Source organism: Polynucleobacter sp. 30F-ANTBAC (assembly GCF_018882385.1).
Lineage (GTDB): Bacteria > Pseudomonadota > Gammaproteobacteria > Burkholderiales > Burkholderiaceae > Polynucleobacter.
This window is the reverse complement of the sequence record NZ_JACVON010000001.1, coordinates 683,137-740,807: the sequence shown is the minus strand read 5'-3', so window position 1 is coordinate 740,807 and position 57,671 is coordinate 683,137. Positions and strand designations below refer to the sequence as shown.

The 57,671-nt window shown below is 44.0% G+C and carries 51 protein-coding genes, 1 other RNA gene, 1 pseudogene and 1 riboswitch (2 of these 54 only partly in view); of the genes and pseudogenes, 36 read left to right on the top strand and 17 right to left on the bottom strand.

Going from position 1 to position 57,671, the window contains the following annotated elements; all coding sequences use genetic code 11:
- The 7 genes from ICN28_RS03335 to ICN28_RS03305 form a co-directional block, all read left to right on the top strand.
- Positions 1-1,313 carry the 3' portion of a leucyl aminopeptidase gene (locus tag ICN28_RS03335; protein ID WP_370626433.1) on the top strand. It extends 244 nt beyond the left edge of the window, so 1,313 of the gene's 1,557 nt are visible here — the last part of the coding sequence; its start codon lies off the left edge, out of view; it ends in the stop codon at positions 1,311-1,313.
- Positions 1,314-1,362: 49 nt separating this feature from the next.
- Positions 1,363-1,827 (top strand): DNA polymerase III subunit chi, encoded by a 465-nt coding sequence (locus tag ICN28_RS03330; protein WP_216286200.1) that lies wholly within the window; start codon positions 1,363-1,365, stop codon positions 1,825-1,827.
- Between the two features lie 43 nt (positions 1,828-1,870).
- The gene (gene lgt, locus ICN28_RS03325) at positions 1,871-2,656 is read left to right on the top strand and encodes a prolipoprotein diacylglyceryl transferase (protein ID WP_255536098.1); all 786 of its coding nucleotides are present in this window, start codon (positions 1,871-1,873) and stop codon (positions 2,654-2,656) included.
- A gap of 91 nt (positions 2,657-2,747) precedes the next feature.
- Complete coding sequence (locus tag ICN28_RS03320; protein WP_255536097.1) at positions 2,748-3,452, top strand: GntR family transcriptional regulator; 705 nt, start codon at positions 2,748-2,750, stop codon at positions 3,450-3,452.
- The gene (locus tag ICN28_RS03315; protein WP_216862358.1) at positions 3,449-4,735 is read left to right on the top strand and encodes a malonyl-CoA decarboxylase; all 1,287 of its coding nucleotides are present in this window, start codon (positions 3,449-3,451) and stop codon (positions 4,733-4,735) included. Before ICN28_RS03320 ends, ICN28_RS03315 begins: the two co-directional genes overlap by 4 nt.
- Positions 4,736-4,784: 49 nt before the next feature.
- A complete protein-coding gene (locus tag ICN28_RS03310; protein WP_216286199.1) occupies positions 4,785-5,777 on the top strand; it encodes a tripartite tricarboxylate transporter substrate binding protein in 993 nt (330 codons plus the stop codon).
- An 88-nt stretch (positions 5,778-5,865) separates the two neighbouring features.
- A complete protein-coding gene (locus ICN28_RS03305; protein ID WP_216286198.1) occupies positions 5,866-7,389 on the top strand; it encodes a malonyl-CoA synthase in 1,524 nt (507 codons plus the stop codon).
- A gap of 80 nt (positions 7,390-7,469) precedes the next feature.
- Here ICN28_RS03305 and ICN28_RS03300 read toward each other — a convergent pair whose 3' ends face one another.
- The 6 genes and pseudogenes from ICN28_RS03300 to ICN28_RS03275 all read right to left on the bottom strand — a co-directional run bounded on the left by ICN28_RS03300 (position 7,470) and on the right by ICN28_RS03275 (position 11,676).
- A complete protein-coding gene (locus ICN28_RS03300; RefSeq protein ID WP_216286197.1) occupies positions 7,470-9,698 on the bottom strand; it encodes a patatin-like phospholipase family protein in 2,229 nt (742 codons plus the stop codon).
- A 49-nt stretch (positions 9,699-9,747) separates the two neighbouring features.
- Positions 9,748-10,566, bottom strand: coding sequence for a sulfite exporter TauE/SafE family protein (locus ICN28_RS03295; protein WP_216286196.1), 819 nt, complete (start codon positions 10,564-10,566; stop codon positions 9,748-9,750).
- A gap of 12 nt (positions 10,567-10,578) precedes the next feature.
- A complete protein-coding gene (locus tag ICN28_RS03290; RefSeq protein WP_255536096.1) occupies positions 10,579-10,890 on the bottom strand; it encodes a cytochrome c in 312 nt (103 codons plus the stop codon).
- A gap of 21 nt (positions 10,891-10,911) precedes the next feature.
- Positions 10,912-11,131, bottom strand: a non-coding RNA gene (gene ssrS, locus ICN28_RS03285) — 6S RNA.
- Between the two features lie 102 nt (positions 11,132-11,233).
- Positions 11,234-11,443, bottom strand: a pseudogene (locus ICN28_RS09650) (cell division protein ZapA); the annotation flags it as partial.
- Positions 11,440-11,676, bottom strand: coding sequence for a hypothetical protein (locus ICN28_RS03275; protein ID WP_216286935.1), 237 nt, complete (start codon positions 11,674-11,676; stop codon positions 11,440-11,442). The pseudogene ICN28_RS09650 and the gene ICN28_RS03275, both read right to left, overlap by 4 nt.
- 13 nt (positions 11,677-11,689) lie before the next feature.
- A riboswitch (cobalamin riboswitch) is annotated at positions 11,690-11,914 on the top strand.
- An 80-nt stretch (positions 11,915-11,994) separates the two neighbouring features.
- On the opposite strand from ICN28_RS03275, the gene ICN28_RS03270 reads away from it, so the two are divergent.
- The 3 genes from ICN28_RS03270 to ICN28_RS03260 are packed head-to-tail and all read left to right on the top strand — an operon-like array spanning position 11,995 to position 15,671.
- Positions 11,995-13,929 (top strand): TonB-dependent receptor domain-containing protein, encoded by a 1,935-nt coding sequence (locus ICN28_RS03270; RefSeq protein ID WP_216286195.1) that lies wholly within the window; start codon positions 11,995-11,997, stop codon positions 13,927-13,929.
- A gap of 3 nt (positions 13,930-13,932) precedes the next feature.
- Entirely contained in the window at positions 13,933-14,892 is a 960-nt protein-coding gene (locus ICN28_RS03265) for an iron ABC transporter permease (RefSeq protein ID WP_216286194.1), read from the top strand.
- Positions 14,892-15,671, top strand: a complete 780-nt coding sequence (locus ICN28_RS03260; protein ID WP_216286193.1) for an ABC transporter ATP-binding protein — start codon at positions 14,892-14,894, stop codon at positions 15,669-15,671. The genes ICN28_RS03265 and ICN28_RS03260 overlap by 1 nt, the downstream gene beginning before the upstream one ends.
- A gap of 5 nt (positions 15,672-15,676) precedes the next feature.
- On the opposite strand, the gene ICN28_RS03255 is transcribed toward ICN28_RS03260, so the two are convergent.
- Genes ICN28_RS03255 through metG form a run of 6 tightly spaced genes read right to left on the bottom strand, consistent with a single transcriptional unit; the run spans position 15,677 to position 21,876 of the window.
- Entirely contained in the window at positions 15,677-16,561 is an 885-nt protein-coding gene (locus tag ICN28_RS03255) for a cobalamin-binding protein (protein ID WP_216286191.1), read from the bottom strand.
- Positions 16,562-16,564: 3 nt separating this feature from the next.
- Positions 16,565-17,413, bottom strand: coding sequence for a pantoate--beta-alanine ligase (gene panC, locus ICN28_RS03250; RefSeq protein ID WP_216286189.1), 849 nt, complete (start codon positions 17,411-17,413; stop codon positions 16,565-16,567).
- 26 nt (positions 17,414-17,439) lie between these two features.
- Entirely contained in the window at positions 17,440-18,276 is an 837-nt protein-coding gene (locus tag ICN28_RS03245) for a ScpA family protein (protein ID WP_216286186.1), read from the bottom strand.
- On the bottom strand, positions 18,273-18,455 hold the full coding sequence (locus ICN28_RS03240; RefSeq protein ID WP_216286184.1) for a DUF3460 family protein: 183 nt from the start codon (positions 18,453-18,455) through the stop codon (positions 18,273-18,275). Before ICN28_RS03240 ends, ICN28_RS03245 begins: the two co-directional genes overlap by 4 nt.
- Positions 18,456-18,484: 29 nt before the next feature.
- Positions 18,485-20,212 (bottom strand): SulP family inorganic anion transporter, encoded by a 1,728-nt coding sequence (locus tag ICN28_RS03235; RefSeq protein WP_216286183.1) that lies wholly within the window; start codon positions 20,210-20,212, stop codon positions 18,485-18,487.
- Positions 20,209-21,876, bottom strand: coding sequence for a methionine--tRNA ligase (gene metG, locus ICN28_RS03230; protein WP_216286182.1), 1,668 nt, complete (start codon positions 21,874-21,876; stop codon positions 20,209-20,211). The genes ICN28_RS03235 and metG overlap by 4 nt, the downstream gene beginning before the upstream one ends.
- A 62-nt stretch (positions 21,877-21,938) precedes the next feature.
- Here metG and apbC point away from each other — a divergent pair, with 62 nt between their 5' ends.
- The 15 genes from apbC to ICN28_RS03155 all read left to right on the top strand — a co-directional run bounded on the left by apbC (position 21,939) and on the right by ICN28_RS03155 (position 37,347).
- Complete coding sequence (gene apbC / locus ICN28_RS03225) at positions 21,939-23,027, top strand: iron-sulfur cluster carrier protein ApbC (protein WP_216286181.1); 1,089 nt, start codon at positions 21,939-21,941, stop codon at positions 23,025-23,027.
- A gap of 10 nt (positions 23,028-23,037) precedes the next feature.
- Entirely contained in the window at positions 23,038-23,559 is a 522-nt protein-coding gene (locus ICN28_RS03220) for a DUF3305 domain-containing protein (RefSeq protein ID WP_216286180.1), read from the top strand.
- A gap of 2 nt (positions 23,560-23,561) precedes the next feature.
- Positions 23,562-24,287 carry a DUF3306 domain-containing protein gene (locus tag ICN28_RS03215; protein WP_216286179.1) on the top strand — a complete coding sequence of 242 codons (726 nt, stop codon included), beginning with the start codon at positions 23,562-23,564 and terminating at the stop codon, positions 24,285-24,287.
- A gap of 54 nt (positions 24,288-24,341) precedes the next feature.
- Positions 24,342-26,453, top strand: coding sequence for a 4Fe-4S binding protein (locus ICN28_RS03210; RefSeq protein ID WP_216286177.1), 2,112 nt, complete (start codon positions 24,342-24,344; stop codon positions 26,451-26,453).
- A gap of 8 nt (positions 26,454-26,461) precedes the next feature.
- Positions 26,462-27,112 (top strand): molecular chaperone, encoded by a 651-nt coding sequence (locus tag ICN28_RS03205; RefSeq protein ID WP_255536149.1) that lies wholly within the window; start codon positions 26,462-26,464, stop codon positions 27,110-27,112.
- A gap of 201 nt (positions 27,113-27,313) precedes the next feature.
- Positions 27,314-27,514, top strand: coding sequence for a formate dehydrogenase (locus tag ICN28_RS03200; RefSeq protein ID WP_216286173.1), 201 nt, complete (start codon positions 27,314-27,316; stop codon positions 27,512-27,514).
- Between the two features lie 106 nt (positions 27,515-27,620).
- Positions 27,621-30,542: a formate dehydrogenase subunit alpha gene (locus ICN28_RS03195; RefSeq protein WP_370626454.1), complete on the top strand. Its 2,922-nt coding sequence runs from the start codon at positions 27,621-27,623 to the stop codon at positions 30,540-30,542.
- A gap of 25 nt (positions 30,543-30,567) precedes the next feature.
- Positions 30,568-31,194: a formate dehydrogenase FDH3 subunit beta gene (fdh3B, locus tag ICN28_RS03190; RefSeq protein ID WP_216286169.1), complete on the top strand. Its 627-nt coding sequence runs from the start codon at positions 30,568-30,570 to the stop codon at positions 31,192-31,194.
- The gene (locus ICN28_RS03185; RefSeq protein WP_216286167.1) at positions 31,191-31,421 is read left to right on the top strand and encodes a hypothetical protein; all 231 of its coding nucleotides are present in this window, start codon (positions 31,191-31,193) and stop codon (positions 31,419-31,421) included. Before fdh3B ends, ICN28_RS03185 begins: the two co-directional genes overlap by 4 nt.
- Before the next feature lie 26 nt (positions 31,422-31,447).
- Entirely contained in the window at positions 31,448-32,485 is a 1,038-nt protein-coding gene (locus ICN28_RS03180) for a formate dehydrogenase subunit gamma (protein WP_216286165.1), read from the top strand.
- A gap of 19 nt (positions 32,486-32,504) precedes the next feature.
- Positions 32,505-32,762, top strand: coding sequence for a hypothetical protein (locus ICN28_RS03175; RefSeq protein WP_255536095.1), 258 nt, complete (start codon positions 32,505-32,507; stop codon positions 32,760-32,762).
- Positions 32,763-32,796: 34 nt separating this feature from the next.
- Positions 32,797-33,669 carry a formate dehydrogenase accessory sulfurtransferase FdhD gene (locus ICN28_RS03170; RefSeq protein WP_216286163.1) on the top strand — a complete coding sequence of 291 codons (873 nt, stop codon included), beginning with the start codon at positions 32,797-32,799 and terminating at the stop codon, positions 33,667-33,669.
- Complete coding sequence (gene mobA, locus ICN28_RS03165) at positions 33,653-34,249, top strand: molybdenum cofactor guanylyltransferase MobA (protein WP_216286160.1); 597 nt, start codon at positions 33,653-33,655, stop codon at positions 34,247-34,249. The genes ICN28_RS03170 and mobA overlap by 17 nt, the downstream gene beginning before the upstream one ends.
- Positions 34,250-34,325: 76 nt before the next feature.
- Positions 34,326-34,895, top strand: coding sequence for a dCTP deaminase (dcd, locus tag ICN28_RS03160; RefSeq protein WP_216286158.1), 570 nt, complete (start codon positions 34,326-34,328; stop codon positions 34,893-34,895).
- Positions 34,896-35,097: 202 nt separating this feature from the next.
- On the top strand, positions 35,098-37,347 hold the full coding sequence (locus ICN28_RS03155) for an arginine/lysine/ornithine decarboxylase (protein WP_216286155.1): 2,250 nt from the start codon (positions 35,098-35,100) through the stop codon (positions 37,345-37,347).
- An 83-nt stretch (positions 37,348-37,430) separates the two neighbouring features.
- On the opposite strand, the gene argH is transcribed toward ICN28_RS03155, so the two are convergent.
- Complete coding sequence (argH, locus tag ICN28_RS03150) at positions 37,431-38,861, bottom strand: argininosuccinate lyase (RefSeq protein ID WP_216286154.1); 1,431 nt, start codon at positions 38,859-38,861, stop codon at positions 37,431-37,433.
- Between the two features lie 41 nt (positions 38,862-38,902).
- Between argH and hemC the strand changes: the two genes are divergently transcribed.
- Genes hemC through ICN28_RS03130 form a run of 4 tightly spaced genes read left to right on the top strand, consistent with a single transcriptional unit; the run spans position 38,903 to position 42,601 of the window.
- Positions 38,903-39,844, top strand: a complete 942-nt coding sequence (gene hemC, locus ICN28_RS03145; protein WP_255536094.1) for a hydroxymethylbilane synthase — start codon at positions 38,903-38,905, stop codon at positions 39,842-39,844.
- Positions 39,845-39,850: 6 nt separating this feature from the next.
- A complete protein-coding gene (locus tag ICN28_RS03140; protein ID WP_216286150.1) occupies positions 39,851-40,654 on the top strand; it encodes a uroporphyrinogen-III synthase in 804 nt (267 codons plus the stop codon).
- Between the two features lie 28 nt (positions 40,655-40,682).
- Positions 40,683-41,390 (top strand): uroporphyrinogen-III C-methyltransferase, encoded by a 708-nt coding sequence (locus ICN28_RS03135; RefSeq protein ID WP_216286148.1) that lies wholly within the window; start codon positions 40,683-40,685, stop codon positions 41,388-41,390.
- A 2-nt stretch (positions 41,391-41,392) separates the two neighbouring features.
- The gene (locus ICN28_RS03130; protein ID WP_216286146.1) at positions 41,393-42,601 is read left to right on the top strand and encodes a heme biosynthesis HemY N-terminal domain-containing protein; all 1,209 of its coding nucleotides are present in this window, start codon (positions 41,393-41,395) and stop codon (positions 42,599-42,601) included.
- A 22-nt stretch (positions 42,602-42,623) separates the two neighbouring features.
- Here the strand turns inward: ICN28_RS03130 and ICN28_RS03125 are convergent, their stop codons facing one another.
- Complete coding sequence (locus ICN28_RS03125; RefSeq protein ID WP_216286144.1) at positions 42,624-44,012, bottom strand: coniferyl aldehyde dehydrogenase; 1,389 nt, start codon at positions 44,010-44,012, stop codon at positions 42,624-42,626.
- Between the two features lie 120 nt (positions 44,013-44,132).
- On the opposite strand from ICN28_RS03125, the gene msrA reads away from it, so the two are divergent.
- Positions 44,133-44,693: a peptide-methionine (S)-S-oxide reductase MsrA gene (gene msrA, locus ICN28_RS03120; RefSeq protein ID WP_216286142.1), complete on the top strand. Its 561-nt coding sequence runs from the start codon at positions 44,133-44,135 to the stop codon at positions 44,691-44,693.
- 10 nt (positions 44,694-44,703) lie between these two features.
- Here msrA and pdxH read toward each other — a convergent pair whose 3' ends face one another.
- Complete coding sequence (gene pdxH, locus ICN28_RS03115) at positions 44,704-45,339, bottom strand: pyridoxamine 5'-phosphate oxidase (protein ID WP_216286140.1); 636 nt, start codon at positions 45,337-45,339, stop codon at positions 44,704-44,706.
- A gap of 110 nt (positions 45,340-45,449) precedes the next feature.
- Between pdxH and ICN28_RS03110 the strand changes: the two genes are divergently transcribed.
- Positions 45,450-46,211 (top strand): ThiF family adenylyltransferase, encoded by a 762-nt coding sequence (locus ICN28_RS03110; protein WP_216286139.1) that lies wholly within the window; start codon positions 45,450-45,452, stop codon positions 46,209-46,211.
- Between the two features lie 56 nt (positions 46,212-46,267).
- Here the strand turns inward: ICN28_RS03110 and cphA (ICN28_RS03105) are convergent, their stop codons facing one another.
- Positions 46,268-48,832, bottom strand: a complete 2,565-nt coding sequence (gene cphA, locus ICN28_RS03105; protein ID WP_216286137.1) for a cyanophycin synthetase — start codon at positions 48,830-48,832, stop codon at positions 46,268-46,270.
- A gap of 7 nt (positions 48,833-48,839) precedes the next feature.
- Entirely contained in the window at positions 48,840-50,990 is a 2,151-nt protein-coding gene (gene cphA, locus ICN28_RS03100; protein WP_216286135.1) for a cyanophycin synthetase, read from the bottom strand.
- A 230-nt stretch (positions 50,991-51,220) separates the two neighbouring features.
- Here cphA (ICN28_RS03100) and ICN28_RS03095 point away from each other — a divergent pair, with 230 nt between their 5' ends.
- From ICN28_RS03095 to ald, 5 genes are all read left to right on the top strand, one after another.
- On the top strand, positions 51,221-53,431 hold the full coding sequence (locus ICN28_RS03095; RefSeq protein WP_216286133.1) for an ABC transporter ATP-binding protein: 2,211 nt from the start codon (positions 51,221-51,223) through the stop codon (positions 53,429-53,431).
- Complete coding sequence (locus ICN28_RS03090; RefSeq protein ID WP_216286131.1) at positions 53,424-53,900, top strand: DUF1854 domain-containing protein; 477 nt, start codon at positions 53,424-53,426, stop codon at positions 53,898-53,900. The genes ICN28_RS03095 and ICN28_RS03090 overlap by 8 nt, the downstream gene beginning before the upstream one ends.
- Positions 53,901-53,908: 8 nt before the next feature.
- Complete coding sequence (locus ICN28_RS03085) at positions 53,909-55,054, top strand: hypothetical protein (RefSeq protein ID WP_216286130.1); 1,146 nt, start codon at positions 53,909-53,911, stop codon at positions 55,052-55,054.
- Positions 55,055-55,298: 244 nt separating this feature from the next.
- Positions 55,299-56,672 (top strand): amino acid permease, encoded by a 1,374-nt coding sequence (locus ICN28_RS03080; RefSeq protein ID WP_216286129.1) that lies wholly within the window; start codon positions 55,299-55,301, stop codon positions 56,670-56,672.
- Positions 56,669-57,671: the 5' portion of an alanine dehydrogenase gene (ald, locus tag ICN28_RS03075; protein WP_216286128.1), read on the top strand. 113 nt of this gene lie beyond the right edge of the window; the window shows 1,003 of its 1,116 coding nt (coding positions 1-1,003); its start codon is at positions 56,669-56,671; the stop codon falls past the right edge of the window. The genes ICN28_RS03080 and ald overlap by 4 nt, the downstream gene beginning before the upstream one ends.

Genomic DNA, 57,671 nt, shown 5'->3' with positions numbered 1-57,671 from the left:
CTAAATTGGGCTTAAAGGCAGAACGTTTGCTGTTGGTTTGTGCTGGTGAAGAAGCAAAATTACCACCGTCATCAAGTAAGGCGGGGCATTCTTTCTCCAAATGGTTAAGCTCAGGTTTAAGGGCGTTGGTTGGGAGTTCTGCAAAAGATGCGCTATGGGTTTTTACAGCACTACCATCCAAGGATGGTTTGTCGCAGGCACGTTTATTGGTTCAATTAGCCAGAGAGCAACTGTATAAATTTGGGGCAAGGCATCCTCAATTCAAAACCAAGCCGGCAGAAAAGGCACCAAAGCTTAAGAAGCTTTTTGTTGCTAGCAATGCAAAAAACAATAAAGATTTGCAAAAAGCGCTTTCTGAAGGATTGGCTATTTCAAACGGAATGGATCTAACCAAAGATCTTGGTAATTTACCGCCGAATATTTGTACGCCGACTTACCTTGGTCAAACTGCTAAAAAATTAGCAAAGGATTATGGCTTTAAGGTTCAAGTTTTGGGGCGTAAAGAAATTGAAGCTCTCAAAATGGGTGCCTTCTTAGCGGTGACGCAAGGTGCTAAAACACCACCTCAATTCATTGTGATTCAACATCAGGGCGGCTCAGCCAAAGAAGCCCCAACAGTTTTGGTTGGTAAAGGTATTACTTTTGATACAGGTGGCATTTCATTAAAGCCTGGTGAAGGTATGGATGAGATGAAGTACGACATGTGTGGTGCAGCATCTGTGATTGGTACGATGCGCGCTATTGGTGAGTTGAAGTTGAAAAAGAATGTGATTGCAGTGGTGCCGACTTGCGAGAATATGCCATCTGGAGATGCAACCCGTCCAGGCGATATTGTCACGAGCATGTCCGGTCAAACGATTGAGATTCTTAACACCGATGCGGAAGGTCGCTTGATTCTTTGTGATGCGCTCACTTATGTAGAGCGTTTTAAACCGGCTGCCGTGATCGATGTGGCCACTCTCACAGGTGCTTGTGTGATTGCTTTAGGTGGCGTTCACTCCGGCATGTTCTCTGATAACGATGAGTTAGCCGAAAAACTTTTAACCGCTGGCAAGTATTCTCAAGATACTGTTTGGCGTATGCCCTTAGATAGCGCTTATCAAGAGCAGTTGAAATCTAATTTTGCAGATATGGCTAATATCGGTGGCCGACCTGCAGGTAGTGTTACGGCTGCATGTTTCTTGGCAAGATATACGGAAAAGTACACTTGGGCGCATTTAGATATTGCTGGCACCGCTTGGAAGAGTGGCGCTGCTAAAGGTGCTACTGGACGACCAGTACCTTTACTTGTTAATTACTTATTGGCTCAGTAACTTAACTTGATCAGTCATCAACTATTTAAAACAGGATACGTAAAAGCTTATGGCCAGAATTGATTTCCACAGTCAAGTGAACAATAAGCCGCTTTACAGCTGTCGCTTGATCAGAAAAATCATGGCGAGTCATCGTGAAGATTTGCCCATCAGAAATATCGTGGTGGTTGGTTCTCGGGATTTCCTCAAGCAATTGGATGAACAGTTATGGACTTTTGCAGCTGTCGACTTTTTGCCACATGCATGGGGAACTGATGACTTTGCTGCTGAAACACCGGTCGTCTTTGTTGAAAGCTTTGAAGCCAATGAATTGGAGTATTTGCCACACGGTGATGTGCTGATTCATGTGGGTCGTGATTTGCCAAATTCTGTTGAAAATTTAGCAGCTCGCTTTCCAAGAATTGTTGAGATTGTTTCAACAGATGAGGCTGATCGCCAAGCTGGTCGTGAGCGTTACAAAGCGTATCGTGAGCAGGGTCATGATTTACATAACTTTGATCAAACGGGTCAGTAATTAATCCATCCATCAATCAATCAATAAAAAGAAACTAAAAGCCATGGCTATGACCCACCCACAATTTGATCCGATTGCAATTAGCTTAGGCCCATTGGATATCCATTGGTATGGCTTGATGTATTTGATGGCTTTTGGGCAGTTTCTTTTTTTGGGTTATTTGAGATTGAAGCAGGCGTCTGTTGCTCAGGCAGGGTGGAGCTTTAAAGATATCGAGGACTTGTTATTTGCTGGAGTCGTTGGGGTCATCCTGGGTGGTCGTTTGGGCTACATCGTTTTTTACATGCCAGGGCACTACCTGGCAAATCCTCTGGACGTATTACGCGTATGGGAAGGTGGTATGTCTTTCCATGGCGGGTTCATCGGTGTTCTCGTCGCCATGCTTTGGTTTGGTAAGAAAAATAATAGAAGTTTTTTTGAGGTGACTGATTTGATTGCACCGTTGGTGCCATTTGGTCTGGCATTCGGTCGTTTGGGTAACTTCATTAATGGGGAACTCTGGGGGCGTCCAACGGATCTGCCTTGGGCCATGATATTTCCTCAGGCGGGTGACCTATTAACAAGGCACCCCTCTCAGTTATACCAACTACTTGGTGAAGGTCTCTGTCTAGGTGTGGTTCTTTGGTGGTACGCCTCCAAGAAAAGAAGCTTGGGTCAAATCTCAGGTGTGTTCTTAATTGGTTATGGTCTATTGAGATTTTTGGTTGAGTTTGCTCGTGAGCCTGATAGCTTCTTGGGATTACTAAGCTTAGGGTTGTCAATGGGCCAATGGCTTTCTTTACCCATGGTATTTTTTGGTACTTACCTCATCTTTAAAAGGGTTAAATAAGCTAGCTTGATCAACCCAGGCTATTTTTTAAGACTATTAGCCCTACAGAAGGTACGCCCTAAGTGTTTTCCCTTTTTTAGGGTTACCACCTATGTATTCAAAAATGTATACAAAATACATTGATGGCATGTCATTAAAGATTGTTAAAACAGCCCTGTATGTTGAAGTCACTGAGCGCTTACGCTCCATGGTGGCTGGCGGAGTTTTAAAGCCAGGGTCATGGATTGATGAACAAAAACTTTCTGAAGAGCTAGGCGTATCCAGAACGCCATTTCGCGAGGCCATGCGAATCCTCGCTTCTGAAGGAATTCTGAGGATTGAGCCACGTAAGGGATGTTACGTGACGGAATTAACTGACAATGACCTCAATGATATCTTTCCGTTGATGGCCATACTAGAAGGGCGCTGTGCGTATGAAGCCGCAGAAAAAGCTACCGATCAAGCTATTCAATCTTTGGAATCTTTGCACCAGCGTTTAAAAAAATACGCCGATGAAAAAAATATCGATGATTATTACTCCACCAATCGTCAGATACATGAAGCTATACAAAATTTAGCAGGCAATGAGTGGTTAACCAACATGGTCAACGATCTTCGTCGAATTTTGAATCTATCAAGGCACCGTAGTTTGCATCACAAAGGCCGTATCGAAGAATCATGTCAAGAGCACCTTTCTATTTTTTCAGCATTGCGATCAAGAGATGCTGTTGAAGCAGAGAAGCTCATGAAGACGCACATCTTAAGACAGCGTGAAGTATTGAAAATGCTTCAAGACTCAGAATTGTTATCGGCATGATTCTAGATAAACTTCTCAAGGCGAGGCATTACACCAAAACAGTGAATGCCACCAAGCGTTTACTCTCGGAGCGTGGTGAGTCGAATGCAGCAAGTATGGCGAGCGATTTGATTGAAAATTTCAACACCTTAGAAGATGATCAAATTGCTGAGTATTTTCAGTACTTATCCGAAAAATTAAACCCTAGTGCTGCTGATGTTCTAAGTGCGGCTCAAATGTATGCTGCAACACCGAATGCGGATAATTTAATTTGGTTAATGAAGGTGGCTGAGTCACCTCGTCAAGAGTTGCTGAGACGCTTAAATCGCGCCCCCAGTGGCACGAGCATGATTGTCAAAATGCGCCATCATCTTTTGAAACTCTTACCTAAAAAACCGGAATTAAAAGCTGTCGATGCGGATATCCAGCATTTGTTAACGTCATGGTTCAACCCTGGTTTTCTAAAAATGCATCAGGTTGATTGGAAGTCACCAGCGCACATTTTGGAAAAAATTATTCAGCACGAGGCTGTTCATGAAATTGATGGTTGGGATGACTTGCGTCGCCGTCTTCAACCCGATCGTCGATGCTTTTCTTTCTTTCACCCACAACTATCGGATGAACCATTGATATTTGTGGAAGTGGCTTTGTTGCCTGATATTCCAGAGGCTATTGCGCCATTGGTTGATAAAAAAACGGCTGTCATTGAACCAAATCATTACAAATGCGCCATTTTTTACTCGATCAGTAACTGTCAGCCAGGTTTGCGTGGTGTGTCGATGGGCAACTTCTTAATTAAGCGTGTGGCTGAAAGTTTGAAAAAAGAGTTTCCAGGATTGAAAACTTTTTGCACGCTTTCTCCCATACCGGGTTTTATGGAGTGGTTGAGCTCTAGCCAAGAGTTAAGTTCTGAAAATCTAAAGCCTGCGATGTTTGAGAAGTATCAAGAATCAATCAAAGTATTTAATTTGCAAGAAAAGTCATGGAGTGACCGATTGCACGCTGGGTGGCATCCTGATGCTGCCTCAGTAAAAGAAAAAGAAGCACTTATGAGTTTATGTGCTTTTTATTTGATGACGCAGTCATCAAAAAGAGGGGGTAATTCTGTGGCTAAGTTCCATTTAGGTAATGGGGCAAAGCTACACAGAGTTAACTGGGCAGGAGACTTGTCAAAAAAAGGTATTAAGCAATCAGCAGGTTTGATGGTGAATTACCTATATGACTTAGATAACGTGGAAGATAACCACGAGCGTTTTGTGAATGGAGAGATTATTTACTCTAGAGCAGTTTCTCAACTGATCTAAAGATAGTAATTTTTAAAAGTAATTTAACTGGAGTACGAGGAGACAAATAATGAAAAAACCAGTCAATGTAGTAAGTGTTATCGGTGCGGTAACCATGACCTTAGGTCTAGCAGCTCAATCAGGCGCAGTTTTGGCGGATCCTAATTGGCCAAGCAAACCTATTACGATTGTTGTGCCATTCCCAGCGGGTGGTGGTACAGATGCTTTTGCAAGACCTTTATCAGCTCAGCTGACAAAGCAAATGGGCAAGCAGATTGTGATTGATAACCGTGGTGGTGCGGGTGGCACATTAGGAGCGGGAGTTGCTTCAAAAGCAGCACCCGATGGTTATACCTTTTTCATGGGTGGTGCTCACCATGCGATTGCGCCAACCATGTACCCAAAGCTTGACTACGATATTGAAAAGAGTTTTGAGCCGGTGATGTTGCTGGCTTCACCACCTCAAGTAGTGGTGATTAATCCTCAAAAAGTACCGGTTACAGATTTAAAAGGTTTGATTGAGTATGCAAAGAAAAATCCAGGTAAATTAAATTACGGTAGTGCTGGTAACGGTAGTTCCCATCACTTGGCTGGTGAACTATTCAAAATGCAAACCAAAACTTTTATCACTCACATTCCTTACCGTGGTGCAGGTCCAGCTTTATCTGATTTGATCGCGGGTCAAGTTGATCTGATGTTTGATGGTTTGGGTTCTTCAGCCCAACACATCAAAGGCGGACGCATCAAGGCGCTTGCAGTAGCTTCTAACAAGCGTTCAGCTGCTTTCCCTGATGTGCCAACAGCTGCTGAAGCCGGTGTGCCAGGTTATAACGTTAGTACGTGGTATGGCCTATGGGCTCCAAAGGGAACACCTAAGCCAGTCATTGATAAAATGATTGCTGAAGTGACAAAAGCCTTAAATGGCCCTGAGCTGAAAAAATCATGGACGAATAACGGTTCTGAGACACCTAATCTAACAGGTGAGGCATACGGTAAATTTGTCTCTTCTGAAATCAAGCGTTGGGCTGATGTTGCAAAAGCCTCTGGCGCAAAGATGGATTAATAGGCGGTTGACCCATTAAGCGAATTAATGGGTTATTGAATGAATATGTTAACTGGGGGTCTGCCCCTGGTTAACCTTTGAGGCTGATATGAATTTATATGCATTATTGGAAAGCGGCTTTCCTAAGGATAAGTCTGCTTGTGCCATTGAGACTCATGATGGCTTGTATTACAGCTGGAAAGATTTAGAAGCTGCAACAGCAAAAATTGCTAATTTATTGTTAGCGCTTGATTTACCTGAGGGCTCAAGAGTAGCTGTTCAAGTTGAAAAATCCCCAGAGGCACTATTTTTATATTTGGCAACACTAAAATCGGGTTTGGTCTATTTGCCACTTAATACAGCTTATCAAGCTGCTGAGATGGAGTATTTTGTAGGTAATGCGGAACCAGCAGTTGTGGTTTGCAGCCCGAAGAATCAAGCTTGGATAACTCAAGTTGCCAAGAAATCCGGAACGAAGCATGTGTTCACCTTGGGTGATGATCGATCTGGTACTTTGTTGGAAAAAGCAGGAGCACAACCAAGCAAAGGCAAAACTGTTAAGCGCTCAGATAGCGACTTGGCTGCGATTCTTTACACATCAGGTACAACGGGTCGAAGCAAAGGTGCCATGTTGACGCATGGCAATTTGGGTAGCAACGCACAGGTGCTTCAAAAGTTTTGGGCTTGGCAAAAAAGCGATGTGCTTTTACACGCGTTACCAATCTTCCATGTGCACGGCTTGTTCGTTGCTTCGCACGGCGCCTTGCTTAATGGCAGCAAGATGATTTGGTTGCCACGTTTGGATACCAAAGAGTTGATCAAGCATATGCCACGGTCAACAATCATGATGGGTGTACCAACTTTTTACGTACGCTTGTTGTTAGATCCTGCCTTTACTAAAAAAACAGTTAAGACCATGCGTTTATTCATTTCTGGTTCAGCCCCATTGCTGACAGAGACATTTAATTCTTTCAAGGAGCGCACGGGTCATACCATCCTAGAGCGTTATGGGATGAGTGAGACGGCGATGTTGACATCTAACCCCTACAAAGGTCGCCGTATTGGTGGGTCGGTTGGATTGCCATTGCCTAAAACAAAAGTTCGCATTGTGAAAGACAATGGGAAATTATGTGGTGTGGATGAAATCGGCAATGTCGAAGTTAAAGGCCCTAATGTTTTCCAAGGCTACTGGCGCATGCCCGAGAAGACCAAAGAAGAGTTCACCAAAGATGGTTGGTTTAAAACGGGTGATGTGGGTCGTTGGGGTGGAACGACCAGTGGTGGCAAGGTTCCAAAAGAGTACTTGTGTATCGTTGGTAGAAGTAAAGACTTGATTATTTCTGGTGGATATAACGTTTATCCGAAAGAAATCGAAAGCTTTATTGATGATATGCCAGGCGTTGACGAAAGCGCTGTTGTAGGTATTCCGCACCCTGATTTTGGTGAGGCTGTCTTAGCTATCGTTGTGCCAAAGTCAGGTCAATCTTTAAATGCAGATGCCATGATTGCTAACTTGAAAAGTAAAATTGCTAACTTCAAGGTGCCAAAGCGTATTGTGATCGTCTCTGAATTACCAAGGAATGCCATGGGCAAAGTGCAAAAGAATATTTTGCGTCAAACCTATAGTGCCTAGTTAGATCAATCTCTATGATCTAGTAGCATCTGAGTTGCAAGAAAAATCCCTATGATTTTCATAGGGATTTTTTTATTTGATTAATTCCGTCCCAATTGGAAGAAGAGATTGGTGTAACCGCCTGGGGCTGTAGCAACTCCTAAATGAACCGGCCCCATAAATGTATTTAAACCCAAGAAAACACTGTAACTATGTTTAAGGTTGCCAAAGCTCATTTCTGCACGCTGGTTCCAGGTGTTGCCGGATTCAATGCTGGCACCAAGGAACATACTTTGATTTAGTAGTCTTAAATTTAAAGCGCGATAAAGATAAGTCAGATTGCCCAGCATCATGTAGTTACCACTGAACTGATCGAGTTGGTACGCTGACAATCTCTGGAAGCCGCCCAAGCGATAGCCAATGCCTGGAATGTCATCCGCCTTATCCTGAAATAGCATACCCACCTGACCTGTGAGGTTGATGCTGTGCTCTCCAGCACTAAAGGCCACCTTACTGTCAGCGCTGAAGGTTTGATAACTATCTTGTGTATTGAAAATAGCTGTTTGACCTTCTGTTGAGATGTAATAGCCTGTTCTTGGAAAAAATGGGGAGTCGAGTTGGTCTATCGTTACTTTGGCTCTTATTCCGTATTGCTCAATATCTGCGCCAGGGAGTGTTCGAATGGTTTGAGAACTACCTGTTTGCGAAATAATTGCCCCTGTATGAGGGTCAGCAACAATCTTTGAGGCTGTTAAGCCAATACGACCTTCGCCTAAGTGAGCAAAGGGAGACCCAATGTCTAGTCCAGCTCTCATAGAGCGAACACGGTATTTGGCAATGAGGGTGTCCTCATCGTAGACTTGGTTGTAGTGCCGTTGATAATCGATGTAGGGTGATAAGTAAGGACCATCAATCGAATTAAGCGGTTTGCGTAGCTCTGTTTTAATCTTTACTGCAGAGCCTATCTCTAAATCAGATCGCCACTCAGTACCGCTAGCATCAATCCATGGACGACGGTGACCAATTTGCAACAAGTAACCACTGTTGCCATTCATGTCACTTGACATATTGAGTCCAAACTTAAGGTAGTCAGGGCCCCACGATTTTTCATTGGCATTGACCACAACTCCGTATTCACCATTTCTTTCAACTAACTCGTGACCAATGACATCAAACTCTCGATTGTTATAAACAGACTCCACTCTCTCATTAATTTTTTCTGAAGAATAAGTTTGCCCTACAGGGATATCTAACCAATCTTTAATTTTTTGAGGGGGAATAACGCCTTTATTTTTAACTTCAACAAAGCTTACTTTGACATCCCCCAATTGAGGAGAGGGTCTAGATTGAACGTGTTGGGCATAGTCAATATCTGATACTTGTAAGCGCTTCAGTTGTGGCAGTAAATCCTTAGCAGCTTGCTCACCAATTTTGATAGCTTCTTCAGCTCTCGTGAAATCTAAAAATGTGATGTCGCCCATTTGAGGCTCAATCAAGATATCTTGCGTACCTAATAATTTTTTCTGGGCATTCACATTCTGCTCTGTGAGAATGTTGATCATCTGCTGATAGACCGATAATAAAGAGTCTATTTTTTCTCGTGGCATCAAGGGAGTACCAATATTGACGGCAATAATTTGGGTTGCCCCAAGCTCTTGGGCAATATCAATGGGAAGATTTCTGGTGAGACCACCATCACTAAGAAGTCTACCCTCAATCTCGATGGGGCTAAATGCACCTGGTGCTGCCATACTTGCTCTGATAGCCTGATGAAGCGAACCCTTTTTAAAAACTACCATCTCACCAGTTTGCATATCTGTTGCAACAGATCGATAGGTAATGGGTAGTTTGTCAAAATTCATATTCGGTGGAATATGCTGCGTCCAATTTTGCAAAATATCTAAAAATTTATTGGCTTGAACTGCTCCTGATGGTAATTTAATTCTGCCTTCGCCGATGCCAACACTGCCGAGTGGGTATAAAAAGTCATCCTGTCGGTGTGCAGGAGGTAAAGACTTCCTGTCAATCCTATCGAGGGCAATATTGGCTAGATCCAATTCCAGTAACTTCTTTTCTAACTCTTTTGCTGGCATTCCTGATGCATAAATACCGCCAATTACTGCACCCATGCTGGTGCCAACGATGCAATCAATAGGAATACGATTTTCTTCTAACACTTTAAGAACGCCGATATGGCTATAGCCCCGAGCGCCGCCACCTGATAAAACTACACATGTTTTTTTCTGTGGTTTCGCCTCTGCTATCTTGGTGCCTGTTAAGGTTGCAAGAACTAAAAGCGTAGTAATACTAAAAGACGATATTTTTTTCATAGAAATAACTGCGAAGAATCAGGCAGATCATCACGATCAACCGTGGTTGTTATAGAGCTAGGCTAGATAACCCTTTGTTTAGCATATAAGCAGATAAGAGGATCAATAAAAAAGCGAATGCTTTTTTAAGTTGGGCAACGTTAAGTTGGTGCGCAACTTTTGCCCCAAGTGGCGCTGTGATAACGCTTGCGATAGCTAGGCAAGCAAGTGCTGGTAGGTAGATGTATCCAAAAGATCCGGGTGGGAGCAATGGGTTGCCGTAGCCGCTGTAGATGTAGCCAATCACGCTAGCAACAGCAATAGGGAAGCCAAGGGCTGCAGAGGTTGCTACTGCGTTATGCATCGTAACGTTACACCACAGCATAAAAGGAACTGAAATAAAACCGCCACCAGCCCCTACGAGGCTCGATAAAAACCCAATTACTGTTCCAAAGCCAAGCATTCCGGTTTTACCTGGAAGTGTCCTACTTGCCTTTGGCTTTTTGTTGCGCAGCATTTGATAAGCAGAGAACCCTACAAAGCTTGCGAAAACTAAGGATAGCCATGATGTTTTTAGAAGGGCAAATAATTTTCCGCCGCCCAGTAGGCCGCCTATAACAATTCCTGGAGCAAGAACCATCACAATATCCCAGCGAACGGCACCTCGTTTGTGGTGGGCTCTAACAGAGGATAGTGAAGTAAATAGGATGGTAGTCATTGAGGTTGCAATGGCGATATGGACAATACTTTCTGCTGGAAAGCCGTAAATCGAAAACAAGAAAGTTAGAAATGGAACCATCATCATGCCGCCACCAATGCCTAATAAGCCAGCGCAAAAACCTGTAAAGCTACCGAGGGCAATGAGGGCGGCAATTTGTATGAGAGTCATTAAAGAGGTTACCTATTGATATTTATAAAATTGTTGGTTGATATAGGCAACAAGATCGACCTCATCTTCTGGAAAGAGGTCTAATCGTAGCTCTGTGTTGCACATCGATACCATTCGCTTGACGCCTGGTAAATCCTTGGCTTTTCGATCTAAGCGAGTGTATAGGATGTCACCATTTCCCAGGCCTGATTTTTCTGCATGACATTGATAGCATTTAGCTTGGTGGAGGGATTTTCCATTATTCAGATCAATGGCATTTGCCGTAGAGCCGATAAATATCAGAGTAAGAGCTACTTGAACTTTAAAAAAGTATTTAACAGGCATAGTCATCTCCTTGGGTTAAATGGATTCCCCACCTTGGCCGCTAGGCCGTCATCCTGAACCCAGTAGGTTCAAGGCGGCATGGCAATAGTGTTTCGGGTGCACCAAGATTTTCAGGGAGAACATGACTCGAAGTCATGCTCTATGAATCTCGAGGCGCTCGCGCCCACACTATATGGCCCACGCCAGATGCTTGCGCATCGGTTCAAGGAACTATTGGCCTTGGCGCACCAGGCAGGGAAAGCAGTTTCAGTGCAGAATCAACAGTTGCTTCAATCTCATCCACTTTGTTTTGCAATTCAGTAATTTGATCAACACTCGCACCTGGATTTTCTGTTTGACTGAGATTCATTTTGGCGGCTTGAAGATCGCCAGCCAGCTTAATCGCTGTCATGATGGCGGCTCGTTCAATGCTGCGATTTCCAGCTGAAAGGGCAGCTTCTAATTGTTCATCAACAATAGCAGCCGCAGCTCTTAAGCTGGTTTCATGTTCTGAGGTGGTTGCAAAGGCAAATTTTTGCCCAGCAAGAGTAATTTCTATGCGGTGTTGGCTCATGGCTGACCCTCTGAAGGGGAAGCTAGTAAATCAAGTTGACCGTTATCACTTGGATTGGGTAATTTATTCAAGATATTTTGGATGCGATTTTGGGCATCTTCAATCTTGTCTTCTAGAGCTAGGCGCTCTTTGTGAGTTTGGTCTACAGCAGCCAATAACGTCTTAGATTTGGTCTCTAAGCGCGCAAGACTCTCTTGTAGGCGAGTATGTGAATTGTTTGTAAGTTCTAACATAGCTATATTGTATATACTACACGGGTTCTTAGGTGCTCTTGGTAGGAAATCTATCAAAGTTAAACGGGAAACAGAAGCCTGCCTTAATCATAGATTAAATGGGTAACCTGTGCTGCCCCCGCAACGGTAAGCGAACGCACGCAAGTGTAAGCTCAATCGAATGCCACTGGCGTAAGCTGGGAAGGTCATTGAGTTGGTTTCGTTAGCCCGGATACCGGCCTGGAATAGGTAATTTAGCTACGGGGACGTTGCTGAATTATGAGGGTTCCGTGCTTGCGGGGGAACAAGCCAGCGACCGTATTTTTGAAAGTTAATCCTATGTTTACTAAACGAACCAGCATTGCGCTAGCCTGCGCAGGTATTTTTGCATCTATTGCCCCATCGTATGCTCAAAATAACTCTGAATTGAACCCAGTAGTTGTTTCCGCATCTCGATCAGAACAGAAGTTATCCGATGTTATTTCGTCTGTTTCGGTTATTACGAAAAATGATATTGAGAAAACGCAATCTAATGATATTTTGAGTATTCTTAATTCCGAGCCAGGTCTTGAAATTTCAAGAACCGGGTCAGTTGGTAGTGCAACCTCTATTTATCTTCGAGGTGGCAACAGCAATCAAACACTAATCTTATTGGATGGGGTTCCATTTTCAGGAGAGTCTGCAGCGGGTGCTATTTCATCTATAGAAATGATCCCCCCTAGTCAGATTGAGAGGATTGAAATATTAAGAGGCAATGCCTCTGCTATATATGGGTCCGGCGCAGTTGGTGGAGTTATTAATGTCATTACTAAAGAAGGGAGCGGTACTCCAAAGCCAAACCTTTCTCTAACTTATGGTTCAAAAAATACTAAAAATGCTAGTGTTGGATATGCTGGTCAGGTTGAAGATGCCAAGTTTTCAATCTCAGGATCTAAATACTTAACGGATGGATTTAACAGCATCAATCCAGAATCATTTTCTGACGTTAATCAATCCAGTAATGGATCAAGAAATGGTTCTTTGAGGGTTAATGCGTCTAATCACTTTGGTGCTGGTTTGGTCGCAGGCATCAATATTTTCTCCGTCAATACATGGACCTCTTTAGATGGCACATCTTCCCATCTTGATAATGATTCATCAGATCGTCAACTTAGATCTAATACGGTTTATTTGAAAAAAAATATCAATGATCAATGGTTAACTCAAATACTCTATTCTGAATCGGATAGTAAATCACAGACTTACTACAATCAATACTCGATGTACGATTCAAGTTGGAATTACCTTGGGTACTTAACGCCAGCCAATTCATGGAGTAATAGCCAAGATCAACATCAAAAGGTATCTTGGTTAAATGATTATGAAATTAGCCCATCCCAAAAAATTAATTTTGGCTATGATAATCAGCGCCTAAAAGGCAATAGTCATGTTTCTTGGGCGGGCTCTGTCGATACGACAAGAACAATTAACAGTATTTATAGTGGTTATAGCGCTCATTATGGGAAACTTAATAATCAATTAAATTTGCGATATGACGATATTCAAGACGGAGAGTCAAAGCTTACTTGGTTGGTTGGTTTGGGTTACTCTCTTGGCGAGAATTGGAAGTTAACTGCTGCTAAATCAACCGCATTTAATGCTCCAACGGGTGGGCAGTTGGCTGATGTTTCGCAGGGTGGGAATCCTAATTTAAATGCTGAGAAAAGTGATTCCTATGAAATTGGTGTGCAGTATCAGAGTGCCAATCATTTAATGAAGATCACATACTTTGATACGGCTTATCAAGATTTAATTGTGCCTGGCTCAACATTTGTGACCCCGTGCCCTTTTAATTACTGTGGAACATATCTTGTTAACGCAAATACAGCTAGCAATGATGGTGTGGAGATTGCTTGGCGATCAGTTGGGTCTTGGGGTGTTGCTAAGGCTGGTTTAACTCTTCAAAACCCAATGAATGACGCGACCCATCAGATGTTGCTAAATAGAGCAAAGCAATTTGGATCTGCTGAATATTCTAAGAAGTTTAGCTTTTTAGAATGGGGTGCAAAGGTATCAGCCTCTGGTTATCGTTATACCCCTGATGCATACTCGGGTGCTCGAAAAAGAACTTCTGGATATGCAATTTATAGCACCTATTTATCTTATGAACTAGAAAAAGGTCTCTACTTAAAAGGGTCGATTGAGAATCTATTTGATAAAAATTACTACCAGGTGCACGGATATAACGCTGCGCCACAAATGTTGTTTTTAACTCTCCAATATCAACCTAAGTAACTAATGAAACTATCTAAAGCGACCATCTTCACTTTGCTATTGATTCTATCGATAGCATCGGTGGCTTTGGCATTGTCGATTGGTAGCGTGATGAATGCGGATGCGGCCATCATTTATCAACTGCGTTTACCTCGAGTGTTAGCTGCTTTTGCAGTGGGTGGCTTGTTGGCAATGTCGGGCAGTCTTCTTCAAGTTCTCACTCGTAATCCTCTGGCTGAGCCTTCAGTGATTGGTGTTTCTGGGGGTGCTTCTGTAGGAGCATTAGCGGTATTGATGCTGGGTGGCGCTGGAACTATTTGGGTGGCGGGTGGCGCATGGCTGGGGGCAGTCATCGTGATGTTGTTGCTTTGGGTTTTGGTGGGAGGGTATGCTACTCATCCCTCTAGGTTGTTATTGGCAGGCGTGATGATTGCAACGGGTTGCGGCGCTATCAGCACCCTGATGATCACGTTTGCGTCTCATGTGGCCATGCCTGGCATGATTCATTGGTTAATGGGGGATTTGGATTCTATTTTGAGTTTGCAGGCTGTCAGTGCTATCTTAGTTATTTGGTTATTGGTGCTTGTTGTTGTTTGGAGGCTTGCACCCAAGATTCATCTTTTGCAGTTGGGTACTGATAAGGCCATCACTTTAGGTGTGGATGTCGTTCCTCTTCAATGGGGTATGGTGTTTTTGGCTGCTTTATCGGCTGCAGCAGCTGTCTCTGTAGCAGGTTCTATTGGCTTTGTAGGGTTGCTCGTGCCCCATATTCTGAGGGGATTCATCATCAAGGATCATGGGCCAGATCAAACATTTTTATTGCCTGCGTCTGCTTTCTTGGGTGGATCATTTTTAGTACTTTCAGATATGGTCGCAAGAACGATCATTGCGCCATCACAGCTGCCTGTTGGCGTCATTACGGCTTTGATTGGGGTTCCTAGTTTCTTATGGATCTTGTCACGCTTTAAGGAATGGAATTCTTGATGAACACATTGCCAATCCTTTTAGAAACTCAAAATCTGGATATTCAGGTTCCTGGAAGAACTTTAATTAAAAATTTGAATTGGGTCGTCAGGCAAGGTGAGCGCTGGTGTTTGCTGGGTCGTAATGGGGCAGGTAAATCAACATTGCTTCGAGTTATTGCGGGGGTTCAGAAAAATAATTCTGTTGGAAAAATTGATTGGTTAGGGAAAGAGCTTCAAAGTTACTCTGCAGATAGTTTGGCCAAGATACGCGCCTATGCTGAGCAATCACCTGTTGGTGGTGTTGGATTGCGAGCCATTGATGCTGTTTTAGCCGCGCAATGGCCTTGGCAAGATCAATTAAGACAAGGCGCAGATACACAGCTTGCTATGACAGCCTTGGCGTCTTGCGATGTGGCGCATTTAGCCCATGCTCAGTGGCAGAATCTATCGGGAGGAGAGCGTCAAAGAGTCTCCCTAGCAGCGTGCTTTGCACAAAATACACAGGCTTTACTACTGGATGAGCCAACCTCTCATCTGGATGTGGGCCATCAAATTGCTTTGCTGAACTTATTGGTCACTAGAAGTGAGGCTTGTCAGCAAACATTGATTGCAAGCTTGCATGAGATTGGCTTAATTGAAAGAGGCTTTACCCATGCTCTGTTGCTTTTAGAGGATGGTCACTATATTGCTGGACCAATTTCAGAGGTTGCCAATACAACTAATTTAGAAAAATCACTTGGTCATCCCATCGTAAAAGCGCAAACATCCAGTGGGCAAGTCGTGTTTATTCCAGCCTGAGAGCTTTAGCGAACTCGATCTATTTCTGCGCAGATTTTTTTTACACCTTGCATGATGCGCGGTGATGCGCGACTAATGGTGTCGCCATCTAGATCAATAAAAGCCTTCTTCTGAGTAGCGGCTAACTGAGGTACCGCGGACCAAATCGACCAATCGGTTTTCATACGCTGACTATCAACGGCTGTAAAAATGATTTCTGGATTAGCTTTTATAACTGATTCTCTACTGACTGTTGGAACTAACAGTTTTTCTTGAGCAAATAACTGTTCGCCACCACAAATTTGAATGATGTTCCCAATCAGGTGATCTTGATTCAGAGTCATCAGTGGTTGTGCCCAGACTTGGTAAAAAACCCGCACGTTTCTTTTATGAGGATTTTGGTACAAGCTCTTAAGCTCAGCAATATCTGATCTTAATTGATGGGCATTTTTATTGGCAACATTTTCTGTTCCTAAAAGCTTGCCAACCATTTCAATATCTTTTGCGATGTCATCTAATTTCTTGGGTTCTACGGCAATCACTTGAACTTGTTTGGTAAGAAGTGACTGTAAAAATATTTTTTTAATGCTTTCAATTTGACCCTCCGATGTTCCGCCTCGCCAGTAAATGATGAGGTCAGGGCGAAGTTGCTTCATTTTCTCAAGATCGACAGATCTTGCATCGCTAGTGATAGGGAGGTTTTTAACGGAATCAGGCGAGTTACTGTAAGCGCTTACGGCAACGAGACGATCAGCGCCTCCAGCGGCTGCGACGATTTCAGTAAGGTGGGGAGCTAGCGTAATAATGCGCTGGGGGAATGTTTGTTGGGAGTGGGCCGCCCCCGCAAAATGAAGAGCTGTCAGCAATGCTATTTTGACAATCAATACCGCATTCAGGCCTGGTTGGCGCACCACTTAAATCTCTAAGTTATCGATTAAACGAGTTTTACCCAGTTTTGCAGCGGCGAGAACAACCAATTTCTCATCTGACTGGAGTTCACTATCAGAGGCGCTTAGAAGATCCTTACGCTTGCGGATTGAAATGTAATCAGGTTGCCATCCTCTTGATGAGAGTTGAGCACATGCGTCACGCTCAATTTGAAGAATCTCAGCTGCTGTTACTCGACCTTGAAGTATTTTTTCTTGAACTTGTTGAAGTGTTTGGATCAAGTGAACCGCTTCAGCACGTTCTTCAGAAGATAAATAACCATTCCTGGATGACAAAGCTAAGCCATCTTCAGCGCGAATGGTTTCCGCTGGAATAATATCCACTGGAATCGCCAATTGATGGCACATCTGGCGTATAACCATCAGTTGTTGGTAATCTTTTTTACCAAACACAGCGACTTTGGGTTGAACGCAAGAGAGTAGCTTGAGAACCACAGTGCATACCCCTTGAAAAAATCCAGGGCGAAACTCTCCTTCAAGAATCTTGCCTAAATTTTGAGGTGGTTCAACACGATACTCTTGAGGTTCTGGATAAAGATCTTTTTCAGTTGGCGCAAATAAAACATAAACTCCTTCTTTTTCTAGCTTTTCAACATCAGCCTCAAAAGTTCTAGGATATTTATCAAAATCTTCATTAGGACCAAATTGAAGACGATTCACAAAAATACTAGCAATAACTGGATCGCCATGCTGCTTCGCCAAGCGCATCAAAGATAAGTGACCTTCGTGCAAATTGCCCATGGTTGGCACAAACGCAGCGCGATTTTGGCCGCGCAATTGATCACGCAAATCTTGAATATCGCTAATGATCTTCATGGGTTAATAACTCGTTGGTTCACTGATTAATTAGGAGAGTAAGCCAAACGCACATAGATCGGTGCGTAGGGCTCTGCTTGAGTAATCTCAACTAAAGATTCTCTTGATAGCTCTAGCATGGCTATAAAGTTAACCACGACCATGGGTGCTCCTTGGCCTGTAGCAATCGCATCTTCAAACAAGTCGGTGAATTCAATAAAGCGTTCACCTTGAAGGCGTCGCAAAATGCGTGTCATGAAGTCACGCACAGATAAATGTTCGCGACTGATGGTGTGATGTTGATTGAGTTTGGCTCTATGTAAAACATCTCGCCAAGCTGCTTGAATGTCATTCGGGTTAATGTCAGGCCAAGAGATGGCGACAGTTGTATCGACATGACCATTGGCCTTATAAAAGTCGCGACCGAGAACCGGCATTTTGTCGAGTTCTTGGGCAGCTAGCTTCATGCGTTCGTACTCTAACAAGCGGCGAACCAACTCGGCTCGAGGATCTTCAACTTCTTCGTCGCTATCAGCTTTCTTCATTGGCAATAGCATGCGTGATTTGATTTCAATCAACATGGCTGCCATCAAAAGATATTCAGCGGCAAGTTCTAAGTTGGTGCGGCGAATCTGCTCAATGTAACCAAGATATTGCTTGGTTACTTCAGCCATTGGAATATCTAAAACGTTAAAGTTTTGTTTGCGGATCAGATAAAGCAATAAATCGAGAGGGCCCTCAAAAGCCTCTAGAAAAACTTCTAAAGCATCGGGAGGGATGTACAAATCTGTTGGTAGCTGAAATAAAGGCTCGCCGTAGAGTCTGGCAAAAGACTCTGACATGCCATCGGTTACTTCAGGCGCAATGGTTAATAAATCACTCATTGATAAACGTAAGCTTTTTGCTTAATACGAGCTAATTGAGCCCGTTTTTGGTCTTCAGGGGAGATGGGAGCTTTATCCCAAAGAAGCGCTCGACCGTCCTGCTGAGCTTGTTCTAACTCAGGTTTTTGGGTTTTTAGCTCTTCTAAAAAAAGAGAGATGGTTGATTTGTATTGAGCCATAGTTTGGTAATTGTAGCGATTTAAGAGAATCAGCTCCCTATAAATACCTTACAGGAGTCTGCCAAGAGCGCTCTAGCCCTGTTGTAAGCGGTTTCTAGGTCGATTAAGGCATTTTCTTCGCCAATTTCAGCAATAAAGCCACTTCTAAACATGAGAGATGCTGGTTGGGCATTTGCTGCGCAAACAATCAGGGTTCCGTCTCGTTTTTGGAGGTTTTTAGCCAATATTTTTAATGCGTCAATGCCACTTGTATCAATGTTAATGAGTTGATGCATTTCAAGGATCATGACTTTGGGTGCTGGCTTTGTGAGGTCAAGTGGATTGAAGAGATCTTCAACCTTATCAATAGCCCCAAAAAATAATGACCCGTAAATGCCATAAGCTTCAACAAGATTAGTGTTTTTACCGTCTTGGAATAAAGCTAACTCATCCTGTTGAGAAAAATCCTGTGGAAGTTCGAGTTGCTCAATTTGAGTTAAAGAAGAAATTCTATAAATAAAGAAAATACAGGCCAACACAAGCCCCACTTCTACGGCAACAGTTAGATCAAAAACTACTGTAAGGAAGAATGTGCCTAATAGGATCGAGCGGTATGTAACGTTGAACTGTTTGAGACGTTTGAATTCGTGAATGTCAAACATATTCCAAGCAATGTAAATCAAGATGGCTGCTAACACTGCCATAGGAATGTGAGCAGCTAATGGTGCAGCAACTAACATGATTAATAAAATCACTAGTGCATGGGTGATTCCTGAGATAGGACTTTTAGCGCCAGCTTTTGCATTGGTTGCTGTTCTGGCAATGGTCCCTGTTACTGGAAGTCCGCCAAAAAAAGGAACAACCATGTTGGCAATGCCTTGGCCCATCAATTCTTGATTGGGGTCATGTTTATCGTCAGATAAGTTATCGGCAACTCTGGCGCATAGCAAAGATTCTATGGCGCCTAAGATGGCAATTGTTAATGTTGGGGCAAATAGATGCTTAACTGTTTCCCAATCAAGCTTGGGAATACTAGGTGCAGGGATGCCGTTTGGGATTTCACCAAATCTGCTACCAATTGTTACAACAGATAAGTCAAAAAGATCTGCTGCAATTGATGCGCCAATTAGAGCCACAATAATTCCAGGAATATGGCTAAGCCACGCCCATTTTTTTACAAGTGGACTAATAAGTTTGGGCCATAGGATGATGGTGCACAAGGAAATTACAAACAAAATGATGGCATGAGGGTTGGCAGTATCCAGATGAAGTGCAAACGCTTTAATTTGTGAAAAGAAATCACTTGGAAGTTTTTCTATTTCTAAGCCCAAGGCATCTCGAACTTGTGAAAAACCAATCAGAACTGCAATGCCACTGGTAAATCCAATGATGATCGCTACCGGAATAAAGCGGATGAGGTTACCCACTCTAAAAAGTCCCATGGTCACCAAAAGGATGCCCGCAAAGAATGTTGAGACAATTAAATTAGCCACACCGTAGCGCTCAACAATGGCATAAACAATCACAACAAAAGCACCGGCTGGTCCACCGATCTGAACTCGGCTACCACCAAAAGCGGAAATTAGAAATCCACCAATCACCGCTGAGATAAGACCTGCCTCAGGTTTAAGACCTGAAGCAATAGCAAATGCAATGGCAAGGGGGAGGGCAATGACACCAACCGTAAGACCGCTACTGAAGTCTTTAACAAAGTCCTTTGCGCTGTATCCCTTCAGTGTTTCAACTATCTTGGGATGAAAGCGCGCTAATTTAATCATTGCTGGTTGGCTGCAATCAGTTGCTCGATCAATACAGGATCAATCCTAGTCATTAAGTGTTGATAGGGTTGAATGGCTTGTTTGCTATTCAACGGTTGATCAATATCTTCCCATGTCATCGCTGAAATGCCAAAGAATTTCTCAACACCTGCCGCCACTTGAGGTACAACGGGTTTTAAATAAAGTGTTAAACGTCTGAAAGCTTCTAAAGTAATGCTGCAAACAGTTTGCAACTCTTTTTCACGTGCGGGATCTTTTGCAATTTCCCATGGCTTATTGGTATCAACAAATCCATTTACTAAATCTGCCAATTCCATCACGCGACGGAGTGCTTTAGCAAATTCGCGAGTCTCGTAGAGCTCAGCAATCTCATTACTAGCCTCTGCTAGTTGAGCTAAAAGTGGGTGGCTCATGGCCCCGTCATCCACTATGCCGCCGAAACGTTTGACTAAAAAGCCTGCGCTACGGCTGGCGATATTGATGTATTTGCCCAGTAAGTCGCTGTTAACTCGAGCAGTAAAGTCTTGAAGGTTCAGATCAAGGTCTTCCATGCTGGCATTCAACTTGGCCGCAAAGTAATAACGTAACCATTCTGGATTTAAGCCACATTCAATTACGCTATGCGCCGTGATGAATGTGCCACGCGACTTACTCATCTTTTCGCCGTCAACGGTTAAAAATCCATGCGCAAAAACATTGGTTGGCGTGCGATAGCCGGAGAATTCGAGAGTTGCTGGCCAAAATAAGGTGTGGAAATACAAAATATCTTTACCGATGAAGTGGTACTGCTCTGTCTCAGAGCCAGCTTTGGTCCATTCATCAAAGTTAAGACCTTTTTGCTTACACAGATTTAAGAAGCTGGCGTAGTAGCCAATCGGGGCATCGAGCCAAACATAAAAATACTTGCCTGGGGCATCTGGGATTTCAAAGCCAAAATAAGGCGCATCTCTAGAAATATCCCAGTCACCTAATTTGCTTTCGCCTGGCTCGCCAACCCACTCTTTCATCTTATTGCGTGCTTCTGGTTGTAAAGGCGTTTTCACTTGTGTCCAGTTGCGTAAAAAAGCCTCGCAACGGGGGTCAGATAATTTGAAGAAATAGTGGTCTGATACTTTACGAATAGGTGTCGCACCACTCACTACGGAGAACGGATTTTTTAAATCAGTTGGAGCATAAGTTGCACCGCACTTTTCGCAAGAATCACCGTATTGATCATTGGCGCCGCACTTCGGGCATTCACCTTTAATAAAGCGGTCTGGTAAGAACATCTCTTTAACCGGGTCATAGGCTTGCTCAATGGCACGTTTTTCGATGAGACCGGCATCACGTAATTTCAGGTAAATTTCTTCGGATAAGACTTTATTCTCTTCGCTGTCGGTGGAGTAGTAGTTATCAAAAGATATTAAAAAATCATCAAAATCTCTTTTATGCTCTTTCCAAACGTTGGCAATCAGTTCCTTAGGGGTAATGCCTTCTTTTTCAGCTCGGAGCATGATCGGAGTACCATGCGTGTCATCAGCACCAACGTAGTGAACTTCATGCCCCCGCATTCTTTGAAAACGAACCCAGATATCGGTTTGGATGTATTCAACCAAATGACCAATATGTATTTGGCCATTGGCATAAGGTAGGGCGGAGGTGACTAAAATTCGACGCATAGGCATGGATTTTAGTCTGCAGATATAGTTAATGGCTGAATTTATAAAAATAGCACTAGGAGATAGATGTGTCGGTAACTGTTGAAAATGTCCAAAATGCGCTTAAAAGCGTTATAGATCCTAATACTGGCAAAGATTTAATTTCTACTAGATCTGTCAAAAACATCAAGGTTGATGATGGCCAAGTGACACTAGATGTCATCTTGGCTTATCCGGCTAAGAGCCAAATTGACCTTATACGTAAGTTGGTTATTTCTTGCTTACGCGAGCTTCCTGGCGTTAAAAACGTCAGCGCTAACGTCACGATGAGCATTGTGGCGCATTCCGTTCAAAGGGGTGTCAGCCTACTGCCTAACATTAAAAACATCATTGCCATTTCAAGTGGTAAGGGCGGTGTGGGTAAATCCACAACAGCCGTGAACTTGGCTTTGGCCTTGGCAGCAGAGGGCGCCACCGTGGGAATGTTGGATGCCGATATTTATGGCCCAAGCCAGCCGATGATGTTGGGTATTACGGGTAGACCAGAGTCAATCAAAGAAAACACCATTGAGCCCATGGAAGGTCATGGTATCCAGGCTATTTCGATCGGCTTTCTAATTGATCCGGATAGCCCTATGGTTTGGCGTGGCCCGATGGTGACTTCTGCCTTGGAGCAGTTATTGCGCCAAACGAACTGGCGAGATTTGGATTATTTGATTGTGGATATGCCGCCAGGAACAGGCGATATTCAATTAACGCTTTCTCAAAAGGTGCCAGTGACTGGTGCTGTGATTGTTACAACGCCTCAAGATATCGCCTTATTGGATGCTCGTAAGGGCCTCAAAATGTTTGAAAAAGTGGGTATTCCAATCATTGGTATTGTTGAAAATATGAGTACCTATGTTTGCCCTAACTGCAACCATGAAGAGCATATTTTTGGTCAGGACGGCGGCAAGAAGATGTGTGAAGAATATGGCGTTGATTTCTTGGGTAGCTTGCCATTAAATTTATCCATCCGTCTTCAAGCTGATTCAGGTCGACCTACTGTGGTTGAAGATCCAGATGGGGCTATCAGTGGCATTTATAAAGGTATTGCACGCAAGATTGCAATTCAAGTTGCTGAAATGTCAAAGGATATGAGCAGTAAGTTCCCAACCATCGTTGTTCAAAATACTTAAGTAGAGCCTTATGAAATTGCAGCTCGCTGTTGTGATGCGCAAGGAGTTCATTGATAACCCGTGGCAATCTTTTCGCTGGATTCTCGATGAGGTTGTTTTTGATATTGGCCAGTTTGCACATAAACAAGCAGATCTTCAGATTGCGGGTAGACCAGCTGTTTGCATGAGAAAAGATGAGTTGGCTGAAAAGTGGCTGTACACAGGATTTGAGCTTCAGCTATTTCCTGATGAGGCTGAAGGCTATTATTTGAATGCCACTGCCACCTATCCAGCTTGGTTTGTAATGTGGCGCCTGGAAGATCACCCTGACGGAGGAGAAGCTCTGGCCGTCCCTCACTTCCTGAGTGTGAGCTATTACGAGGCGGGCAGATTATTAGACGGTGGTGAGACGGTTGAAAATGTTCCGCTTGATTCTGAAACGTCAGCTTGGTTAAGTGCTTATGTTGCCGAAAATTACAAGCCTGAGCCCAAGAAGCGTGCTCGTCCTGCTTCATTCAAAGGCGCTCATCGACCTAAGACGGATGGAGCCTAGGTATGTCAGGATTCCTAAATCGCTGGTCAAAACGTAAAGCTGGGCTTGAAACGGATGAGCCAGTTGTTGAGGAAAAGAATAAAGTCAAAGGTCCTGATTTATCCCAACAGGAAATGGCTGCGTCTGTCCCATCTGTTCAAAAAACGTCGACAAAGGGTGAATCGGTTGATGGCGATGGGGTTAGTTCTCAATCTGGAATGCCAGTACAGCCTGAGCAATCAGCGGTGCCTACCTTGGAAGACGTTTTAAAACTCACAAAAGATTCGGATTATTCGGCCTACGTCCAGTCTGGAATTGATCCAAACGTTCAGCAAGCTGCATTGAATAAGTTATTTTCCGACCCTCACTACAACATCATGGATGGGTTGGATATTTATATCGATGACTACAACAAGCCTGATCCTATTCCTTTGGAGATGCTCAAAAAGCTGAATCAGTCTCACATGCTGGGTTTATTTAAAACTTCCGAGGAAAAGGAATCGGATCTTCAAGCGGAGTTGCTTGAGAGACAAGATTACGAAGAGCGTTTGGCTAAATTGGATGCGGATGAAGCCGCAGCTAGTTCAGCGCTAACAGCTGCTGAAGAAGAGCCGGAAAAGCTGGATGATGTGGCTACCACACCTGATGAAAACTCTAATGGTATAAATGTCGCAAATTCAGCAGAATTGAATAATTCGCAAGAAGAAATGATGACAATTAAGTCTGATCAGCTATCTGAAAAGACCTAGCACTAAATATAAAAAGCCAATAAAGCAGACTGCCTAAATGGCTGAAGGTAGAGGATGACAAAGAAAACGCTCGTTTGTAGTTGTAATCAAACCATGCCTTTGGATATTGTTCAAATAGCCAAAGGTTTGGATGTTGAAGCGAAAACTATTCGCTTAAATAATGCTTTGTGTCGACAAGAAATTGGCACATTCATTGAGGCTTGCCAAGGCTCGGATGAGATTGTGCTGGCGTGTACTCAAGAAAAACGTTTATTTGATGAGGTGGCTGGCGAGCAAGAAAAAGCGCTCGTTGCGCCTATCAAATTTGTCAATATTCGTGAGACGGGTGGTTGGTCTGCTGATGCAAAGCAAGCCATGCCAAAAATTTCAGCACTACTAGCCAAAGCAGCTTTGCCTGATCCTGACCCAGTTAACACGGTGAGCTATCAAAGTGGTGGACGATTATTAATAATTGGCCCTGGTGATGTAGCTATGGATTGGGCTAAGCGTCTCTCAAAAGATCTTAGTGTTGGCGTGCTATGCACGAGCTCTGGAGTTCTTCCTGAGGCAAGAGACTTCCCGGTCTATAGCGGTCAAGTTAAGAGTTTGAAAGGCTACCTAGGCGCATTCAATATTGAATGGTTGCAGAAGAATCCGATTGATTTAGAGCTTTGTACGCGATGCGGTGCTTGCGTTGACGCTTGCCCTGAGGGCGCCATTGACCTCAGTTACCAGATTGATTTAGAAAAATGTAAGAGTCATCGCTCTTGCGTTAAGTCATGTTCCGCGATTGGCGCAATTAACTTTAGTCGCACAGAAGAAAGTCGTACAGAAGGTTGGGACTTAATTTTGGATCTCTCTAAAGAGCCGATCTTGAAGATGAGTCAGCCTCCTCAAGGTTACTTTGCGCCTAAGTCAGATCCCTTAGAACAAGCCGTTGCTGTGACAAAGATCATGGGCATGGTGGGTGAGTTTGAGAAACCCAAGTTCTTTGCCTATAACGAAAAGATTTGTGCACATGGTCGGAATGGTCAAGTGGGCTGTTCCGCCTGCGTCGATGTGTGCTCCACAGCTGCAATTGATTCAGTGTTTAGAGATGGCAAAGGTACGGTGAGCGTTAATCCTAATCTTTGTATGGGTTGCGGAGCTTGTGCCACAGTCTGCCCTTCAGGGGCTATGCGCTATAACTACCCAAGCGTCTCTTATTTGGGGCAGCAAGTTCGCGTGATGGGTAAAGCTTATCGTGCTGCTGGTGCAAAAGTGGCGCCAAGTTTGCTTTTACATAGTGATACCAAAGGGCAAGAACTCATTCAAGAGTTAGGTCGTTTGGCATCCACTCAAAAAGCCAAATTTAAAGGTGTACCTGCTCATGTCATACCGATGGGCTTGCATCACAGTGCTTCAACGGGTGTTGAGTTTTGGCTAGCATCGTTGGCTCATGGTTTCTCACAAGTAGCAGTCTTGCTGAGTGGTGAAGAAGCGCCTGAGTATCAAAAAGCAATCAGTGATCAGGTGAAATTGGCTTGCTCATTAACAGAGGGTTTGGGATACGCAAAAGATCGTATTGTGTTGCTACAAGCTGACTCATCAGTGGCTCTTGAGAAAGACATAAGTTCCTTGGTGGCGACAGATGCCTTGTGCCCACCTGCTACGTTTGGTTTTTCAAATGAAAAACGTGAAACACTCGAGGCGGCTCTGGAACATTTGATGGCGCATGCCAGCAAGAAGGTAACGGATACTGAGCCATTAATTTTGGGTGCAGGATCTCCAATCGGCGGTATTGCGGTTAACCAAGATGCATGTACTTTATGCATGTCCTGCGTGGGCGCCTGTCCGGAGAGTGCTTTACGTGACAACGAAGAAGCCCCGCAACTGTCATTCATCGAACGTAATTGTGTGCAGTGTGGTTTGTGCGTTAAGACTTGTCCTGAAAGTGCTTTAAGTCTTTTACCTCGTTTGCAAACTACTGAGATTAGAAAGAAAACAATCGTTCTTAATGAGACCAAGCCATTCCATTGCATTAGTTGTGGCAAACCATTTGGCACCTTGAAGATGGTGGAGTTAATGGTTGGCAAGCTCTCCTTGCATGCGGCGTTTTCTGGTGCCGCAACTGAGAGATTAAAAATGTGTAGCGACTGTCGTGTTGTCGATATGATCAATAAACCAACCGATGATGATGTGGTCTGATGAGTGATATGGAAAAACAGCTAGAAGATGATTTCAAAACCTCAGTAAGTGCTGATGGCCTAGAGGAGGATGTGGCGCGTGCTGACTTATATGGCTTATTAGCCAGCTTGTTTTATATCGCCCCAGATGATGATTTACTGCATCGCATCGCGGCATCCGCAGCCTATGGCTCAGGAGCTGGAGCTCCCGCTGAGGCAGCCATGACACAAGCATGGGATGAATTAGTTCGTGTGGCTTCAGAGTCGAATGCTCAGGAGTGGGCCGATGAGTACCAAGATTTATTTATTGGTATTGGTAAGCCAGAAATCTTTCTATATGGATCTTTTTATCAAACAGGCTTTTTAAATGAAAAGCCCTTGGTTCGTTTAAGAGATGCTCTGAACGAGTTAGGTCTTGAGTCTGTTGAAGAGGTGACAGAGAGCGAAGATCACATTGCCGCCTTGTGTGAAGTGATGCGCTATTTGATCGCCGGCGATGACTTAAGCGTGGCTAATCTGACTCAGCAAAAAAAGTTCTTCAATGAGCATATGCGTTCTTGGTTGCCTGATTTGTGCGCTGCAATAGAGGATCATCCGAATACCCAGCATTACAAAGCCGTTGCGGGATTGGCTAGAGCCTTCTTTGAAGTTGAGGGTTATGCCATGGATATGGTTGAGTAACGATATTTTGAGATGCCTATAATTTTTATAATAACCTTCCCATAGTTTTTATCTATAAGGCAGATAGTAAGGGAAACCACTGACGCATTTTTGTATACAGTCTGATGCAAATTGAGGTCATTAGGTTTATAGTTATCTCATAAATGCAAGTGTTGCGAATGTAAATTAGTAGGGCTTGTTCCAAATAAATAGGAGATAGACATGAGTGAAAAAAATAATCACAAAGAGTCCCGTAGGAAATTTTTTGTAACAACAGGTTTGGCAGCTGGTGCTGTAGCGGCTGTTTCTCAAACTTCTATTGGAACAGCTATTGCTGAGCAAGCAGCGTCATTGGTTGAAGACTCAAAAGGCTACAAAGTCTCTGATCACGTTCGTAAATATTACAAAACAACGCTTGTTTAATTAAACAAGCGTTTTTTATTTCTCTTGAATCTTTGAGGGTTTAACCATGAGTCTGATTCGTAAATCAACACAACAAGTATCTGCTGCTAAAAACCATTCAGCCCAAATGATGGGTAGTTTGGCTCGCAGCCTCCAGTCTGCCATTCCAATGATGGATCGCAGAACATTCCTTAAGCGCTCAGGTGTAGGCGTTGGTGTCGGTCTTGCTGCATCACAACTAACATTAGTTCAAAAAGCAAAAGCTTCAGGTGCTGCTAAGACTGACGGTAAAGGAAAAATTGAAGTTAAGCGTACAGTTTGTACACACTGTTCTGTAGGCTGTGCTATTGATGCAGTGGTAGAGAACGGTGTTTGGACTCGTCAAGAACCAGTTTTTGATTCTCCAATTAACCTAGGTGCTCACTGCGCCAAGGGTGCTGCGATTCGTGAACACGGCCATGGCGAATTCCGTTTGAAGTATCCAATGAAGTTGGTGAACGGCAAGTACGAAAAGATTAGCTGGGATCAGGCATTAGAAGAGATCACAGCAAAAATGAAGTCAATGAAGAAGCAATTTGGACCAGACTCCATTTTCTTCATTGGTTCTTCAAAGTACAACAATGAGCAAGCTTACTTGCTACGTAAGTTTGTTTCTTTCTACGGTACAAACAATACAGACCATCAAGCTCGTATTTGTCACTCCACAACAGTAGCCGGTGTTGCAAACACTTGGGGCTACGGTGCGATGACAAACAGCTACAACGATATGCAAAACTCGAAAGCGGCTTTGTATATTGGTTCAAACGCTGCTGAAGCTCACCCAGTTTCTATGTTGCATATGCTCCACGCTAAAGAAGCTGGTTGCAAAATGATTGTGGTGGATCCTCGTTACACACGTACTGCTGCAAAAGCTGATCAGTATGTGCGTATTCGTTCAGGCTCAGACATTCCATTCTTGTTCGGTGTTCTTTATCACATCTTTAAAAATGGTTGGGAAGATAAGAAATACATCAACGACCGCGTATACGGTATGGAAGATGTTAAGAAAGATGTTCTAGAGAAGTGGTCTCCAGCTAAAGTTGAAGAAGCTTGTGGCGCAACAGAGGCAGAAGTTTTCAAGGTTGCTAAGACGCTTCATGAAAACCGTCCAGGTACGATCGTTTGGTGTATGGGTCAGACTCAACACACAATCGGTAACGCGATGGTTCGTGCATCTTGTATTTTGCAATTGGCTCTTGGTAACGTTGGTAAGTCAGGTGGCGGTACAAATATTTTCCGCGGTCACGATAACGTTCAAGGTGCTACTGACGTGGGTCCTAACCCAGATTCATTGCCTGGCTACTACGGTTTGGCAGCGGGTTCATGGAAGCATTTCGCAGGTGTTTGGGATGTTGACTATGAGTGGATCAAAGCTCAGTTTGCTCCAAACATGATGGAGAAGTCAGGTACAACAGTTTCACGTTGGATCGACGCTGTTCTAGAAAAGAATGAGTTGATTGATCAAGATAGTAACGTCAAGGGCGTTTTCTACTGGGGTCATGCACCAAACTCACAAACTCGTGGCACAGACATGAAGAAAGCCATGGATAAATTGGATCTATTAGTTGTTGTAGATCCATATCCAAGTGCTACAGCTGCGATGGCTGCGATGCAAGTTGAGGGCGCACAAGTTAATAAAGATCGTGCCGTTTACTTGTTGCCAGCTGCAACTCAGTTTGAAACAAGTGGTTCTGCTACTGCTTCAAACCGTTCAGTTCAATGGCGTGAGAAGGTTATTGATCCACTATGGGAATCAGTACCTGACCACGTGATCATGCAAGCGATGGCTGACAAGTTAGGCTTTGGTAAAGAGTTATCGAAGAACTACAAGATGTTGACAAGCAAGTTCGCTGGTAAAGATTGGAAAGAGCCTGAGATTGAATCCATCTTGCGCGAAATCAATAAATCAGTTTGGACGATTGGTTACTCAGGTCATTCGCCAGAGCGTCTAAAAGCCCACATGCGCATGATGCACGTGTTTGATGTGAAAACATTGAAGTCTAAAGGTGGTAAAGATCCAGTAACTGGTTACGACACAACGGGTGACTACTTCGGTTTGCCATGGCCTTGTTACGGTACTCCAGAAATGAAGCATCCTGGCTCACCAAATCTATATGACACCAGCAAGCACGTGATGGATGGTGGTGGTAACTTCCGTGCCAACTTTGGTATTGAAAAAGATGGTAAGAGTCTTTTGGCTGAGAATGGCTCATTCTCTAAGGGCGCAGACATCAAGACCGGTTACCCAGAGTTTGATCACGTTCTAGTTAAGAAACTAGGATGGTGGGATGAGTTAACTGATGCAGAGAAAAAAGCTGCAGAGGGTAAAAACTGGAAGACAGATGTTTCTGGTGGTTTGATTCGTGTGATTATGAAAAATCACGGTTGCCATCCATTTGGTAACGCTAAAGCTCGTGCGGTTGTTTGGAACTTCCCTGATCCAATTCCTCAGCACCGTGAGCCGTTGTATGGCACACGTCCTGACTTGGTCGCTAAGTATCCAACGCATGATGACAAGAAAGCCTTCTGGCGCTTGCCGACGCTTTACAAGTCTATTCAAGACAAGAACGTTGCTGACAAGTTATATGAGAAGTTCCCAATCATCCTTACTTCAGGCCGTTTGGTGGAGTATGAGGGTGGCGGTGAGGAGACTCGTTCTAACCCATGGTTGGCAGAGTTGCAACAAGACAACTTTGTTGAGATCAACCCTGCAGCAGCTAACAAGCGCGGTATTCGCAATGGTGAATATGTTTGGGTTAAATCTCCAACAGGCGCCAAGATTAAAGTGAAAGCTTTAGTGACTGAGCGTGTTGGTCCTGATACAGCGTTTATACCGTTCCACTTCTCAGGTTGGTGGCAAGGTAAGGACATCCTTGATGCGTATCCAAAAGGTGCGGCGCCGATTGTCCGTGGTGAGGCTGTGAATACAGCAACAACTTACGGTTATGACAGCGTAACAATGATGCAAGAAACCAAAACAACCATTTGTCAAATTGAGAGATTCGCTTAATCAGCGGCGGAATTAGGAGAAAATAATGGCAAGAATGAAATTTATCTGCGATTCAGAGCGCTGCATTGAATGTAACGGCTGTGTAACCGCTTGTAAGAATGAGCATGAAGTACCTTGGGGTGTTAATCGTCGCCGTGTTGTGACAATTAACGACGGTGTTATCGGCGCTGAAAAATCAATCTCAGTAGCATGTATGCATTGTTCTGATGCACCATGTATGGCAGTTTGCCCAGTGGATTGCTTCTACAGAACTGACGAAGGTGTTGTTCTTCATGACAAGGACATCTGTATTGGTTGTGGCTATTGCTCATATGCATGCCCATTCGGTGCACCTCAGTTCCCTAGCTCTGGAACATTTGGTTTGCGTGGCAAGATGGACAAGTGCACATTCTGTGCTGGTGGCCCAGAGAAAAATGGTACACAAGCTGAGTTTGAAAAGTATGGTCGCAACCGTTTATCAGAAGGTAAGCTTCCAGCTTGTGCTGAAATGTGTTCAACCAAAGCTTTGATTGGTGGTGACGGTGATGTGGTTGCAGATATCTTCCGCAATCGTGTTGTTAAGCGTCAATCAAACGGTAAAGCAGCTGGCGCCAATGTATTTGGTTGGGGTACTGCTTACGGTAAACCACAAGCTTCAGGAAAAAAATCATGATTAAAAAAATCTCATTGATTGGTTTAATGGCTTCAGCCTTTGCTTTGAGCGCTTGCTCAGAGCAACCCCAGGGTGTTGTTGCTGCTAAAAAGGGCGATGAAAAAGCCACTGTAGCCGCAGATAATAAATATGTGGTTCCGGGCTGGACTTCAGGCGATCAGGTTAGCTGGGAAAAACAGCTTAAAACCCGTAGTCAAGGTCAAGACGAATACGTTAAGTCTAAGTAAGTATTTAGAGTAATTTAGGAGATGGTATGAGAATTACAATAAAAAACTTACTCGCTAGTGTGCTTCTATCATTGACTGCGTCAGTTGTTTTAGCTCAAGGTGCAGCTCCAGCAGCAGCACCTCAAGTTGAGTCTGTCAATATTCTTGAAGTTAGCAAAGATGTTCAGGCACAACGCGATGCAGCTGAAAATAAACCGGGTAGTAACCAACCGATTTGGAAAAACGTCAACTCTGATGTGGCTCACACAGTTAATTTTCCTAACAAGGAAATGGGTGTATTGATTCAGAAGTCAGGTCAACAATGGCGCTTGATTCGTAATGGTGTGATCACTGTTTTCGGTGGTTGGTTGTTGGTGATTGCAGCTGGTGCCATTTTGGCGATGTTCGTATTAAAAGGTACGATCAAGTTAAAAGAGCCGCTAACTGGTCGATTGATGAAGCGCTTTAGCAGTGTGGAAAGATTTTCACATTGGTTAATGGCATTTAGCTTTGTTGCCTTGGCAATTACAGGTATTTTTATCCTTTGGGGTAAGTTCTTCATGTTGCCAATCATCGGCGGATCTGCTTATGGTGTGCTTCTATTGGTGATGAAGAATATCCATAACTTTACTGGCCCATTGTTTACGGCAAGTATTGTGTTGTTCTTCGTGCTATTCGCTAAGGACAATCTCCCTAATAAAAACGATTTGATTTGGTTGGCATCGTTTGGTGGTCTACTTTCAGGTAAGCACATTCCGTCTCACCGCTTTAATGCTGGTGAGAAGTTCTGGTTCTGGGGTGGTGTCACAGTTCTTGGGCTCGTTGTTTCTGGTTCGGGCTGGGTGTTAGATATGATCGTTCCAGGACTTGATTACTGGCGTGGCACGATGCAGCTGGCAAATATCATTCACGCTGTTGCTGCAATCTTGATGACTGTTATGGCGATGGGTCACATCTATATCGGATCAATTGGTATGCAAGGTGCTCTTCAAGGTATGCGTACAGGTTACGTTGATGAGGCTTGGGGCAAAGAACACCATGAGCTTTGGTATGACGATGTTAAGTCTGGAAAAATTCAGAAGTAATTTAGAGGAGCTATAAACCATGAAAAAAATTACAGTATTGCTTATGACTCTGGTCTCTAGCGTTGCTTTTGCAAAATTACCAGCACCAAGTCCAGAAGCTGCAGCCGCAGCTGCCTTGACTAAAGCTAAGGCTGATCACGCAGGTAAAGTTGGTGGATATCAACTTTGCATGTCTCAAAATGATTTGGCAAGTAAATACAAGAAGGCTGGTACACCAGCGCCAGCAGCTTGCGCGAACCCAGGTCCTTTCGTAGCGCCTGAACCCGCAGCTAAGTAATTAGTTCACTATCAGTCACTAAGACTTGTTCTTAGTGACTGATTTTTTTTACCCATTTTCTTTAGAGCTTTCTTTGGTCAAACTTACTCAAGCAGTTGCTCCCTTAATCCACGAAGTCGAGGTGGTTGATGAAAAAGGGCGTAAGAAAATTGGCCATATTCCTGGTGAGCGTCCACTGACCATCTATTTGGATAAAAAAGAATTGGTCACGTTAATGACCTTGGGCGGTGCTCCTGAAGCCCTAGTTCTTGGTTATTTGCGCAACCAGCGCTTAGTGCCATCCATTGACATGATTGAAAGCATCCAAGTTGATTGGGAAACTGAATCGGCTGCAGTAAAAACAAATGGCAATACCGTCAATATTGAAGAAAAAACAAGTCGCCGAGTTGTAACGACCGGCTGTGGTCAAGGCACGGTCTTTGGTAGCTTGTTGGATGACATTGATCAAATCCGATTGTCTGATACTGCAAAAATTCAGCAATCAGCTGTTTATCAAATTGTGGATCACATTAGAACAAGAGACTCCATCTATAAACAAGCCGGCTCAGTTCATGCTTGTGCTGTTTTTAAAAACTGTGGTGATCATGCTGAGCTCCTGCATTTCATTGAAGATGTTGGAAGACATAATGCGGTCGACTCCATTGCTGGCTTGATGTGGTTGAATCAACAGGCTGGTGAAGATCTTATTTTTTATACAACAGGTCGGCTCACATCAGAGATGGTGATCAAGGGAGCGCAAATGGGCATTCCATTTTTACTTTCTCGTTCTGGTGTAACGGCGATGGGCTTAGATATGGCTAATCAAGTTAAGTTAACTTTGTTTGGTCGTTGCAGTGGTGAGCATTATTTGGTTTATAGCGGTATTGATCGCTTGATACAGAGGTCTGCAGATGTACATACCGCGTGATTTAATTTCTGGATTGGTTTTGTCGGGTGGCCGTGGCCAAAGAATGGGCGGCGCTGATAAAGGATTGCAACCTTTCAAAGGTGCACCAATGGCTATGCATACGATCATGCGCTTAGAGCCCCAGGTGGATATGGTTAGGGTCAATGCCAATCGCAACTTGGCTGCCTATGAATCACTTGGTGTAGCTGTTATTCCAGATGTGATTGGTGACTTTGCGGGTCCTTTGGCAGGATTCCAGGCGGGTTTAGAAGCTTGTGAGCATCCTTATTTAGTGACGGTGCCATGTGATTCACCAAGATTTCCATCTGATTTGGTAGAGAAGCTTTCAGAGGCTCTACTCATTCAAGATTTGGATATTGCCTTTGCTGCCACTTTGGAGGATGGCGAAGTGATGTCCCACCCGGTCTTTTGCTTAATGAAGTCTTCTGTGATTACCTCGCTGACGACCTTTTTAGGTGGAGGTGGGCGCAAGATTGATCAATGGTTCAAGTTGAATAAAACAGCACCAGTTGTTTTTGATGATCTTGCTGCTTTTGCAAATATCAATACGCACGAAGAGCTACGCAGCTTACAAAAGTAAAGCAAAGCTTTACTGCCTTTGGATCCCAGCTTGAAAATCCATCCAACGTCAGCCCAGATATGTCAAAATACGATTTATGACTATTAAATCTGACCGTTGGATCCGAAGAATGTGCGAAGAGCACGACATGATTGCTCCATTTGAGCCTGGCCAAGTTCGTAAGGACGAAGCAGGCAATAGAATTGTGAGTTACGGCACTTCAAGCTATGGTTATGACATCCGCTGTGCGGATGAGTTTAAGATTTTCACGAATATCAATAGCACCATTGTTGACCCTAAGAATTTTGATGACAAATCATTTGTTGATTTCAAGGGCGATGTTTGTATCATCCCGCCGAACTCCTTTGCTTTGGCTCGAACGGTTGAATATTTTAAGATTCCAAGAAGTGTTCTAACTGTCTGTTTGGGCAAGAGCACCTATGCTCGTTGCGGAATTATTGTGAACGTCACACCGTTTGAACCAGAGTGGGAAGGTTACGTCACCCTCGAGTTCTCAAACACAACACCTTTACCAGCCAAAATTTATGCTGGAGAAGGATGTGCCCAGGTTTTATTCTTTGAAAGCGATGAGATTTGTGAGACTTCTTACAAAGACCGTGGTGGCAAATATCAGGGGCAGGTTGGTGTAACCCTGCCAAAGACCTAAACGATGCTTTAAGGGGCTAATTAGCCCCTTTTTTGACGCATTCCTTCATCCCATGTCAGTCTTATGGTCTAGATGAAGTGTACCTTTGCTTTAAAGCAAGGATTCGGTGAAGAATTTGTGCCAAATCGACGTATTTATCGATATAGTCACGTTTTTAAGAGAAAACCCCAGCCATTAATGGGGCGCTAGCTAGGGAGTTGCTATGAAGTTTCGTTTTCCTGTCGTCATCATTGACGAGGATTTCCGTACTGAGAATATCTCAGGTTCGGGTGCGCGCGCCCTGGCTGAAGCTATTGAAAAAGAGGGGATGGAAGTTTTAGGTTTAACCAGTTACGGAGACCTCACTTCTTTTGCTCAGCAAGCTGCTAGAGCTTCTTGTTTCATCCTTTCAATTGACGATGAAGAGTTTGGCGCAGGTTCTGATGCTGAAATTGATTCAGCTCTAGAAAGCTTGCGTGCATTTGTCGTTGAAGTGCGTAAGCGTAATGAAGAGATTCCTATCTTCTTGTACGGTGAAACCAGAACTTCTCGCCATATCCCTAATGACGTTTTGCGCGAGTTACATGGCTTTATTCATATGAATGAAGATACGCCTGAGTTTGTGGCTCGCCATATCATTCGTGAGGCTAAGGTTTATCTAGATTCATTAGCGCCACCATTCTTTAAAGCACTCACTCACTACGCTTCTGATGGTTCTTACTCTTGGCACTGTCCGGGTCACTCCGGTGGCGTAGCTTTCTTAAAGAGCCCTGTAGGTCAAATGTTCCATCAATTCTTTGGTGAGAACATGTTGCGTGCTGACGTATGTAACGCTGTTGATGAATTAGGTCAGCTTTTAGATCACACCGGTCCGGTTGCTGCTAGTGAGCGCAATGCTGCTCGCATCTTTAATGCCGATCATTTGTTCTTTGTAACAAATGGCACATCTACATCTAATAAGATTGTTTGGCACTCAACCGTTGCTCCTGGCGATATTGTGATTGTGGACCGCAACTGCCATAAGTCGATTTTGCATGCCATCATGATGACGGGGGCTGTTCCTGTTTTCTTGATGCCTACTCGTAATCACTACGGCATTATTGGCCCGATTCCTAAAGAAGAATTTGACTGGAAAACTATCCAGAAAAAGATTGAAAACAATCCTTTCATTCTTGATAAAAAAGCCAAGCCTCGTGTTTTAACAATTACACAAAGTACCTACGATGGTGTTTTGTATAACGTTGAAATGATCAAAGAAATGTTGGATGGCAAAGTAGATACCTTGCACTTTGATGAAGCTTGGTTGCCGCACGCCACATTCCATGATTTCTATAAAGACATGCATGCGATTGGTAAAGATCGTCCACGCTCAAAAGAGAGCATGGTCTTCTCTACTCAATCAACTCATAAGTTGCTTGCTGGTTTATCTCAGGCATCACAAATTTTGGTTCAAGATTCCGAATCTAATAAGTTAGATAACGATTGCTTCAATGAGTCGTATTTGATGCACACATCAACTAGCCCTCAATACGCCATTATTGCCTCATGTGATGTTGCAGCGGCAATGATGGAGCCTCCTGGAGGCACAGCTTTGGTTCATGAGTCTATTGCGGAGTCATTGGATTTCCGTAGAGCTATGCGCAAAGTTGACGAAGAGTGGGGTGCCGATTGGTGGTTTAAGGTTTGGGGCCCAGAGTACTTGGCTGAAGAAGGTGTTGGCGAGCGCGAAGATTGGGTCTTAAAAGCAGGTGAGCGTTGGCATGACTTTGGACAATTGTCTGATGGTTTCAATATGCTTGATCCTATCAAGGCCACTGTTATTACGCCTGGTTTAGAGATGGATGGTGATTTTGCTGACACAGGTATTCCGGCAAGCATCGTCACTAAGTATTTGGCTGAGCATGGCGTGATTGTTGAAAAAACTGGTTTGTATTCATTCTTCATTATGTTCACGATTGGTATTACGAAGGGTCGTTGGAATACATTAGTCACAACATTGCAACAATTTAAAGATGACTACGATAAGAACCAACCCTTGTGGCGAGTTCTTCCAGAGTTTGTGGTGAAGCACCCACGATATGAGCGTATCGGTTTGCGTGATTTGTGCCAACAGATTCACCAAGTTTACAAAAAGTATGATGTGGCTCGCATGACGACTGAGATGTATTTATCTGACATGATTCCAGCAATGAAGCCATCGGATGCGTGGGCCAAGATGGCGCACCGTGATATTGAGCGTGTGCAGATTGATAATTTGGAGGGTCGCGTGACTGCCATGTTGGTAACACCTTACCCACCAGGTATTCCTTTGTTAATTCCTGGGGAGCGCTTCAACAAACGCATCGTCGATTATTTGAGATTTACGCGTGACTTTAATGAACAGTTCCCTGGTTTTGAGACGGATGTTCATGGTCTTGTTAAAGGTGAACTCAATGGTCGTAAAGAGTATTATGTGGATTGCGTTAAAAGCTAATCAGAGTTTAACCAAGCACTGTATTTAGTATTAAAAATAAAAAAGGCTCACCACGGTGAGCCTTTTTGTATGGAGCGCTTTACTTAACCTAAAGTTTTTCTATAAGCTGCAATCGCTTTTTTAACTTGCTCAGGAGCTGTTCCGCCCACGTGGTTGCGGCTATTGACGGAGCCTTCCAGCGTTAGAAACTCAAAGGCATCTTGTTCAATTAAGTTGGCATTACTGCCAAGATCACAAGCTGCACGTAAGTCGTCTAAAGACAAGTCAGATAAATCACAACCTTTGGTAGAGCAAGCTTTAACCGCATGCGCTACAGCTTCATGGGCATCACGGAATGGCAAGCCCTTTTTAACCAAGTAGTCGGCTAAGTCAGTGGCAGTCGCAAATCCTTGGAGTGCTGCGGCGCGCATGGTTTCTGCTTTGACTTGAATATGCGGAACCATGTCAGCAAATATGCGCAAAGTATCACGCAATGTGTCTGCTGAATCAAATAAAGGCTCTTTGTCTTCTTGATTATCTTTGTTGTAGGCTAAAGGTTGGCCTTTCATCAGAGTTAATAAAGAGATGAGGTTGCCATTCACTCGACCAGTTTTGCCACGTGCTAACTCTGGAACATCGGGATTCTTTTTCTGAGGCATGATGGAGCTACCGGTACAGAAGCGATCCGGTAGATCAATAAACCCGATTCTTGGGCTCATCCAAAGGATCAGTTCCTCGGATAGACGAGAGATGTGGGTCATTGCCAATGAGGCAGCTGAGCAAAACTCAATGGCGAAGTCTCTATCAGAAACTGCATCCAATGAGTTTTGGCAAACGCCGTCAAAGCCTAAAGTTTTAGCAACGCGTTCGCGATCAATCGGGTAGCTGGTACCAGCTAAGGCAGCGGACCCTAGCGGTAAACGATTAACCCGTTTGCGGCAGTCAGTTAAACGCTCAGCGTCACGCGCAAACATTTCGGCATAGGCCATCATGTGGTGACCAAACGTAATAGGCTGAGCCACTTGAAGATGGGTGAAGCCCGGCATGATGGTCTCGGCATGCTTTTCAGCTAAGCCAAGCAGACCTGATCGCAGAGACTTTAACTCAGTTTGGATCTCATCGATGGCGCCACGGAGCCATAAGCGAATATCTGTGGCTACTTGGTCATTACGAGAGCGTCCGGTATGAAGGCGTTTGCCTGCGTCACCTACCAATTTTGTCAGGCGTGCCTCAATATTGAGGTGAACATCCTCGAGCACTATCTCCCAAGTAAAGGTGCCATCTTTCATTTCTGAAAGGATTTGTGACATCCCCTTTTGGATCTCTGCATAATCCGCCGCACTGATAATCTTCTGTGCGGCCAGCATCTCTGCATGAGCTAATGAGCCTTGAATATCAACCAAAGCCATTCGTTTATCAAAATCAACAGAGGCGGTATATCGTTGCACGAGTTCCGCCACAGGCTCAGCGAAACGCGCTGACCATGCCTGATCTTTGTTGTCTAAAGAATTTTTATTTTTGTCTAAATCTGCCATAAACAGCAGTATATTGCCTCAAAGGCTTTATTCTTATGGTTATGACACAAATTTCTTATCCTAAAAAATTAGTTATTGCCTCCCGGGAGAGCCGTTTGGCTATGTGGCAGGCTGAATATGTCCGAGATTGCTTGAAAAAGCTCTATCCGGCGTGTGATGTGAGCATTTTGGGTATGACAACCCGTGGAGATCAAATATTGGATCGAACCCTGTCAAAAGTGGGGGGTAAGGGCTTATTTGTGAAGGAATTAGAAGTGGCTTTGGAGGAGGGGCGTGCTGATTTGGCTGTTCATTCCCTCAAAGATGTCCCTATGCAATTGCCAGAGGGTTTCGAGCTGGCATGCATCATGGAACGTGAGGATGCCAGAGATGCTTTTGTATCCAATGACTATGAACATTTGGCTGATTTACCAGCGGGTGCTGTGGTTGGTACGGCTAGCTTGAGGCGCGAAGCCTCCTTGAGGTCAAAATACCCACACCTTACTATCCAGCCTCTAAGAGGTAATTTGGATACTCGTTTGGGTAAGCTAGATAAAGGTGAATATGCCGCTATTATCTTGGCGGCTGCAGGGCTAAAGCGTTTAGGCATGGCTTCAAGAATCCGGAGTTTGCTGACTGTCGAAGAAAGCCTTCCAGCAGCAGGTCAGGGCGCTCTAGGCATTGAAATCCGTTCTGGAAGACCAGAGATGATGGATTATTTAGCGCCTTTAAATCATGCCCCATCAGCTATGGCTGTTTCTGCAGAAAGAGCTGTTTCAAGAGCCTTAGGAGGTTCTTGTGACGTTCCTTTAGCTGCGTACTCTGTATGGGAAGGTCGTGATTTGTATCTTCGAGCTTTTGTAGCTACCACCGACGGTCAAAAAGTCTGTCGCGCAGAGCAAAAGCTAACTTTGGATTCAATGTCAGCAGCTGATGCCATGGGGTTGTCGGTCGCAAAGGACTTGATTGACCAAGGCGCTATGGCTTTATTGCCCCCAAGATAGTTATTGATGCCAACGCTTGTTCTTACTCGTCCTATCGGTCAGTCTCATCGACTAAGTGAGTTACTGAAACAGCAATTACCGGAACTGAATCAAATTCAGTTACCTTTGTTATCCATCGTACCTAATCAGGATGATGTTGAAGGCATGAAATTAAATGAGTTAATAAAAAAAGCAGACTTCGCTATTTTTATTAGCCCCAATGCGGTTGAGTGTGGGATGCGTTTACTGGGGGCGGATTGGCCAACTCATCTACCCATAGCAGTCGTTGGTGGAGGAAGTGCTGAAGCGCTTGATCGCCGAGGTATCAATTCAGCACATGGATATCAAATTTCTTTTCCGAAGGATTCTCGGAATTGGGATTCAGAGGGGCTGTGGGCTGAGATCAATTCGGTACCAGTCAGTTGGTCGGGTAAACAAATACTATTCCTAAAGGGTGCAGGTGGTCGAGACTGGTTAGGTCAACAGTTTTTGGACCAAGGTGCCACAATTCATGAGGTGGTGACTTATAGGCGTTTACCTTTAAGTGTCGAGTCGCCGTCTTGGAGGCAGGTGCAAAAACTTGAAGCCAACACAACGGCTTGCATCATTAATTCATCCGAGGCATTGCGGCACCTAGTGGATGTGCTTGATCAATCGTTACCTTGGGGTCCCAGCTGGTTCAATTCTGTCACCATCATTTGTTCGCATCAGCGCATTGCACAGGCTGCTAAAGAAGCTGGATTTAAACAAGTAGAATGTTGTTTATCGGGTGAGGAGCATCTGCTAGTTGCAACGCAGACTTGGTTCAATCAACTAAAGCAATTAAAGTAATTAAATTCAAAAGAAGCGAGATATTTGGATGACAAATGTATCAAAGAACTCCGGCTTGGATGAATCTAAAAAAGCCCAATCAGACGCCCTAGGAAAAGGGCTTTGGAAAGCTCTATGGATTGCTATTGCCATTTGCATTCTTTGGTTGGTGATTGAAGGTGGTTTGCGTCTTTATCATCGACCAGCGCTATTGGATGCAAGAGTTGCTGATCTAGAGCGGAAGATTGCTAATGTGGAGGCTTTCGAGGCTAAATTGGAGTCTTCATTAAATAATAGCTTGGAGTCACAAAAAAATATTACTTCAGTAGCTAATAAAATTTCTGACTTGTTAAATGGTGTTGCTGCATTGCCAATGACAGCATCGCCAACTCCAGTTGCCTCCGCGGGTGTTGCGGAGTCCCAAAACAGTTCGGGGTTAAAGAAAGTCGTTGATCAAATCAAGCTATTAGGTGATCGATTGGTTAGGGTTCAGGTGGTAGGAGACGTAAAGGATGTTGCTTTGACACCAGCTGCTCAAGACTTGATACGTCAGCAACTAAAGCTTCACTTGGTCAGTGCACGCCTTGCTTGGCTGTCTAATTTGCCTCAAGTTTGTAAAGAGGATTTATCTCAGGCGCGAGCCATTCTGGCTAAACATTTTCAGGGGCAAGCTACGCAGGTAGTTAAATTTGAGAATGCCCTCAGTGCTTTGCAGGCTGAAGTTGAAAAGACATCAGCTGTTGTGAAGGGGCAATAATCATGAGAGGTGCGCTTTGGTTAGCATTTTTATTTGCAGTTGCTGTCATCGTGGCATTGTTTGCAACGAGTAATGGTGGGCACATCACCATTTACTTTCCACCATACCGCTTAGATACCAGCCTCAATCTTTTTATAGCTACTATAGTCGGGATTTTTTTAGTGAGCTTATTGGCGTGGCGAACTTTTGCAGCCATATTGGATTTACCAAAACAGGCCGCTGCTTATCGTCGTAAGCAGAGAGAAACACGTTCTATTGGTTTTTTATCAGAAGCTATTGAAGACATATTTGCGGGTCGTTTTTCTAAAGCACTTAAATCTGCAGAGGCGGCTACTGTTAATGAGTCAATGGCAGAAACAGCAGCCCTCTTGGCAGCGCGTTCGGCGCATCGCTTAAACCAACATGATCTTAGAGATCATTGGTTATCTAAAATTCGGTCACCTGAAAAACTCCAAGCAAGATTGGTGGCAACTGCCGATATGCAAATGGACGTTCACGATGCTGAGGGGGCTTTGGCAACAATTGAGCAACTCCAAAAAGGTGGTTCGCGCCAGTTATTTGTTCAGAGAATTGCTTTAAAGGCTAATCAACAGCTTAAAAATTGGAGTGAGGTTTTACGATTGACTCACAGCCTCTCTAAAAGAGAGGCCTTGCATCCTGTAGTGGCTCAGAAATATATCCAAGAAGCTATTTCTAAATTGGTTCAAGAAAAATCGACAGATCACGAAGCATTGCTGCGCATCTGGAAGACCTTGCCTAAGGAAAATCGTAAAGCTTCCAGAATTGCTCTGGTGATGGCACAAGGTTTATTGTCAGTGGCTCAATATGATTTAGCGAGACAATTGATTGAGGATTCTCTGGACGCTCAATGGGATGAGGCATTAATCGATATTTATCCTCAATGTGTCGCACCTGGATCAAGAAATTTAAGTTTGGCTCAAAAAATTGAAGCATGGATGACGAAGTATCCTGGGGAGCCCGCACTTTCTCTCGCATTGGCTCGGATTTGTTTGGATCAGCAGTTATGGGGTAAAGCCAAATCAAGTTTGGTGGGCGTTATACGTGATCCTAAGACTAAACCATCAATGCGAGCTGCTGCTCATATGGCAATGGCCCAATTGCATGAAGCATTGAGTGAGACCTTGGAAGCGGCTGAGCAATACCAATTAGCCGCTAAAATTTTTAGCGGATTAACAGCTCATCGTTCCTAAGTCTTGTTGATTGGTTGTTGGTTTATTTGCTCAATCGACGTATTATTTTTTCAATGGTGGGGCCGTAAGGTGGGTGAACAAAGTTTGTTCCCATCCATTTTTTAATACCTAAAAATGACTTAACGTCTAGCACTGGTTTTTGATGGCTAAAGGTGTCAAAGCCAGCTTTGCCGTGGTAAGACCCCATGCCGCTCGCACCAACACCCCCAAACGGTAAATTATCAATACCAGCTTGGAGTAGGGTGTCATTGATGCAAACTCCGCCAGCATGAGTTCGAGAAAGGATTTCTTTTAGAACTTTCTGATTTTTGCCAAACCAGTAAAGGGCCAATGGATGCTCCCTGTTATTGACGTAGTTGATTGCATCTTCAACCGTACTGATACCGATAATAGGTAAGATGGGTCCAAAAATTTCTTCGTTCATGATCAAAGCATCGTCAGAAACGCGGTGAAGCATGACAGGGGTAAAAGCTCTTGATTCGGATGGCTCTAAAAGCTCGGTAACTTCTGCGCCCCTGCTAACAGCATCATTAACTAAGCTCATCCAGCGAACTGTTTGAGCTTTATCAATTGGGTTGGTGAGCTCAGCATCGTTTTGGAACATTAACTGAGCTGCCCGGCGCAACTCTTTTTGAAGTTCTGGTATTTTTTCGTGTTGAATCAGGACGTAGTCTGGTGCAACACAGGTTTGTCCACCATTTAATAATTTGCCGTAAATAATCTTTTTGGCAACCTCTTTGAGTGAGGCATCGGAGTGAATGATCGCAGGAGACTTGCCGCCAAGCTCTAGCGTGACTGGAGTTAGATTATCAGCCGCTGCTCTCATCACTTTTTTGCCAGTGGCTGAGGAACCAGTGAAAAATAAATGATCAAAAGGTAAAGCAGCAAAATCTGCTGCTAATTGGGCATCCCCCGTGGTGACTGAAAACTCTAGTGGATGAAAGTACTCACCAACCATGGTGGCAAGGTAACCTGAGGTTCTAGCAGAGCGCTCTGAAGGTTTTAGCCACACTCGATTGCCGGCTGCAATTGCAGCAATAGCTGGTACTAGAGCAAGCAGAATAGGGTAATTCCAGGGGCTCATGATCCCAACAACGCCCTTGGATTGTGGTTGTAGCCAAGCTTTTGAAGATTGAAGTTGAAATGGTAAATCAACTGATTGTGATTTCATCCAATTTTTTAAATGCTTGATCGTGTGCTTCGCAACCTGTCTAACAGCATTTAGCTCAATCAGGCGAGTTTCTACAGAATGTCGGATGCCAAAGTCTGCAGAAACAACCTTACATAGATTCTCTTCATACTTGTTCACCATAGCTACAACCCTAAGAATGCGTTCTTTGCGACTCTCAAAGCTAGGATTGGGTTCGTGGATATAAGCTTTCTTAAGCTCTTCCAAGTGAAGTTTTAGCATGGCTGAATTCATGGAAAGATTATCTCAGATTTGGTTTTTTAAAAGGGGTCCCTGCATAAATTCTACTTAAGCAGTAGGATGTTGCCTATACATGAATATCATAAAAGTATCGCAAATAAAATGAATAACAAAGAACCTCATCATTTAGACTTGGAGCAAGCCACTATAGGTGGTGGTTGCTTCTGGTGTTTAGAAGCCGTTTATCAGCAGGTGAGTGGTGTTGTTCATGTGGAATCAGGGTATGCGGGTGGGCATACGGAAAACCCCGATTATGATTCTGTTTGTTCTGGTCGATCAGGTCATGCTGAGGTTGTCAGAATTCATTATGACCCTCAGTTGGTGAGTTTTAGGCAGCTGTTAGAGGTTTTCTTTGTTATTCATGACCCGACTACTTTAAACCGTCAGGGTAATGATGTCGGTACGCAATACCGTTCCGTTATTTATTACCATGATGACAAGCAAAAGTTACAAGCTGCAGAAATGATAGAGGCCTTAAGCCAAGCTGAAACTTATAGCAACCCGATTGTGACCGAGTTAAGCGCTCTACCAATCTATTACCCAGCTGAAGACTATCATCAAAACTATTTTGTTAATCATCCTGATCAAGGGTATTGTGCTTTTGTTGTGGGGCCTAAAGTGGAGAAATTTCAAAAAAGTTTTTTGTCTCTCATCCGTCAATAATTCTTTTTACTTAAGGCGCCAGTCTCTGGATCTTCCACTGGCCATTCTGCAAAACATATTGAATACGATCATGAAGGCGTGAGGGGCGACCCTGCCAGAACTCTAAAACTTCGGGTTTAACTCTAAACCCACCCCAATGAGGTGGTCTGGGGGGATTCAAAGCAAACTTAAGCGCATATTCAGCTGCATTCTTAACTAATTGAGTGCGTCCTGAGATGACTTGGCTTTGAGGAGATGCCCATGCGCCAATTCTGGAATCCAACGGTCTTGAATGAAAGTAGTCATCACTTTCTTGATCGGAAAGTTTCTCTACTGAGCCTTCCACTCTAATTTGTCTTTCTAGTTCTGGCCAAAAAAACAGGAGCGCGGCATGAGGGTTGCTGATAAGAGCTTGACCTTTACGGCTTTCATAATTGGTGAAAAATACAAACCCGGCAGACGTTACTTCTTTGATTAAAACCGTTCTTGCACTGGGTTTGCCATTTGCATCGACTGAGGCAACAGTCATGGCATTGGGCTCTGGTAATTCTGCATGTTGCGCCTGATCAAACCATATCTTAAATTGATCAATTGGATTGAGTTTGACATCCTCTTCAGAGAGGCTGCCTTTCATATACGATTTTCTGAGGTCGGCTAAATTGGTCATGCCTTCAGTATATATAGACTCCCGCTTATTTTCTATAAAACATCTCAGCGATAAATTCTGTCTACTGAAGAATCCGGAGATGGTGACGGATTTCTTATATAGTCTTAATTATGGAAGTTAAACAAAATAGACGTTTTGGCGGGGTGGCTCGCTTATATGGTGAAGAAGGCTTAAAAGCCTTTGAGCAGGCCCATGTGCTGGTTGCTGGCTTAGGTGGGGTTGGCTCCTGGGCTGCGGAAGCCCTCGCTAGAAGCGCAGTTGCTGAAATGACATTGGTGGACTTTGATCACATAGCGGAAAGTAATGTGAATCGTCAATTGCATGCGGTTGAGGGCGCATTTGGCCAGTCCAAGGTGAATGCCATGGCAGAGCGACTTCTCTCTATTAATCCCAACTTAAAGATCAACATTATTGATGATTTTTTAACATCAGATAATTTGAATGAGCATTTGGCAAAACATGCCGCTAACGCCTTGTTTGTTGTTTTGGATGCAACGGATGATGTCAAGATGAAGATTGCTTTAGCTAACTACTGCAAAAAGAATATACCGTTGATTATTTGTGGTGGCGCTGGAGGCAAACTTGATCCAAGTCGAATTAGTGCTTGTGATTTATCAAAAACTACTCAAGATCCATTGCTTTCTAAAATACGTTACACGCTTCGCAAGGAGTATGGGTTTAGTTCTGATCCTAAGAAGAAGTTGGGTTTAACAGCTGTTTACTCTGATGAACCAAGACAAGGTGTTGCAAGTGGCGGATTGGCTTGCTCTGGTTATGGTTCGGGTGTGACTGTGACGGCTAGCTTTGGTTTTATAGCGGCTGCAGAAGTGCTGAAGGTGATTCAGCAGAAATACTTAAAGCAGCTTAATTAAAAAGATAAATAAACAGTCAATCTAAAAAATAAGCCCAAAAAGTAACGGGGTTAAATTTATTTAACTCTTTGACTGATATGGGCTAGGGCCTCATCTACTTGATCTACAAGGATCAAACAAATATCGCCGGCTTGTACTTGTTCTAGAGCTTTATCGATAGCTAAAAACTCGCCTCTAAATTCCTCTATCTTTTTAACTTGTTGAGAGTTGGCTAGGCCATCACGCATGATCGCTGTTACTTCACCATCGGCTCTGCCACGCTGGCATTGATCCTCATACAAAATGATGTGATCAAAAGACTGACCTAAAATTTCTGTTTGACGGCGCAAGTCTTCATCTCGACGATCTCCTGCACCACTGATCACTACCATTCGTTTATTAGCTGGCATATTGGCAATGGTTTCTGAAAGCGCCAAAATGGCATCAGGGTTGTGACCGTAGTCCGCAATGATGGTGGCGCCGGCATATTTGAAAATATTAAATCGTCCAGGAACTGTATTTGCATCGCTTTTAAAGCTGCTGAGACCATCAGCGATGACATCCCAAGGAATACCTAGAGCCCAGGCAGCTCCAACAACACCTAAAACGTTTTCAACTTGGAATCCAATGGTTCCCTCTGCTGTTATTGGAACTTGATCCAAGTTAATGTGGAATTCTTTTTTACCTTCGGCTGCAATTAATTTATTTTGATGAACAAAGAGCACGCGTTTACCTTGGGCTCGGTGTTTCGCCATCACAGGGTGATTGATGTCTTTAGCAAAGAACGTTATTTCACCTGGGCAGCTCTTGGCCATTTTGACGACATTAAAGTCAGCTGCATTAAGAACCGCCATGCCATTGGGTGCAACGTTTTGCACAATCACTCGTTTGACGGCAGCTAGGTCAGCCGTTGTATTGATGTAATTCATACCCAGGTGATCACCTTCACCGAGGTTCGTCACAATGGCAACCTCACAGCGATCAAAACCGAGGCCTTCTCTAAGTATGCCGCCACGTGCTGTTTCTAAAACAGCCGCATCCACATCAGGGTGCATCAATACGTTACGGGCACTCTTAGGCCCGCTACAGTCGCCTGTATCAATTCTTTTGCCGCTGATGTAAACGCCATCCGTACCGGTATGCCCAACTCTTAAACCATTCTTTTCGAATAAATGGCTCATGAGCTTCACTGTTGTTGTTTTGCCATTGGTGCCAGTAACGGCAACAACCGGAATACGTCCATCATCATCTTTACCAAACATGGTCGAAATAATGGCTTCACCAACAGGACGCCCTTTACCGTAGGAGGGGTGAAGATGCATTCTTAGTCCTGGTGCTGCATTGACTTCTACAATACCGCCGCCTTGCTCTTCTAGAGGGCGATAAACGTTGTCGCAAACCACATCCACACCGCAAATATCAAGGCCAATCATTTGTGCAGCAGCGATAGCTGAAGCGGCTAGATCAGGGTGGACATCATCGGTGACATCTGTAGCTGTACCACCGGTGCTTAAGTTCGCGTTGTTCCTAAGCGTGACCCTCAATCCTTTTGCCGGCACAGATTCGGGCGTTAAGTTTTGATGTTTCAGTGTCGCAACGGCGATATCATCAATTCTAATTTTGCTTAATGCTGTGGCGTGACCGTCACCACGATTAGGATCCTTGTTAATCTCTTCGACCAATTCACGGACAGTATGCTGGGCATCACCAATGACATACGGTGGCTCACGTCTTGCTGCTGCGATGAGTTGATTGCCGATGACAAGTAGTCGGTGATCATGGCCGGGCATGTAGCGCTCAACGATGACTTCAGAAGAGATTTTGGATGCTGCATTAAATGCAATGTCAATTTGTTCGCGCGTATGGATGTTGACTGCAACACCCTTGCCTTGGTTGCCATCTCTTGGTTTGATGGCAACAGGCGCATTAATTTCCTTAAAGGCTTCCCACGCTCCGTCAGCTGTTGTGACAATGCTGCCAAGTGGTACCGGAACTCCGGCTGCGTGAAGTAAATTTTTTGTGAGTTCTTTGTCTTGTGCAATGGATTCAGCAATGGCGCTAGTCGAGCTAGTTTCAGCTGCTTGTATGCGGCGCTGCTTGCTGCCCCAGCCCAGCTGAACCATACTACCTTCGGTCAAACGGCGATACGGAATGCCGCGAGCAATCGCTGCATCCACAATTGATCCTGTGCTTGGTCCTAGGCGAATGCTTTCATCTAAATCGCGCAGCTCTTGCAAGTACTCTTCAACATGAGAGCCGTTATCGATGAGAGCAGAGCGACAAAGTTTCATGGCTAGCTCAAGTGCGAGGCGACCTACTTTTTCTTCTGTATATTCAACCACCACGATATAGACACCATCATCGGGTGTTGGCATGGTTCTACTAAAGGTAATCGGACATCCTGCTTGAGCTTGGAGATCTCTTGAACAAACTTCTAGCGCATGAGCAAGAGATACTGTTTCATTCTGACCGTAGGGTCTAACAGGACCTAGTTGTGGGAACCTGGATCTTAAGCGTGTTTCAAAGCCAAAAATATTGGTAATAACTTTTTCGTTTTCCTCGCATTTAACTAATGCTTCCAGAGCTGTGTGCTTACCCCATAAATTGGGACCTCTTAGAGCGCGGATACGAGTTAATTCCATTTGTTCACTAATTAAAGGTTTGAAGACCAGCGATGATGATATCTTTGGGTGAGTTCAGCGCCCATGCGGCTCCTACAGCGGCTAAAACATTTTCTAATGTATTTGTCTTGCTGCTTGACTGTAGTAGTGGGATGTTGGCTAGATCAATTAAAACTTGTCGCTCTGGACCTTGCGCGAGAACGATTTGATTGTTTTCTGTAAACAGGGCACGGCCACCATTCTTTAGATGATTTTTTGTTGCGTCATTTAGTCCATAACGACTAAATAGGATGACTTCTCCATCGGAAAGCTCAGCCATTTTGACAACGGCTTCATCATCCGCATTCAAAATAGCGGTTCCTGTTGGTAGAACCACATCAACCTGTGTCCGCATGACGTTGTAAATTTGTTCTGGCTCAGTGATGGAGCATTCAGGAGCAGTATCTTCTGGATCCAAATTAGTGACGATGCCAACGCTGCATCGATCATAGGCTAGACCTTCATTCAGAATTGTGTGATTGTCATTTTCAATCACCGCAGCTTCTACCTGGCGGTTAAGTAATAAGCGATTGGCACTTGTCCAGTTGGCGCAATTACCAGAGGTCTGTAGACGTTGATTGAAGAAAGCACCTTTGCTGCAAGCCAAACCAACTTTCATGCCGGTTAACTGAAGCAGGTGACTAACCAATTGTGCAACCATTGTTTTTCCGCGTGAGCCAGCAACACCAACAACGGGTATGCGTCCATTTGCTTGATTGGGGAATAAGTGCTCAACGATCGCAGCTCCAACTGGCTGTGGCTCGCCCACAGCGGGTTTTAAATGCATGATTAAACCAGGACCTGCATTAACTTCAACAATGGCTCCACCTTGCTCTTCGAGTGGTCTGGAAATATCTTCCGCAACTAGATCAATGCCTGCGATATCTAATCCAATGACTCTCGCTGCGAGAGCTGCTTGTGCAGCAACGTCTGGGTGAACGAGGTGCGTCACTTCAAAAGCCATGTTCCCGGAACCTTGAACTAAAACATCTTGGTCTTTCTCTGGAACCGAATCAAGTGTTAGTTTTTGGCGAGCAAGCTCAAGCTCTAGTTTTTTATCAAAAACAACGGGGCTTAAGGGAAGTATTTCAGCGTCACCGCGACGAGGGTCAGTATTAATCTCTTCTTCAATTAATTGACGAATACTTCTTAAGCCATCGCCTTTTGCCCAGGCAGATTCACCCTTTGCAGCAGCAACAACTTTTTTGCCCACAACTAATAAGCGATGTTCATTGCCTGGAATGAAGCGCTCAACCATCACGCCGCTTCCCTCATTGAGGGCATCCTCAAAAGATTTTTCAATTTCAATTTGACTACTGAGGTTTGTAAAAACACCGCGCGCATGGTTGCCGTCGTATGGTTTGACAACAACCGGTAGGCCAATATCTTGCGCTGCTTCCCAGGCATCAGCGGGGCTTTCAACCATGCGACCCTCTGGAACTGGGACGCCGCAAGAGGCTAGGAGTGATTTAGTTAAATCTTTATCTCTTGAGATGCCTTCAGCAATAGCACTCGTTAACTCTGTTTCAGCCGTCCAAATACGTCTTTGCTGATTGCCATAACCGAGTTGAACTAGGTTGCCCTCAGATAAACGAGTGGCTGGAATTTTTCTTTCTCTGGCAGCATCAACGATGCAGCCCGTGCTTGGACCTAGATAAAGGCTATCGACCAAGTCTTCGATTTCTTTAATTGCAGCAGGAACATCAAATTGTTGGTTTTCAATGGCGGCCATCACTAGGTCGCGAGCATGATACAGAGCAGTTTTGGTAATTTCCTCATGCCATGCACGAACAATGACCTTATAAACACCTCGTTTATTGGTTTCTCGGGCTTTACCAAACCCACCTGGCATGCCGGCTAAATTCTGGAGCTCTAAGGTGACGTGTTCAAGAATATGAGCGGGCCAGGTACCTTCTTCTAGGCGCTTAACGAAGCCGCCATGCTCGCCATAGCTGCAACGATGCTCAATGAGGCTAGGTAACCATGACACCAAACGGTCAGTAAAGCCCGGAATAGTGTTGGATGGGTAATCTTCAAGGTCGCCAATATCAACCCAAGCCTCTAAGACTGGGCTGTAGGTCCACATGCTCGGCCCCTTGAGGACCTTAATATCTATGATTTCTATTGTTTTTTTTGTCATGTGGGGCGAAAGTGCCAAATTTACCTCATTGTACTTCTTCGATTAACGCTTGGGAGGTCTTTTAGTTGACAAAAAAAGGTAAATATTTTGTTTGGTAAATTTGCGATAATTGCGGACTATTAAAGAACCCAATTAAGCTTCCATTGACAAATATCGACACTAGACAATTCAATAGGCTGCCAAGCCACTGGCAAGCTGCTTTACCTCTTCATGAGGGGGTAAGCGGGTCGATGATCACTTTCCTGGAATTAGATTTAAACCAAGATCTGCACTTTGAAAAAGGGCTCATTTATCTCACGCCCCAAGGCTTATTCTCTTATAAAAAACATAATTTATTAGGGGCGGATGCATCCCAAAATTGGGATCACTGGGCATTCTCGGAAAAGAACCAGCTTCGATTGCACGATCACGCGGGTGTTGCCAGCTTAGAGTTGGTTAGTGAGGAAGGTTGTCTCGCATCCTGGCGTTTCACCCTCGCTCAAAACCCTGCAGCGACAAGGCTTGTTCAGCACTACAACATAGAAAAAAATCGGTTTTTAGGGGGTAGTCATTCTGAGCAGGAATTGGGGACTCAGTCTGTTTGCCCATCTTGTTGGGTGCCATTGCCACCTGATCAAGAAGAATGCCCTGCTTGCTCTTCAGAAAACCTGACGGCTCCATCAACTTGGACTTTATTCCGTTTATGGAGATTTGCTAAACCCTACAAAGGGCAGTTACTTGCGGGCTTCTTATTAACCCTCGCTTCAACTGCCGCCACATTAGTGCCTCCCTATCTAACCATGCCGTTGATGGACGATATTTTGTTGCCCTACCAGAGTGGTCAGCCAATAGACCAACAGCTAACTATTTTTTATTTGGCAGCGCTTTTCCTTGCTGCGCTATTGGCTTGGGCCTTGGGTTGGGCAAAAACATATATTTTGGCTTTGGTCAGTGAGCGCATTGGAGCGGATCTCAGAACCGAAACTTACGAGCACTTGATGAAATTGTCGTTGGAGTATTTTGGTGGCAAAAGAACGGGTGATTTGATGGCAAGGATCGGTTCTGAATCCGATCGTATTTGTTTATTTTTATCTCTACACTTATTGGATTTCGCCACTGATGTCCTGATGATTTTGATGACCGCAGTGATATTGGTATCTATTGATCCTTGGTTGGCTTTGGTAACTTTGACGCCATTACCTTTCATTGGCTGGGCTATTCATGTGGTGCGTGACAAATTACGATTTGGCTTTGAGAAAATTGATCGAATCTGGTCTGAGGTTACCAGCGTTCTGGCTGATACGATTCCCGGGGTTCGAGTTGTTAAAGCATTTGCTCAAGAAGAGCGTGAGACCGATCGTTTTCGCTTGGCTAACCAACATAACTTAGCTGTCAATGATCGAGTCAATCGGGTTTGGGCTTTGTTCTCGCCAACGATTACTTTGCTAACTGAGATTGGTTTACTTGTTGTTTGGGCATTTGGTATTTGGCAGATTTCTAATGATGCGATTACGGTTGGTATGCTCACTGCCTGTTTAGCTTATATAGGGCGGTTTTATACACGTTTGGACTCCATGAGTCGTATTGTGGCCTTTACTCAACAAGCTGCTACGGCATCCAAACGAATTTTTGATATTTTGGATCATGTCTCAAGCGTCCCAGACCCAGTTCAACCAGTTAAGCTGACAAAAGTTGAAGGCCGTATTGATTTGCAAAATGTGGGGTTCCGTTACGGTAATCGCGCAGTGACAAAAGGTATTAATTTACAAATAGCCCCAGGTGAAATGATTGGCCTAGTAGGGCATAGTGGTTCTGGAAAAAGCACGTTAGTTAATTTAATTTGCCGTTTTTACGATGCAGCAGAGGGGACCATCAAGTTAGATGGCGTTGATATTCGCTCGATTGCTGTGGCTGATTACAGGCGACATATTGGATTGGTGTTGCAAGAGCCATTTTTATTCTTTGGCACGATTGCTGAAAATATTGCTTATGGCAAGCCCGATGCCAGTCGTGAAGAAATTATTGCTGCCGCTAGGGCCGCTCATGCTCATGAGTTTATTTTGCGTTTACCCCATGGCTACGATTCATTGGTAGGTGAACGCGGACAGTCACTTTCTGGTGGAGAGCGTCAGCGTATCTCAATCGCAAGAGCATTGTTAATCGACCCTCAAATTTTGATATTAGATGAGGCGACATCCTCAGTGGATAGTACGACTGAAAAAGAAATTCAGAAGGCATTGGATAATCTTGTTAAGGGCAGAACCACGATAGCGATTGCTCATCGCCTCTCCACGCTTCGTAAGGCAGATCGCTTGATTGTTTTGGATAAAGGCCAGGTTGTGGAGCAGGGGAGTCATGATCAATTGATGAGTCTTGAGGGGGTCTATCGTCGCATGTATGACACGCAAGCAAGGCAAGCGATGGATGCAGTGGATGAGGAGTTGGGAGTGCAGCATGATTAATTTGGCAACATCCTTCTCGCTATCAAAAAACGCTTTTGGCTATCTATGTTTAAAAGATGAGTTTGGCGTATTACATGAGCAAGTAGTACCTGTTAAGGCTTTCCCAATTAGCCATCCGGATGAATCTATTGCGATAGTTGATCGTGATGGCCATGAGTTAGTGTGGTTGGATCGCCTTGAGCAAACGAGTTCTGAGAATCAGCAATTGATTCGGGCTGAATTTGCTACTCGAGAATTTATGCCGGTGTTAACCGAAATTAAAGCGGTATCAACTTTTGCAACACCCAGTACCTGGCAGGTTGAGACAAATCGTGGTTCAACCGAATTCATATTACGTGGTGAAGAAAATATCCGACGGATTAATCCTAAAACATATTTGATTGCCGATACGCATGGTGTTCAATATCTTATTCAAGATATCACGTCTTTAAATAAACATAGCCGTCGTTTACTAGATCGTTTCTTATAGGAATTGACATGAGCGAGAATCAACAAGTAAGAGATTTTGAAACTCGTGGAATTGAATTTTCTTTATCAAATAAAAGTGATAAAGAAAACGTAATGATTGAAATGCTAAGTTATTTAAAGTTGCATCAATTAGGGAGTGCAGTCAAGATAACCGAGCTTAATCAAGAGACATCGGCATTAATTTCTTTTAGTCTAAAAGAAGAGTATAGAAATAAGTGGGCGCCTAACTGGGACACAACGCGGCTTTACGAAAGACTCTCTTTAAAAGGCTATAAGGTTATCAATGACCTTAATAAAGAAATCTTAGTTGGCATGTTGCTTGCGCCAATACCATTTCAATTCCCAAGTTATGACGAATTTCATTCGGCCATCCAGATAAGGCACCATACTGTCCTAGCAGGCTATTTGGCTGCTTTAAACTTTGACACGAATGCCACTGAGCGTCCTGAGAAATATTGGCATTACGATGAAGATGATGGTTTTTTACTGAATAAAGGGCAATCAATTATTGAGGCCTTAATTAGTGCAACTCAGCCACAGGAGGAGGATAAGGCTTATGCATTCTCTTGTTACAGGGCTACAGAATATGTCATTTTATTGGCCATTTCACGCAAATTAAAAAAAGTTAATCCTCTTCTATTAAAACGTTTAGAGGAGCGTTCGGAAAAGAGAGCAATTCGATCAGGCGAGTTTCACGAGCTTTTCTTAAAAGAGTATGGCTCTTTGGAAGATCCGTTGCCAATGAAGTACTACGTTCCTGGGGATCGTGTTTGGTTCCGCAATCCTGATAGCCGCTCTTCCGATATATCTGGCTATGAAGGTTCGTGGGTTATTTACTTGGGTCACAATTTATTCACTAACTTTTGGAAAAGAGATCAACCATTCACGCTTGAATCTAAATGTGTGGAGGTTTATCACTGGAAAGATGGCGCCTACCTTGATCAGAATGGTGAGTTATTGATGAATGAAAACATTGTTGAGTCTTGCGTTGCTCAATCGTTGGCTGACCCAAAAGAAGTTCAGAGAATTCTTCAGCGCATGATGCGCTACCGTGATCCCAAGGGTGTTTATGATCAAGGAGGTTGTATTGATACCTCCAGAGAATCGCCTCGTTTCGTTTGCCCAGGTACTAGTGACATCAAAATTCCTGATTAGTCCATAAAAACGGGATGATCTAGCTGTAGGAAATTTCTGATTTTGTTGTAGGAAACTTCCCATTCCTCTGTAGGAAGAAATCACCCACCCCCTTATAAAGCCCCATTTTGTTTGATCTCAATGGATTGAGCATTGTCATATATGGTGATTTAAATACATTCAATAAATTCTAGCCATATACAACTTTTGTGTTGACTCCTATTCTCGTCATTCGATTTTTCGATTGATAAAAATGGAGGTAAAAATGGTTCATGACAACCATGGATTAAAGAGAAGTTTGCAGCCAAGGCATATACGATTAATGGCCTTGGGCTCAACCATTGGTGTGGGTTTATTTCTGGGATCAGCAACTGCTATCCAGCTTGCGGGCCCATCGATTATGTTGGGGTACATCTTAGCGGGCTTAGTGGCCTTTATTGTTTTAAGGGCTTTGGGTGAGATGGCTGTTCATGAGCCCGTCTCGGGATCCTTTTCTCATTATGCGACTCGCTACATTGGTCCTTTAGCGGGTTACTTGGTTGGATGGGGATACTGGACTTACTGGATTGTGGTGGGTCTCGCTGAAATCACGGCGGTAGGTGTTTACATGACGCTTTGGTTTCCTGATGTACCGCAGTGGATATGGGCTTTGGCATCGATACTGGCAATGGGCGGCATAAATTTTGTGGCAGTCAAAGTATTTGGTGAATTTGAGTTCTGGTTTTCATTGATTAAGGTTGTGGCTATTGTTTCAATGATTGCTATTGGTTGCTCCATGATTTTCCTTGGTCTTGGTAATGGTGGTGAGCCTATTGGTGTAGCAAATCTATGGCAGCATGGGGGATTCTTCCCTAATGGAGTTGAAGGTTTTTTACTTTCACTTCAGATGGTTTTATTTGCCTATGTCGGTATTGAGATGATTGGCTTATCTGCAGGTGAAGCCAAGGATCCTAGTCGCACGATTCCGATGGCGATCAACTCATTGTCCTGGCGCATTTTGATTTTTTATGTGGGAGCACTTTTTGTCATATTGGCAATATTCCCTTGGCACCAGGTTGGTCAAAATGGCAGCCCCTTTGTTGCTATGTTTGAGAGTTTGGGTCTTCGCGAAGCAGCAGGCGTTATTAATTTTGTCGTGATCACCGCCGCATTGTCATCCTGTAATGCAGGCATATTTAGTGGTGGGCGTCTCCTCTTAGGCTTATCTAGAGGTGGTAATGCACCCAAGTATCTTTCAGAGGTTTCCTCTAATGGCGTGCCAGTCAAAGCTATTGCTTTAACTATTTTGGTTCCAACGGTGGGCGTTGCTATTAATTATTTCGTTCCTGAAAAAGCTTTCCAATGGATTACTGCAGCCGTCACATTGATTGGGTTATTGGTGTGGATCGCGATTCTTTATACCCAAATACGTTTTAGGCAGAGTCTTTCTCAAGAGGGCGTTAAGGCATTGCCTTACAAGGCTATTTTTTGGCCGTATGGATCATGGTTTGCCATCTTGTTTGTATTTTTTGTGATCGGTTTAATGGCTTACTCAGAGGCAACTCGAATGGCTTTTTATGTCGGCCCACCGATTTTGATTGGATTAACCGTGTTGTATTTTATTTTTGGCTTACATAAAAGAGAGAGGAGTAAATCATGATTGTTGGTGTACCTAAAGAGATTAAAAACCATGAGTACCGAGTTGGCTTAACGCCTGATCAAGTGTTTGAGTTAAGTCGTTTTGGTCATCAGGTATTAATTGAAAAAAATGCTGGTCAAGGTATTGGCTTTTTAGATGAGCACTATGTGATGGTTGGTGCTGAGATTGTGGACCATGCTAAGCATATCTTCGAGCGTTCTAATTTGGTTGTGAAGGTGAAAGAGCCGCAGCCAGAAGAGTGTCAGATGCTAAAGCCAGGTCAAACTTTATTCACCTATTTGCACTTGGCGCCAGATCCTGCGCAAACACAAGCGCTTATCAATTCTCAGGCGACTTGTATTGCCTATGAGACTGTGACTAGCTCAAATGGGCGCTTGCCTTTATTGGCGCCTATGAGTGAAGTGGCTGGAAGAATGTCTATGCAAGCAGCCGCGAATCATTTGGAAAAATCGCAAGGTGGTAGAGGGTTACTGTTGGGTGGTGTTCCGGGAGTCTATCCTGCCCAAGTGGTTATTTTAGGTGCTGGTGTTGTGGGTTCATCGGCTCTTCAGATGGCTGTTGGTTTGGGTGCTGAAGTGACCATTATTGATAAAAACATTGATCGCTTAAGGGAGTTAGATGCTCTTTATGGGAATCGTATCCATACGCTTTACTCTAGCACGTCAAATATTGAACGTGCCGTTATCAATGCAGACGTAGTCATTGGCAGTGTTCTGATTCCGGGAGCTTCTGCTCCAAAATTAGTTAGCAAGAGTTTGGTGTCAAAAATACATCCAGGCTCTGTTTTGGTGGATGTGGCGATTGATCAAGGTGGTTGTTTCGAGACTTCTCGCCCAACTTCACATCAAGATCCAACATACTTGGTAGATGATGTGATTCACTATTGTGTAGCCAATATGCCTGGTGCTGTTGCAAGAACCTCAACCATTGCATTAACTAATGCTACGGCTCCATTTGTCATGGATCTGGCTAATCACGGTACTGAACTGGCGCTTGCCA

Excerpts from the sequence above, each read along its gene's own strand:
- ICN28_RS03330 (WP_216286200.1), top strand. The coding sequence starts at position 1,363 with ATGGCCAGAATTGATTTCCACAGTCAAGTGAACAATAAGCCGCTTTAC.
- lgt (WP_255536098.1), top strand. The coding sequence starts at position 1,871 with ATGGCTATGACCCACCCACAATTTGATCCGATTGCAATTAGCTTAGGC.
- ICN28_RS03320 (WP_255536097.1), top strand. The coding sequence starts at position 2,748 with ATGTATTCAAAAATGTATACAAAATACATTGATGGCATGTCATTAAAG.
- ICN28_RS03315 (WP_216862358.1), top strand. The coding sequence starts at position 3,449 with ATGATTCTAGATAAACTTCTCAAGGCGAGGCATTACACCAAAACAGTG.
- ICN28_RS03310 (WP_216286199.1), top strand. The coding sequence starts at position 4,785 with ATGAAAAAACCAGTCAATGTAGTAAGTGTTATCGGTGCGGTAACCATG.
- ICN28_RS03305 (WP_216286198.1), top strand. The coding sequence starts at position 5,866 with ATGAATTTATATGCATTATTGGAAAGCGGCTTTCCTAAGGATAAGTCT.
- ICN28_RS03300 (WP_216286197.1), bottom strand. The coding sequence starts at position 9,698 with ATGAAAAAAATATCGTCTTTTAGTATTACTACGCTTTTAGTTCTTGCA.
- ICN28_RS03295 (WP_216286196.1), bottom strand. The coding sequence starts at position 10,566 with ATGACTCTCATACAAATTGCCGCCCTCATTGCCCTCGGTAGCTTTACA.
- ICN28_RS03290 (WP_255536096.1), bottom strand. The coding sequence starts at position 10,890 with ATGCCTGTTAAATACTTTTTTAAAGTTCAAGTAGCTCTTACTCTGATA.
- ICN28_RS03275 (WP_216286935.1), bottom strand. The coding sequence starts at position 11,676 with ATGTTAGAACTTACAAACAATTCACATACTCGCCTACAAGAGAGTCTT.
- ICN28_RS03270 (WP_216286195.1), top strand. The coding sequence starts at position 11,995 with ATGTTTACTAAACGAACCAGCATTGCGCTAGCCTGCGCAGGTATTTTT.
- ICN28_RS03265 (WP_216286194.1), top strand. The coding sequence starts at position 13,933 with ATGAAACTATCTAAAGCGACCATCTTCACTTTGCTATTGATTCTATCG.
- ICN28_RS03260 (WP_216286193.1), top strand. The coding sequence starts at position 14,892 with ATGAACACATTGCCAATCCTTTTAGAAACTCAAAATCTGGATATTCAG.
- panC (WP_216286189.1), bottom strand. The coding sequence starts at position 17,413 with ATGAAGATCATTAGCGATATTCAAGATTTGCGTGATCAATTGCGCGGC.
- ICN28_RS03245 (WP_216286186.1), bottom strand. The coding sequence starts at position 18,276 with ATGAGTGATTTATTAACCATTGCGCCTGAAGTAACCGATGGCATGTCA.
- ICN28_RS03240 (WP_216286184.1), bottom strand. The coding sequence starts at position 18,455 with ATGGCTCAATACAAATCAACCATCTCTCTTTTTTTAGAAGAGCTAAAA.
- ICN28_RS03235 (WP_216286183.1), bottom strand. The coding sequence starts at position 20,212 with ATGATTAAATTAGCGCGCTTTCATCCCAAGATAGTTGAAACACTGAAG.
- metG (WP_216286182.1), bottom strand. The coding sequence starts at position 21,876 with ATGCCTATGCGTCGAATTTTAGTCACCTCCGCCCTACCTTATGCCAAT.
- ICN28_RS03220 (WP_216286180.1), top strand. The coding sequence starts at position 23,038 with ATGAAATTGCAGCTCGCTGTTGTGATGCGCAAGGAGTTCATTGATAAC.
- ICN28_RS03215 (WP_216286179.1), top strand. The coding sequence starts at position 23,562 with ATGTCAGGATTCCTAAATCGCTGGTCAAAACGTAAAGCTGGGCTTGAA.
- ICN28_RS03210 (WP_216286177.1), top strand. The coding sequence starts at position 24,342 with ATGACAAAGAAAACGCTCGTTTGTAGTTGTAATCAAACCATGCCTTTG.
- ICN28_RS03205 (WP_255536149.1), top strand. The coding sequence starts at position 26,462 with ATGGAAAAACAGCTAGAAGATGATTTCAAAACCTCAGTAAGTGCTGAT.
- ICN28_RS03200 (WP_216286173.1), top strand. The coding sequence starts at position 27,314 with ATGAGTGAAAAAAATAATCACAAAGAGTCCCGTAGGAAATTTTTTGTA.
- ICN28_RS03195 (WP_370626454.1), top strand. The coding sequence starts at position 27,621 with ATGATGGGTAGTTTGGCTCGCAGCCTCCAGTCTGCCATTCCAATGATG.
- fdh3B (WP_216286169.1), top strand. The coding sequence starts at position 30,568 with ATGGCAAGAATGAAATTTATCTGCGATTCAGAGCGCTGCATTGAATGT.
- ICN28_RS03185 (WP_216286167.1), top strand. The coding sequence starts at position 31,191 with ATGATTAAAAAAATCTCATTGATTGGTTTAATGGCTTCAGCCTTTGCT.
- ICN28_RS03180 (WP_216286165.1), top strand. The coding sequence starts at position 31,448 with ATGAGAATTACAATAAAAAACTTACTCGCTAGTGTGCTTCTATCATTG.
- ICN28_RS03175 (WP_255536095.1), top strand. The coding sequence starts at position 32,505 with ATGAAAAAAATTACAGTATTGCTTATGACTCTGGTCTCTAGCGTTGCT.
- mobA (WP_216286160.1), top strand. The coding sequence starts at position 33,653 with ATGTACATACCGCGTGATTTAATTTCTGGATTGGTTTTGTCGGGTGGC.
- dcd (WP_216286158.1), top strand. The coding sequence starts at position 34,326 with ATGACTATTAAATCTGACCGTTGGATCCGAAGAATGTGCGAAGAGCAC.
- ICN28_RS03155 (WP_216286155.1), top strand. The coding sequence starts at position 35,098 with ATGAAGTTTCGTTTTCCTGTCGTCATCATTGACGAGGATTTCCGTACT.
- argH (WP_216286154.1), bottom strand. The coding sequence starts at position 38,861 with ATGGCAGATTTAGACAAAAATAAAAATTCTTTAGACAACAAAGATCAG.
- hemC (WP_255536094.1), top strand. The coding sequence starts at position 38,903 with ATGACACAAATTTCTTATCCTAAAAAATTAGTTATTGCCTCCCGGGAG.
- ICN28_RS03140 (WP_216286150.1), top strand. The coding sequence starts at position 39,851 with ATGCCAACGCTTGTTCTTACTCGTCCTATCGGTCAGTCTCATCGACTA.
- ICN28_RS03135 (WP_216286148.1), top strand. The coding sequence starts at position 40,683 with ATGACAAATGTATCAAAGAACTCCGGCTTGGATGAATCTAAAAAAGCC.
- ICN28_RS03130 (WP_216286146.1), top strand. The coding sequence starts at position 41,393 with ATGAGAGGTGCGCTTTGGTTAGCATTTTTATTTGCAGTTGCTGTCATC.
- ICN28_RS03125 (WP_216286144.1), bottom strand. The coding sequence starts at position 44,012 with ATGCTAAAACTTCACTTGGAAGAGCTTAAGAAAGCTTATATCCACGAA.
- msrA (WP_216286142.1), top strand. The coding sequence starts at position 44,133 with ATGAATAACAAAGAACCTCATCATTTAGACTTGGAGCAAGCCACTATA.
- pdxH (WP_216286140.1), bottom strand. The coding sequence starts at position 45,339 with ATGACCAATTTAGCCGACCTCAGAAAATCGTATATGAAAGGCAGCCTC.
- ICN28_RS03110 (WP_216286139.1), top strand. The coding sequence starts at position 45,450 with ATGGAAGTTAAACAAAATAGACGTTTTGGCGGGGTGGCTCGCTTATAT.
- cphA (WP_216286137.1), bottom strand. The coding sequence starts at position 48,832 with ATGGAATTAACTCGTATCCGCGCTCTAAGAGGTCCCAATTTATGGGGT.
- cphA (WP_216286135.1), bottom strand. The coding sequence starts at position 50,990 with ATGACAAAAAAAACAATAGAAATCATAGATATTAAGGTCCTCAAGGGG.
- ICN28_RS03095 (WP_216286133.1), top strand. The coding sequence starts at position 51,221 with ATGATCACTTTCCTGGAATTAGATTTAAACCAAGATCTGCACTTTGAA.
- ICN28_RS03090 (WP_216286131.1), top strand. The coding sequence starts at position 53,424 with ATGATTAATTTGGCAACATCCTTCTCGCTATCAAAAAACGCTTTTGGC.
- ICN28_RS03085 (WP_216286130.1), top strand. The coding sequence starts at position 53,909 with ATGAGCGAGAATCAACAAGTAAGAGATTTTGAAACTCGTGGAATTGAA.
- ICN28_RS03080 (WP_216286129.1), top strand. The coding sequence starts at position 55,299 with ATGGTTCATGACAACCATGGATTAAAGAGAAGTTTGCAGCCAAGGCAT.